The following is a 52,489-nucleotide window of genomic DNA, read 5'->3' as shown; positions in this document are numbered from 1 at the left end:
ACGGCCAGGAGCGCTTGAAGAAGCCGCCGATCGCGGCCGGCGCCAGGAAGGCGGGGAGAGCCATTAGAGTTGCTCCTGCTGCTGATTGGCGTCCTGCCTGGCAGGGCCGGGATTGGGGGAGCGCGGACGGAAGGCGCTGATGACGCCGATCAGACCGGTCACGCCGGTGCCGATAAAGGCAAGCGCGCCAATCAGCCGCGCCAGCGCGACGTCCGTATCGGCGGGGGAGAGCACGACGACGAGCGCGCCGACGATGCACAGGATGACGATCGCCGCGAGCGTCGCGATATAGGAGGCCGCTGGATGCTCGAAGTTCATGCCTCACCGCCTGCCTGACGCCACCAGGGCGTCCCGGGGAGGAAGGAGTCGGTGCGGTTGTTCCAACCGTTCAGGAAGACGCGGTCCGGGTCGCTGGGGCCTTGGTTCGTGGCGACGTGCAGATCGAACGCCTTGCGCTTGTCCGCCCAGAGGCGCGCCGCTCCCTCCTCGCCGTGCTGGCCGAGGAAGGTGGCATATTTGCCGGTCGTCTCCGGCCCGATGCCGCCGACCGTGCTGGCCCCGATCAGCTCCTGGAGCATGTCGATCGCGGTGACCGGCCCGGAGCCCCAGCCCTTGTCCACGATCGACATGGTGACGCGGTTCCAGGCGAGCTTCTCGAAGCCGGGCTGCCGGTAGAACAGCTCGACCCCGATATCGATCGCCGTGTCCAGGTCGAGGGCCGCCATCGTCTCGCCGGTGACGCGCAGCGCCTCGGCCAACGGCATATCCTTGCGCAGCCGGTAGGCGATCAGCGCGTAGGCGGTGACGCCATACTTGGAGCCGACCAAGGTGCCCAAGCCTCGCCGCTGCGGGAGCTGCTCGCGATAACGGGCCGGATCATACCAGTTGCCGTTGTCGTTCGGATGGACGGAAAGGCCGCCCTCGTGGGCCGCGATGAAGCCAGCGAACAGGCCCTTGGGCGTCAGGAGTGCCTGCGGAGCGTGAGCAACGGCAACCGGGTCCGGCAGGACCAGCGGCGCGGCGAGCGCGGCGGATGCCCCAAACGTCGCGCCCAGTTCCGCCGCAGCCTTCAGCGTCTCATCCCACCAGCTGGCGGGCTGCACCGCGGGCGCAGGCGGCGCGGCCGGCAACGGGGTCGTGGGGGCCGCGGGCGCCGGACCAGGCTGAGCGGAGGCCTCGACCAGGTCCTCTGCCGCCATGTCGAAGAGGACATAGGTGATCGTCTCGTCATCCCACCGATCACCATAGACCGCCATCGCCTCGCGCTTGGCGTCGGCGTAAAAGCCTTCCCACTGGTCGTTCGGCAGTGTCTGGCAGCCGAGGCTCGACGTGCCCCAATTCCCGCCCTCGTGGATGTTGATGCCGAAATGGCTGCCGGTGTCCAGGCGGGGCGGGTTGCCGTCGCGCAGCACCGTGACCTCGCCGCGGCGTTGGCAGATCGCCGGATATTGGCGCTTCGTGCCGCGATGCGTGTCGAACTTGTAGACCGGATAGACGCCAGGCACGAGCGAGGCGCGGCCCGTCTTGCGGCCGGACGGGTCGCTGTTGCCGTTGTAAGTCCGGAAGAACGTCGCGGTGAGGATGAAGAAGCCGTCGTCATAGGTGTCGCGGTCGTTGCCCGCCGTCGGCCCCATGCTCTTCGGGAAATTGCCGCGCAGGCCGCCGATGACGAAGGGAGTGGTCTCCAGGTTGACGCCCTTGCGAGCCAGCATCCGGATCGCCCGATCTCGGGTGAGCCTTGGTCTGGCGTTGGGCGTAATGCTCATCGGGCGGCTCCGGTTGACTGCGTTGCCGGCAAGGGCTTGAAGGGGTCCGGGGTCGCTGACCCTCCTGGGCTCCCCGCCCTTGCCGGCGGCCGTCGCCTTCGTTGCACGAAGGCTAAAGGGCGCCATGCTTCCGTTGGCGGACGCCGTCACACCCATTGCTCCACCGACAATGACCAGCGCGTCAGGTTCGGGTTCTGTCGCTCATAGGGCTCGAACCGGTCGAACAGGCTGTAATGCAGCCCCTCGTTCAGACCTGCGGCGTCGGCCGGATCCTCGACCACGACGATCGGCCGGCGTGTCCCGCGGTCGAGGCCCACGCCGTAGATCGCGTCGACCTCGGCGTCGGTGAGGTCGCCCCACGTCCAGGAGAAGGCGCCCTTGACCGCCCCGTCGCCCAGGCCGAAGCCTCCGCCGGGAAGACGCTCCACCTCTCCGGTGTCGATGATGCGGCGCCCAGCGCCCCACTCGCGATTGTAGGTCGTCTGCAGGGCCAGCCCGAAGACCACGATGCCGATGGTGACGGTCGCCGCGACATTGGGCGTGAAGACGAGGCGGTGGAAGCGGTCGCTGAACGGCGCGGCCGTCCGCCAGAAGCCGTGCCTGCGCGGAGGGGAGGCAAGGCGGGAAGGGGCGAGCGCGCTGGTCGTCGCGAGGCGATTGGTGGTCGTGTAGGCGGCCGCTCCGCTCGTCCAGCTGACGGTCGGCGCCGCAGCGTTTCCGATGAAGCCGATGAACACGGAGTCGATGGAAATGCCAGCGCCGAAGTCGAAGTCGAGATTGGAGGCGGCACCCGCGGCCGTGCTCGACCAGGCCTCCTTTGGATCCGGCGTCAGCAGGTTCGCGGCGTTCGCGCCCGTCGAGGCCGCGACCGCACCGGCGACGATGGGTTTGACCAGAAGCATGTTGGCCATCAGAGCCTCCGCAGCACGGTGAGATTGGTGAGTTCGACGCCGTCCCGCTCCTCGGCGCCGATCACGAAGACATCGACCCCGGCGTCGTAGCCGAGCCGGTCGATCGTGATCGTTGCCGGCCTGCCGACGAGATAGGCCTTGAGGCCGCGAACCACATGCCGGTCGATCACCAGCGGCCCCTTCAGGAAGGCTTCCTGCCGGACCGCCTCGGCCGCGGCGTCGGCCAGCAGCGCGAGCGGCGAGACGATCTCCGTCTCCGCCGCATCGGCGCCCCAGGCTGCGGCAATGCCAGCGTCGGTCGAGGCCTCGAACTTGGCCCCGGTCTTCAACCAATCAACCAGACCTGCATCGACGGGCATCAGCCTTCTCCCTCTGCCGGCCAGGGCGCGCCGTCGACATCCACACCCAGGACTTCCGCAAGGCTTTGCCCCGGGGCGTCGATCTGGGCCCGCAAGTCGCGCGCCACCGCGTAGATCGCCGAGATATGGGCGGCGACGGCGAGGCCCATCGCCTGGGCTGCCTCCGCATCGAGCACGACCACGCTGTTGTTCGCGATCGTGAACTCTTCCTCGAAGGGCGCTCCCGCCGCCAAGGCGATCGTCGCCGCCAGCGCGAGGCCGCTGATCTTCGTCTTGGACTTCTCGTCGATCTGCACGGCTCCGAAGGGCGTCGGCGCCGTCGAGGTCTCCAGCTGGGCGCGGCGGGCCTTCACCCGCTCCCACATCCATGCGCGCGCGGCGTCCAGATCGGGCACGAAGGTCCGGTTCGCAAAGTCCGGCACCATGAACGGCCCGCACCAGCCTTCCTCGATCGGCACGAGGTCCGGGTTCCCCCCGGCATAATCAGACGGGTTGACGAACTCGACACTCGCCTCTCGCCAGAGCGCGTGCGTTGGCGGATCCTCGCTGATCGTCTGGCCCGGCTCCGGCGCCCCCTCGATCGGCGTCGGCAGGAGGACGATCGAACTCGGCGGCGGGGGCGGCGGCGGGATGACCCGGTCTTCCTTAGGCGGGAAGATGGGACCGGTTGGCTCGCTCACGATTGTGCTCCTGACGCACTGCCGGTGACGTAGAGGTGGGTGCCGTTGCCGGAGGAAATGATGGCGATCAGGCGAAGGTAATAGTCGGTGCTCGCCGACATTCCCGTCGCGAGAGCGTTCGTGTTTGCGTAGCCGGTGACGCTGGTGTCCAAATTGCCGTCACCGCTGAACGCCCCCGAGCCGGTTGCCGACACGCCGGCATCGGTCCAGGTCGAGTTGTCGGGCGAGCGCTGCCACTTCATCGCCATCGTGCCGGACTTGTTGAAGCCGACGCCGACATTGTACTCGGCGGTCGCCACGAGCCTGATCTGGCCGGAAGCGTTTGAGCGCATGCGCAGACCGGAGGGCGTCAGCACGATAGGCGTACTGTCATAGGCCCCCTCATTCACGTCTCCGGCGAGATCGACCCAGAACGAGGTCGCCCCGGAGCCACCGCCGTCTGATGGAATGGGGCCGTCTTTCCTGGTGATCGTGATCGTCTTCGAGCGAGTGGTCCCGAGATAGGCCGCCTCGACCTTCAGGGTCGCATTTACCGTTGAAACGGCGGTGATATTGACTTGCCCTCCGGACAGGCCCGAGGTCGACACCGCGCAGCCGTTGGGCGTGTAGGTCCACGACGCCAACGACGACACATCGACGTTGCCAGCCTTGAGCTGGTTGACGATCAGGCGCGGCAGGGTGTCCGTCACCGAGCCGGTATAGGTCGCACTGAATGCCTGATCCGCCGCCGGAGTGAGGGTCAAGGTGACGTCGGCGCCGAGCTCCGTCTTGCCAATGCGGAAGTCTCCGACATCCGCCTGCAACGTCATCCCATTGACGTTCAGCGGGGCGAAGATGACCGTGACGTAGGCAGTGTTCCCTGGCACCGTGAACTTCGGAGCCTTGTTCAGCGTCCAGCCGGTGCCAACGGCCTCCATTGCATTGTAAACGCTGGCGCCCTCGCTGCCGAAACCTGCGTTCCAACAGATGACATAGAAGAAGAGCTGTCGGCCGCCGCCGGCCCCGTTGAACCTGAACCGGCACGATAGATAGAGAGGTTCGTCAGGGTTCCACGGGATGAGCTGCGGCGTCGGATAGGTCATCCCCGGAATTATGTCTTGCCCCAAGCCATTGCTCGGCAGGGCCGCCGTCCGCGCGAAATAGACCGGATCGCCTGCGCCGCCTGCTACCCGCGTGGTGCCGGCCTCAAAGAACCAGTCCTCCAGCCCGCTGTCGAGCAGCAAGGGGTCTTTGATGAGATTGTCACCGCCGGAGGCATTGGAGCCGGGGATGTTGGCGCCATTCTGGTTGGCCCAAAGCGTGTCGGCCTCGCTGATGGCCTTGGCGAGGGCGTCTAGGCTCCCAGAATAGTAGGCCAGTCGATAGCGGAAGACATCCCGCCCGGCCTTGTCGACGTCACCGACCACGAACACGGGGTCCCGCACGTCGATAGCGCCGGTAGCGTTCGGCACGGTGGAGCCACCAGTCTGCGCCGCCGGGTAGATGAACAACTTGGCCACCGTTACGCTGGCGGGCACGACCAGGGTGAGCAACAGGGCCCACTCGGCATCGTTCAGGCTGAGGACCACGGCGACGGCAGGTACAGTCGAGCCACCGACGCTCACCGAGCCGGCCTGGGTATCGACGTAGCAGTCCGTCCACATCAACGTGCCATCGGTCTGATCGAAGACGCGGAACAGGGGCTTGCGGGTGGCCCCTGCGACCGCGTCCTTCTTGATCGGCACGAGCCAAGTTACGGTCTGGCCGGCGGTGACATTGTAGCTATTCCAAGCGTGCTGGAAGGCCCCCGAACTGGTGTCGTTCAAGCGCGTGTAGATGCCGCTGGTGGAGATCGTGCAGTCCGCTGGCCACCCGCCTGGGAAGGCCGCGATGAGGTTGGTGGACAGCGTCGTATCCTGCGCAACGTCGTCGTAGGCGGGCGTCAGAGCGGCGAGATAGGCCCGGAGCACTGAACGTGCGCTCACTGCCGTCGCCGTGCTGACGCCTAAGGCAGCTGCTCTGGCCACCACATTCGTATAGCGGGCGTCGAGTTCCGCCACGGTCGGCAAGAGGAAGGTGGCCTTCTCCTGCTTGGTGAAGACATTGTCGTCGGCCGCGGCGGCCAAGGCGCTGACGGCCGCGTTGAGCGCCGCGGCAGCGTCCGCGTCCAGCTGGAGCAGCACCGAGGCGATCTCGCCATCGCTGTGGACCCGGTAGGCGCGCTGGTAGCCGACGCGGCGGGTCTTGATCGGCTTGATGGAGCGCAGCCGCTCAACGTCCTCCGACCGCAGGGCCTCGACCGGGCCGGTGAAGGTGAATTCCCGGATCGTCACCGTACCCGCGGGATCGAGCTTCCAGACGAGGGAGACGCCGAGGAGGAGCCGGTCGATCGCCTGGGCGATCGTCTCATCCTCGTCCACATGGATCCCCGCCACGCCGTTGCGCCAGCCATCGGCCGTCGCCGTGTTGGTGACCGCAGGCCCGCCGACAGCGGTCAGGATCCGCGCCGCGATCGACGCGGCCGTCTCGACGTAGCCGGCGCCGATCTCGCCCTTCACGTCGGCCGTGAGCGGCCCGGCAGGCTGGGTCCACCATTTGGCGCATGCGATGGACGGCGCCACCGCCCCGGACCCGGCTGCGGGCGCCGCGGCGACCAGGGCGGCGAGGGTGGCGGCGATCGAGCCCTGCCAAGCGACCACTGTCGGCGCAGGCGCGGCGTCGCGGCCCTTGTCGCGCAGCATCTCGAACGACTGCCAGGGAAAGCTGGGGTCGCCGAACTCATAGATGTTGTTGGCCTTGTCGAGCACCCGGCCTTCGATGTTGAAGGCGCGTCCCCAAGTGCGGCGCTTGATCCGGTTCTTTGCCTCGGCTCCGCCCTCGATGCCGCCGGTGCCGGCGAAGCGGGCGGTGACCAGGGGCTTGGTGAGATCGTCGGAGAGATCTGCGACGGTGATCACCAGCCTGTGCCCCTGGACGGTCGCGTCCGCCACCTTGCCCGTGAGCAGGGTGGTGAAGATCCCTGTCTCCTCCTCGCCCGTCTGGATCGTGATCGCCGCGTTCGGCCAATAGTAGGCGGCAAGCTCGGTCAGCCCGGCCTTGCTATACGGCGCCCAGCTGATCGCGCCGGTCTGGGGCACGATGTCTCCCGTCCAACCTTTCTCATCGAACCCAATCTCGGCGCGCAGCCGCGGGAGCGCCGCGACACCCGCGCGGTAGGAATTGCCACCATAGAGGTAGGGCTTCCGATCCCCTCCCCCGGCGAGCCGGATTGTCGTCGTCGCCCCGGTTGCCGGGTTGCGCGGCGCGACAGTGACGAGGACGACCTTCGTCATCAGTTGAGAGGCGTCGAGCGGCCGGTCGGCACCATGCCAGACACGCCGAGGTTGATATTGAGCAGGTCAATCCCCGCCGAGATCGCGTCGATGCCGCCGGACATGCCCCGCAACAGAGTGTTCTGCACGGCCAGCTGGTCATTGGCCTCGTTGAGCTGGGCGTTCGTCTCCGCCACCGCCTCCTGCGCCGCCTTCAGCCGCTCATTCTCCAGCTGGATGACGCGCTCGGCCGCTGTCCGCGCCTGCTCCAGGCCGCCGGCAAATTCCGGGCCGGCGGTGCCGAAGCCTTCGCGCAGCAGGTCGATCAGCTGGCGGCTGAGGTCAGCCTGTCGGTCGGCCGCGCCCTCGATGCCGGCCTCGGCCTCGGCCGTCGCCGCCGCCAGCTGCTCGCGGATCCGCGCGACCTGGTCGGTGATCGAACCCTCGAAGAGGTCCCCGAAATTGAGGTCGTCGAGCAGCTGCTGGAGCGCGCCGGTGCGTTCCTCGAGAAGCTGCTTCTCCAGCTTCAGCCGCTCGGCCGCGTTGATCTTCTCGATCTCGATGACGTCGAAGCCATACTGCCGGGCGATGCGGACCCGCTCGGCCGCCTGGCGCTCGAACTCGCGCAGCTGCTTCGTCATGGCGCCGATCGGCCCCTTGAGCAGCGTCTCGACCTCGTCGACCTTCAGGGCCTCCCGGAGCGCCTTGCTGATGTCGGTCGATGACTGCAGGGCCTTCTGGACGGCCGCGGAGAGGCCCGTCACCGCGCCATCCCTGATCGCGTCCATGATCGCGAACATGACCGCCGCGGCCTCGTCATCGCCGAAGTCCACGGCACCCTTCTTCGTCTTCGTGACGCCGCGGCCGGTCGGATCGACGCGGATTTTGCCGTCGCGTACGCCGATCGACACGGCGAAGGCGCCGAGCTGGCCGCCCAGCTGGTCCGCGATCTGCTGAAGGCCGCTCTGGATGCTCCCGGCCATGGAAGTCGCCTGGGAGATGAACTCCGAGCTGTTGCCTCGGGTGGTGGCCCGCCCATCGACGCTGGTGATCGTCGCGGATCCGCGCTTGGTCGAGGCGAGCGCGCCGCCGAGCAGCCCGCCGAGCAGCCCGCCGATCGCGGAGCCCACGCCAGGAGGCAGGCCGGGGATGAGGTTGCCGAGGGCGCCCCCGATCTGGGCGCCCGTGGTGGAGGTTTTGATGCCGAGCGCTTTGGTGACACCGGCCACCATGCTGCCGATCGCAGCTCCCTCCAGGCCGCGGCTGATGCCCTTGGACAGCAGACCGGCCAACTGATCGCCGAGAATGCCCTGCAGGAGCCCCTCGACCATCTTCTGGAAGAAGATGCGAGGGTTGCGGGTGATCTCGGTCGTGCCGATGACCAGGACATCGCTGCCATCCCCGCCGGACGCGCCGCCCAGCAACCCTTGGATGTCGCCGTTTCCGAAGCCGAGCCCGCCGCCGCCCCCGCCACCGCCCCCGGCATTCCAATTGGCGAGGTTCTGGGCGGCGCCATCGCTGGCCGCCTGAATTTGTCTCAGGCTCTCGATCAGGCCCGCCGTCCAATTGCCCAGCACGTCCGTCGCCTGGCCAACCGCCGCCGTCGCCCGTTCAGTGGTGGCGGCATAGACCTCGTTGGCATCCCTGACCCGGTTGCGCCCGGTGATCTCGTCCTCCAGGGCGCGGAAGGAGTTGCCGAACAGGCGCTCGATGATGCTCTCGGCGGTCAACCGGTTGAACGAGGCCAGCAACTGCCGCGGGAGATTGGCGAGGTTGCTGAGGTCGCCGCCCAGTGCGCCTTCGACGGTGGCGACAAGGGCCTTGCGGGTCTCTCCGAGGGCATTGAGGTAAAGCTGCTGGCGCTGGCGCAGGATCTCGGTCGCGCGCTGCTGCTCCTGCAGGGCGCGGACGTTGTTAAGGATCTCGATCTTCTGCTCGCGCTTGAGCGGACCCATCTGCTGTTCGAGGCGGAGGATGGCCTGCAGCGCCTCGGCTTCATCGTCGCGTCCCTCGGCCTGCAGGCGCATTAGCTGCAGCGACTGGTCCTGGGAGCGGATGAACTCGTTGAAGGGGCGGTTGAGGCCTGCCTCGATCGCCGGCCTGGCCGCGCGCGCCTGTTCGAGCAGGGCCTGCCAGTTCGGCGGGCGCCGCCGCTCGATGTCCGACATGAGGTCATCGAGGTCGGCAAGGCCGCGGCGCACCGCTTCCACCTGGGGCGGAGTGTCGCTGAACTGCCCGACCAGGTCGCGGATGCGGTCGCCGGCATCCTCGCCGAACTCGGTCTGATCGGTCGGCCTACGAGTGCGTCCACGCCCACTGGAGCCTGACCGCCGTAGCGAGCTGCTCAGCTGGCCCGAAGCAACCGAGCGGAGGGTCTCGTCCGCGATCCGGAGTGCGTCGGCACCCTGGACCTCATTATTGACCGCTTCCAGGAGCCGCTGCGTCGCAGCCGCCGCTTCGCGATGCTGGGCTGCCAGGTGACGGTCGGTTTCGCGGGCGGCGCGGCGCAGCTCCTCGTTCTGCCGATCGGATAGCGCCGCCATCGCCGCCGCCCTCTGATCAGCCGTGGGGCCGCTGCCGATCCTGAAGCGCCGCAGGATCTCCTGATTGGCCGAGGCCGACTGGCCGCCAATGCTGCCCGGCAGGCCCCCGAACAGGCTGCTGTCTTGGGCCATGCGGTTGAAGATGTCGGGCAGGGCGTTGCCGAAGGCGATGGCGCCGCGAGACTGCAGGAGCTGGCTCTGCGCCTGGGTGCGAAGGTTGAGCGCGATCGCGATCGTGTTGAGCCGGATTGCCTCGGTGTTCCTGGTCACCTTGCCGGTGGTCAGGTCGAACATCTGGCCAAGCGCGCCCTGCGCCTGGCTGAGCGCGTCGCTCGCGCTGATCGCCTGGCGCTGGGCGGTCGCATTGGTGTCGGTTGCCTCGGAGGCGCCGAACAGGCCGGCGACGAGGGCGCTGAGGATGGTCACACCTGCGGTCAGCGCGATCCCCCAACCGCTCACCATGAAGGCGGCGAAGCGGCTGGTTCCGCCCTGCATGAGGGAGACGGCCTGGGTGATCTGGCCGATCTGCTGGGCGAAGATCATGCCGGGGTTCACCCCCATGGCGAGGCCGAGCGAAACGTCGCCTAGGTTCGCTGCCAATTGGGTGGCGCCGGCACGAGCTTGCCCAACAGAAACGGTGAGTTCTCGGTTCGCGGCTGTTGCTGCCCGAGCCCGCTGGGCGAACACGCCGAGGGCAGCTGCCGCAGCTAGCTCCTGCTGGGTAAAGCCGCGCTGGGCCAGCTCGGCCTGGCGCAGTTGTTGCGCGATGCCGGATAGGGCGTTCAGCCCTTCGAGCTGCGCCCTCGTCAGGGAAACCTGGGCGGTCGCGGCGGCGCGGAGCTGTTGCGCCTGCTCCCCCGACGCCTGCCCCAAGCCGCGCCCCGCTTGGCCCGCCTCGCGCGCCGCGCCGCCGAGGGCCTTCAGCGCCTCCTTGCCTTGGTTCGCGCCTGCGACGAGGCCCGAGGCCTCGGCGACCATCCGCGCGGTAACGATGAAGTCAGACATGACGGCCCCTGATCATTTTGCCCTGCGCGCCCAGACGGCGACCGCCTCTCCTTCCATTATGCGCAGATCCGCGATGATCTCGGGCGAGGGCTTCACGCCGATCGCCTCGGCGACGACCGGTAGGGCCGAGTAGTCGAGGCCGGTTCTGAACGCCCCCGCCATGCCTGCCCCCGTCCATCGCCACTGACTCTCCATCGAAAGGAACAGCGCCACGGCGTCGGCTTGGTCGGGCCAGATCTCGCAGCGGTCGTCTGAAGGCGCCTCCAGTCGAGCCTGCTGCTCGGGAGCTATCTGGACGCCGCCCTCTACCTGCCGCCGGATTGCTTCGGCTTGCTCTGCCGGGCTAGCCTCTGCTGCCGATTGCCCGCCCCCGCCGGCCCAGCACCGGACGAGCCGCCGGAGTTTCCCTCCCGCACCACGCTCTGCCCGTTCCAGGCCTTGATGTAGGACAGCGCCCAACCGACGATGAAGTTGGGTTGCTGGATGATCACCGCGAGGTTCTCAGGGTTGAACGGGAAGGGCTTCTTCGCTTCGTCGATGATCCCATCCCAATCGCGGGCAACCTCGGCGATGAAGTCACGCAGGAGCAGCGGCGGCTTTTCCGCCTGGTCTTCGCCCAGCATGGCCGAGCCGGTCCGCCCGCTCGCGAACGCGGCGATGAACTCCTCGAAGCGATCCAGCTCGACGAGCTTCACCTTCATGCCGAAGCTGTTGGTGACCGTGGCTCCGGCATCGTCGAGTGTGTTCCACTCGACATGCATCCGGGCCAGCTTCTCCTTCGTGACAACGAACATGGTGACAGTCCCTTATTTGGAGGTGATGATCAGCTCGTCATTCCCGGCGTTCGGCAGCAGCCGGAACGGGATGTTGAGCATGAGGAAGTCGTCCTCGGTCGGCGTGGTGAGCAGGCCGATCTCGCATTTCGGCGCGTCGACCTGGACGATGTTCCCGGCCACGGTGCCGTGCACGACCTGAAGCACGCCGGTCGCTCGGCTGAGCAGCTTCGTGTAGTAATTCTTGGTCGTGAGATCGGGGAACTCGACCAGCAAATTGCCGGTCGGCTCGCGATTGCTGGCGGCCATGCGATCGGCAGGGCCGGTCAGCGACCGGGGCGAAAGCTTCATGCCGAGGTCGATGGTGAGCCGGCGGACCGCCGGGGAATAGCCGTCGAACGAGAACGTCGTGTTGGCGGTGCTGACCAGGACCGGATCGGCCTGGTTGGCGATCGTCACCGCGCCGAGGACGGCCTCGGAGACAATGCCCGCCGGCACGAAGCCGGTCGGCGACAGGCTGAACATCGGGACGTCATCGTCCTCGAACGTGAGCTGCAGGTTGGACCGGCAACCGAGCGCGGCGACCTTCAGGTTGTCGTACATCGGCCACAGCGTCATCGACGGCGCCGCCCAGGGATTGATCGGGGACTGCACGACGGAGGTGCCACCGACGACGCCCGCGTCGAAGCCGCACATCCGCAGCCAGGCCATCCACGCCGGGACGGTAATCGCGGATACGCCGCTGCCGGCGATTTCGATGCCGAAGCTGACCGGCTTGCGGATCTGCTTGAAGACGCTCGGCCGCGAGCCGGCGAACTGGCCGTCCAGCTCGCGGACCTTCTGCTCGCCTTCGAGGCCGCTGGCATCGAGGCCGACCGTCAGGATGCCATTGGCGCCCACGGTGGGCGTCGCATCGACGCCTTCGGTCGTCTCGATCTTGCCGAGGACGAACTTCTTGGCTGCGCTCTTGGTCATTGTCCGTTGTTCCCTTCGTCAGAGGCGGGCTCGGCCGCGACCGCTTCGGCGCGCTCACGCAGAACCCGCTCGATCTCGGCGAGCAGCTCCCCATGCTTGCCCTTGGCGGGCAGCGAGATCTGCAGCCGCTCGGCCGTCGCGCGCAGCTCCTTGATGGTCTGCTCGGCGAGCGGCTTCTCGGCCGCGGCCGCGTCGGCCTTCTCGGCCTCCAGGCGAGCCGCCGTGTCAGCGATCACTTCGGGGCTGACCTGCCCGCCCGGATCCTCGGGCGCTCCGGCCTGGGCCAGCGCCTCGGCCCGGAGCCGGTGGTTGAGCGGCAGCTTGTGCTCATCGAGGAACACGCCGTCCTGGCGGGGCTTCGCGGGGCTCCACTTCTGCGCGTGGGCTTGCGTTTCGGTCGTCATGCGTTCACCTTCCTGATCAGTCGCCTGGTCCTAAAGCTCACCATCCAGCTCAGAGTGCTTCCGCTGACGGACAGCATGCGGGCGCCGGCGTAGTCGCAGCCGACGCCGTCCGCCGCGTCCGGATGGACCCAGCCGAGCATCGCCTGGATCACCTTCCCCTCTTCCTCGTGCAGCTGGTCAGAGGTGCGGTCCTGGTTGGCTCCAGCGCCCTCCATCATGACCACGACGCCGAAGCGTAGGTCGGTGCGCTGGCTGTGCCCGCCAGTCAGCCTGTTCGGCTCGGCCGTCTCGGTCTCGGGCACTACATAATACGCGGGCAGGAACGGGGGCGCCTTCAGCGAAATCAGCTCCAGCACGCCTTGGGCGCGCTTGAAGCCCTTCTCCTTCAGCCGTTCGACGATCGGGTTTAGCCTCATGCCGCCGCCCCTCCGCCCTCGAAGGCGCCACGCAGGAAGTCTGTCAGGATCTCCGCGGCGCGGTCCTGGTCCTCGCTGCTGAAGCCGACATAGGGGCGCGCCGGGATGCGGACCGCCGCGAGGACGCGGCCGCCGAAGCTAAGAGCCTTCTTATGTTTGGCGCGGATCACGCCGCCAAACTGGTGGATCGCCGCATAGATCGCCGAGCCAAAGGAGCGCTCGGGACCGCCTTCGGCGAAATCCCGCCCATACGTCGCGCTGATCGAGGACCTCAGGTCACCGTGCAGACTCAGTGTCTGGCCACCGTGATCGAGCACCCGTTGGCTCGGCTTCCATGGGCGGCCGTCCGGCCCGGTCTCAGTCTCAAAGCGGAGCTTCGTCTCGCGCTCGATGAGGTCGGCGATCTCCTTCATCGCGGGCGACAAGTCGCCCGCGAACGCGGCCGCCCTGGTCAGCGCCTCGGAGAGGTTCTCCTGAAAGGTTATGGTGACGGGGATACCCTCGGCCACGTCAGTAATCCTTCAGGCCATCGGGATATTGGCGCTGCCCGGCCGAGACGGCGATCGGCGCCGAGCTGGGCGCCTCCGCCGTCGCATCGAGGCCGGGAAGCGGCAGCTTGCCAGAGCCGATCTGTTCGAGGATCCGCTGCGCCGCCTTGGCATTGCCGTCGACGCCCTCGGGCGCCCCGCGCGGGTAGAGCCGCGCGCGGGCCATGTCGGCGATCGCCACCTTCACCACAGCCGGCGCATCCGCGAGCGGCACCTGATAGCGGTTCGAGATCCATGCGTCGGCCAGCGCCTGGACGGCGGCCAACGCGGTGATGAGGTAATCGCGATCAATTCGGCCGTCGCCGGCCGCGTCCGTCATGAGGACGACTTCCTTGATGCCGAAGTGGTCGACGAATTCCTTGATCGAGATATAGCCGTCGCCTCCATCCGGCATGACCCAGGCGCCATCGATGACGGCAAGCTCGATCTCGCCCTCCAGCTCCTGCCCGTCAGCGTCCTCCGCCCTGGCGGTGACCAGGTAGTGCTCGCCGTCCGTCCCGCCGGACATGGAGACGAACAGCATGCCGGCCACCAGCTCGCCGGCCACGACCAGGCCGGCGCTGCCGACGACCAGGCCGCGCTTGGCGGCCGAGACGTCGATGATCGAGGCGATCGCCGCGGCGGTGTCGAAGGCCACCGCCTTCTTCAGCAGCTCTGCAGGCTGTTTGACGAAGGATTGCATCGCGGCTTCAGCTCCAGCTGCGCTCCGGCCGCCGCGATCGGCGCCAGCGATAGATGAGGAAGGCGATCACCAGGACCGCCAGCACGATTGGCCAGACGAGGCCGGCGCCGCAGACGATGGCGACGAAGACCGCGTCGCCATCGCCGGCCGAGGTGTCACAATTCCACAATGCCCAGGTCCAGATCGCCGCGGCGACGATCCCCCAGACGCCGAAGGCGAGCTGACCAGTCATCGCCGCCGCCGATGGCGGCGACGGACGCGGCGGCTGATGTGGAGCCGATTGGTGCGCAGCCGGCGGCGATCGGGCGGGTTCTTTGAGCGACGGTAGCGGGGCGGCGTCCAATCGCCGAACACCAAGCCCCGCATCCGGCGCTGCGACGAGGGCTGTGCCTCCTTCGAAAGCACGGCCTTGCTTTGCATGGCCGCGGCAGGGATGCCGGCGAGCGCGCTCGCGAACGCCAGCACCGCGCCCATCCCAAAGATGCCCCTCCCCCCCACGGTCAGGCCTTCGCTTGGGCGGCGCGGTGCGCCTCGATGGCCTCGCGCAGCCTGGCCTCGTCCTTGATCAGACCGTAGCGCGGGACCTTCTCGGCCTTGGCGGTCGCCTTCAGCTCGTCGAGACCCTGCCCGGCCAGCGGCTTCGGAGTATCGCCACCCGGCGGCGGCGGAGGCGGCGGAGGCGGAGGCGGAGGCGGCGGAGGCGGAGGCGGAGGCGTTGCCTTCTGCTTCGTCGAGAGGGCCACGATCCCAAGGGGGACCAGCTGCTCCGCGTCCTTGTCGCTGAGATCGATGGTGCCGCTGTCGCGACGGCCCTTGCCGTCATCGATGGGCGAGAGGATGTCGTAGGTCCGCATGGTCAGATCTCCAGATGGATGACCGGGAAGGGGAGGACCGGCGGAGCTAATGCGCGCGCTCCGCCGGCCACCAGGCAGCGTCGGGACTAGAGCGCGGCCTGGAACAGGAAGCCGGCATCGGCGCCGACGACTTCGGGCGAGAATTCGTCGAAGACGTCGTTCAGCCAGCTGTTGAGGCCGCGCTCGAAATAGGCGGGCTTGGCGAACGGGTGGTTCCGCAGCCGATAGGTGTAGCCGAACGCCGGGATGTTGATGTTCGGCGTCCCCGCCATCGGCACATAGGCCAAGTGCGCGTCCTCGCCCCAGACGTCCGAGGACGTCCCGTCGTCGTTGTCGAAGATGGCATCGCCGACCAGGACGCGCGGCACGTCGAAGAAGGAGGCGAGCATCGCATCGGTGACCACCGCATCGACGGCCAGACTGTGCTTGAACCGCTCGATCACGCGCGGGTGGACCTTCAGGCGAGCCGCGACCTTCGGGCCGAGGGTCAGCGTGTTCGGCCGGCGACCGGTGCGGCCGCGGATGACCTCCTTCGCGTCGGCGACCGCGACATCAGGCTTGGAGGCGTCGTCGGACCAATTGGCCCCGCCCGCCAGCGCCACCTTGTTCGTGGCCGCGTAGGAGGCGGCGTTGCGGACCGCCGACGCCTGCTGGATCTCCTTCTCCAGCGCGATGACGGCGAGGACGGTATCGACGTTGCTGGAGAGCAGGTCGATCTCGGGGACCTCGTCCGCCTCTTCCTGGTGTTCGACGGGCGTGACGGCCGCCAGCGCGTACTGGCTGAGCTGCACCGGCTTGCCCTCGTAGCCGAAGGAGACCTGGGCGATCGCCGTGCCCGGCGCGCGCTTGATCTTGTAGCGGCGGAAGCTCTCGCGGCCGAACTCGATGCGCTTGGCCGCGCGGGTAGGCATGTCGGCGATCGGCAGGACCAGGTCGCCGATGAAGCCGTCCTGCTTGTAGCCGCGGCTGTGGTTGGTGAGGATCGGGTCGATCACCCGAGCTGCGGAGGTCTTCATGTTCATGGACAGTGTCCCTTTCGGATGTGGATCTCGGGTGGTTGGGGATGCCCCGCTCGCGCCGGTTACGGCGTGAGCAGGATCTCGATGATTGCGCCGTCCGCGCCGGCCGCCTGCAGCGCGTAGCCGGCGATCTCGCCGACACCGCCCTGGGCGATGGCTTTGCCGTTGGCGTCGGTCTTGACCGGGGTCAGGCCCTTGGCGCCGAGCGCGATCGCGGCACCGGCCTCGACCTTGGTCGTGCCCAGGACGTCGACGGCGAAGACCTCGCCGATCGCCGCCGGGTGGACGGAGACGCCCATCGGCTTGGCGCCAGCGGCATCGCACTGGGTGCCGTCGAAATCGACGAAGCGATATTGCGCGACCGCCGCCGTGGCGACCGGGCTGGTGAGGGTGAGGATGGGCGTCTTCTGCATCGTTCTTCCTTCGTCTGGACGGACTGTTTCGCCGGGGCCGTAGCCCCGCCAGGCTCAGCCCCCCGCCCGCTTGACCGCGTCGAGATAGGAGAGGCTGGAGTCGGCGGCCTGCAGCTCCAGGGCCTTGGAGTGGATCTCCAGCCGCTTGGCATCGACGTCGAAGCCGGCCGGCGCGGCGAAGCTCACCGAGCCGGGCTCTTCCTCGCCGCCGCCAGGAGCCGCCTCGCCGAGCGACACGATCGGCTGGGCGCCACTGAGCAGCTTGCGGAGCGCGTCCGCCGGAGAGATGTCCTTGTCGGCCTCGCCGAAGCTGACGGTGTCGGCCGCGACGCCGTCGAGGGTATCGAGCAGGCCGACCAGCAAGCCCTTGCCGGCCGGCAGCAGCCTGGTCTCGGCGACGAGACGGTCGGCGAAGGCGAGGTTGGAGGCATGAAGGGCGGCGCTGGCAGTCTGCTCGCGGGTGGCGAGCTGCTGCTCGCGCTGGTCCAGCTCGGCCGAGCGAGCTTCGAGGGCGGTTGTGGCGGCAGTGATCGTGGCGTCCACTTCGGACATGCTAATCTCCCTTTCGTCAGATTGGATGGTGATGAGGTCGTCCCCGTCGCCATCGGCGAGGTTGACCACGCCGAGACCCTTCACCGCGGGGGCCGCGGCGCCGAGGAAGCCGATATGCTGGAGGTAAAGGTGGCCCGGCTTCGGATTGGCCGGCGCCTTGCGCTGGTAGAAGCGGCCCGAGATCCGGCGATAGCGGCCGGCGTTGACGATCTCCGCGAAGGCGGGATCGAGCGTCTCTGGGTCGGGATCGGCGACCAGCTCGCCGTCCTCGACGCGCAGCTCCTTCGCCCAGCCATAGGCGGGCTTGTCGAGCTGCGGGTGGCCGATCACCAGGGGCGCCGGATCGCTGGCGAAGTCGTAGCTCGCCGCCGCCTCCTCGAGATCGGCGAGCGAGAAGGTGACCTTCACGCCTTCGACGGAGGTGTAGGTGCCGGGCTTCAGCACCCGGATCGGCTTGGATTTCTCAGTCCCCATGCCGAGGTGGATAGGGGGAGAGAGAGGGGGCGCCGTGCTTCCGCTGGCGGACGCCGGGCGGGGGCGGAACTATCCCCTCTTTTGACCGCGGATCGCCGGGAGCGCAAGTCTGCGACCGTCGCCGGCCAAGCGCGCTGCGGATATCGGGGACGCCAGAAATTGGCCCCTTGCGGCGGAGCCGTCCGAACCTAGCATGCCGGTCGCATGACCCAGAACAACATGGCTCGCTTGCTTGAGGCTGGCTTCGACCAGGATGACGCGGTCCGCATCGCGACAGAAGCCGTGACGGTCTTCGACGGGAACCGGAAGGCCAGAGGTGCTATCTCCGGACCAATCGGAGCGACGGGGACACGGGCCTATGAGGCATTAGCTCGCACAGACGACTTCGACCCGGACGTTCAGGCATTCTTTGATCTGCGGCCGTTCACTGTCGACATGCTGGCCGCCAAGATACGATCGAGCCGAGGTGCGACGGGATCCGCCGTGAGCCGCCTAATCCGGCACGGCTTCGTCGAGAAGGTCAGGACCGGCCGCGGGTTCAGCGTCAGGCCGCTCGTGCCGGACGTCGCATTGAAGGAGTTGGGAGTGTCGTGGTCCACGACCGACGCCCCGCCAGGGACATGGGCTTATGAGTGCCGAGCCTGGGGTGAGTTGATAATCAAGATGCTCAACGGGAGAAGATGATGCGAGAGATCCTAATTGCGCCGCAGGGGCGCGACGCCATCGAGGTTGGCGGGTTTACGGCCGAGGACGGCAAGCGCTTCGTGATGATCAGCTTCGACCGCGACGGAGAGGAGCGCGTCATCGTCAGTTTCGAGCCGCAGCTGTTCATCGACTTTGCGGGACACCTCGGGAACGTTGCCAAGGCCGCGCAAGGCGGCAACCTATGGGGCTGAGGCTGCCTTAGGCGGGCTCCTCCTGGAGCCAAGTCAGGACGTCGAGGTAGAGCTTGCCCGAATGCGGATCCCGACTGGCCAGCCCAGCCCGGACCGCAGCATCGCCGGCCTCGCGGCGTGTCGGCCACCAGCGTCCGGCGCGCGTCGGCGTGGCCCAGCGCCACTTTGTCGGTCCTCCCCTTGTTCCCATCATCGCGCCCGTTCCGTATCTGTTCCCCATGTCCGAGTCGAGCCTCCTGACCGACCAGCTGCGTGACAAGGCGCTGCTCGCGCTGGAGGACGCCGTCCAGGAATGCCGCTACCGAACGCCTCGGCCCTCGTTCGCGGTCCGCTTCGCGCTCGCTTATCTCTGGGTCTATGGCGGCCGCGGCGATCGGCGACCCTATGACGAGCTGTGGAAAAGCCTCCGAGCGACGAAGTCGCCCTGGAGCTTCAGCGGCGCCGATCACGCCTTGGCCGGGATCTATCGCGCCCTGCAGCTCGACCGCCCCGATGAGGCTTCCTGGGAAATGTGGCGCCGTTGGACTGCCCATGAGGGCAGCGGCGGGCGGAACGGCCCTGGCTGATTCTGCCGGGCGAATGAGGCCCAAATCAGGGGTTGTTCGCGCGGGGAGCGAAATTCGGGGTTTCCCTGGCCGCATCAAATGCCCGCCAGGGCCGCTGGGCAGCCTGCCCACGCGGACGAGGGGCGGTCGCGCTAGGGTTGCCGCACCCCCCGGGGCCTTTTCGCACGCTGACGGCCATTTTTTCGGCCCTAGTGGCGCGCGTCGGACCGCCCTTGGTCGTAGGCCTCGCAATCGAGTTGGAGCCTGGTGCGCTGCTCGTCGGTAATCGGCGCCGCGCGGGCGACGCGATCGAGCCAGTCAGTTACGCCCCGCTCGCGCTGCGCGCGCGCCTCGCCGCAGATCGTGCTGATCGCGACGGCGTAGGTGCTGGGCGCGTCTGCCGGCGTGGGATCGGGCCGAGCCGTCCGGCTGTTGCAGGCAGCGTCGACAACGCGCATTGCACGCCCCGGCGGAGTGAACGGCCGCGCCGCCAATCGCGCATTCAGCAACTCGCGCCAGCGAAGATCGTAGACGGCCACATTGCGGACGCGGATCTGCCGGGCCGGGCAGTTCACCTCGATCCGGCTCACGTAGAAGACGTCCAGGTCGCCGGCACCGCCGTCGATGCGAAACAGGATCGAGCGGTAGCGGCCGTTGTCCAAGACGCTATTTGTGTCGAGCCAGGCGCGGCCGCCTTCCATCGGATAGGGTTGCCAGGCCGGAGCCGGCGCAGCTGCGATCATGGCGGCAGCGAGCACAAAGATCATCGGTTCACATCCCTCGGCCAACCCAGATGACACGGCCCACGACGTGCAGCTCGTCATCGGCAAGGTCGATCGGCGGTACGAGCTTGTTGTCGCTGTGGAGCTGCCAGCCGCCGCCGGCCAGTCGGCGCACCCGCTTGATCGCGCCTATCTGGCCATAGGCCACCGCCCAGATCTCGTCCTGGTCGCGAATTACATTCTCCGCCCGGTTGACCAGGATGTCGTCGCCGCTGCGGATCGTCGGCTCCATTGAGTCGCCGCGCCCCGGTGTCAGGAAGACGTCCGCGGGAACGCCTTGGGTTCGGCGGTTGAGCCAGTCGCGCCTGAAGGGCACGTGGCGCACCTCGGTCAGCGCATCCGAATAGGTGCCGCCGAGTCCAAAGGCGTAGTCGACCAGCTCGGGGATCATCGCCAGGCCCAGCTGGTCCGCCGCCTCCTGGACCTCAGGCGAGAGATCCTCGCCGTCGCCCCGGTCGCTCGTTGGAACATGTGACGGCTGCAGGGCGAGGTTATCCTCCCAACCAGGGAAACCGGGAAACGCATCCCTTAGCTTGTTGATCGTCGCCCGACTGATCCGCGTGTCCGCGGTGCCGTTGTATGGGCGCAACACCGTCGAGGCGGCCAAGCCGGCCCTCTTCGCGAGCGCGCTCGGCGCCAGGCTCGCCCATTGGCAGAGGTTCCGCATCAGGAGCTGATCGAGTTCGAGGCCCTTCATCAGCCTGACGCTAGCAGAGGCCGCGGCGGACCGATGTTTGCAATCCTGCAAATAATCGTTTGCATTTGTTTGCAGGATTGCTAACTCGGTCACATGACGCTGACCGCATCGAAGCAGAAAATCCGGCCCACGGACCTCGCCAGGGACCTCGGTTGCAGCGTCCCCTATGCAAGCCAGATCATTGCGGGAAAGCGGCCGCGGACCGTCGCCACTGCCCTCCGCATCCAAGAAAAGACTGGCCATAAATTCGGTCCGCTCGCCACCGCGACGGACGAAGAGGTCCGCCTGCTACGCAGGATCGGAGAGGGCGCATGAACAGGCGCCCCGCCCCTGAAGTAACGGGAATCTATTCGGCACCGCGCCGCGGGCCAAGAGACCTTGTGACGAACCTGACTCGGGCCGGGACAAATGCGCGATGACGGGCGCGGGGGGACATCTCAGCGCAGCCGAGATCGCGGAGCTGAAGCTCCCCGGCCTGCCTCACTCGAAGAAGGGCATACTCTTGCGCGCCGACGCTGAGCGGTGGCCGTCGATCGAACGGCGCGGACGCGGCGGCGGACGGCTCTATAGCATCGCCCACCTGCCGGAGCAGGCGCGGGCCGCGCTGGAGCAGCGGACGGCCAAGCTCGTCCCCGCCAATCTCCGCCCCGTCGGGCGCCCGCAGGGCTCCGACTATTTCACCCAGAACCCGGCCGTGGCCGATGCCGTCGAGGCCCTGATCGCAGAGCAGCCCCGGTCCGCCATGCGTGTCCTCGAACTGCTCTCGCGCAGCTTTCATGTCCTGCCCTCGCGCCGGACGCTCAGCCGCTTCATCGCGAAGCTGGAGGAGGAGAAGGCGGCCCTGCTCGCCTCGACCCGCAACCCGGACCTGTTCAACAGCCGCTACCGGATCTCGCTCGGCCGCGCCGATGGTTCCTGCACCCACGCCAACCAAGTCTGGGAGCTGGACACCACGCCGGTGGACGTCCAGCTGAAGGGCGGCCGCAAGGCAATCCTCGGCGTGATCGACCGCTACTCCCGCCGCGCCCGCTTCCTCGTGGCGGACAGCGAAAGCGGGCAATCGGTCCGGCGGCTGCTGATCGACACCATTCGCGCCTGGGGTGTGATGCCCGAGACGGTGATGACCGACAACGGCTCGGGCTACATCAACGGTTCGATCGTCTCCGCGCTCGAAACGCTCGGCATCGAGCATTTCCGCTGTCCGCCCGGCAGCCCCTGGAAGAAGCCCTTCATCGAGCGGCTCTTCGGCACCTTCACCCGCGAGCGCGCCGAGCTGCTCGACGGCTATTCCGGCCATAACGTCGCCGAGGCCCAAGCCCTGCGGTCCCGCGAAAAGAAGCGGACCGGCAAGGCCGTGATCCTTCCGAGCCTGGAGCCGGAGCAGCTGCAGGCCATCCTCGATGCCTGGCTGGATGGCGTCTACCACCGCCGGGAGCATAGCAGCACGCGGGTCTCGCCCCTCGAACGCTGGCGTCAGTCCTCCAAGCTCTCTGCGAAGGCGCCATCCGAGGACGTCCTACGCATCGCCCTCTCCAAACTGATCGGCTCGGCGAAGGTCGGCAAGCGCGGCATCCAGTGGAAGCACGGCCGCTATTGGTCGCCATCGCTCGCGCCCTGGATGGGCCGCATGGTCACAATCCGGCGTGACGAGGACGAGCTGGGCGCGATCTTCGTTTTCGACGAGAACGGCCGCTTCATCGACACCGCGATCAATCACGAGCGCGCCGGGATTTCCGAGGAGCAATTCGCCCGCGCGGCCAAGCGCCACCAAGATGAGCACATGGCGCAGGCGCGGGCCGAGCTTCGCCAGAAGCAACGGGCGTTCCGGTTCGAGGACGCTCGCGACCAGCTGCTCCGGGACGATGCCCTCGCGGCCGGCAGGCTCGCCATCCTACCAGGTCGGACAGAAGCGCGCACCACGCCCCAGCTTGACAGCATCGCCACGGCGCCGGCCCCGGCGGTCCCCGATCAGGCCCGCCTCGATGATGCAATGCGCAGGACGGCGCCCAGGCGCCCCGCCGAGCCATCCACCGCGGAAAAGGTCGCCTGGGCCGATCAGATCCTCGCCGCCGCCTCGGCCGGTGACGATGTCGATCCTGCCGAGCTGGCCCGCGCGCAGCTCTTCGCCTCGACCACCGCCTACCGCGCACAGAAGGCGCTGATGGCCCCCTTCCAACCCGCAACCCACACCCACGCCGCAAGGAGGCACTCTGCATGAACGCTCTTAATATTCAGCCCAGGCTGGCGCTGGGTGACCGCCCGTCCGCCGGCTTCGCCCAGCTGACCAACATGGCGCTGGGCCTGCAGACCTATCTCGACTGCGCCGAGGCTGGCGCCGGCATGCCGCGCATCGGCTTGCTGTATGGCCATTCCGGCTACGGCAAGAGCGTGGCGATGGCCTTCACGGCCCAGCGCACCGGCGCCGCCTATCTCGAAGCCAAGTCCATCTGGACCCAGCGCTCCCTTCTCGAAGCGATTGCCGAGGAGCTGGGCATTCCCAGGCTTGAGCGCAGCGCGCCCCGGATCCTGCAGCAGGTGATCGACCAGCTGAACGCTGACCCACGCGGCCTGATCGTTGACGAGATGGATTACCTGGTCGGCAAGCAGCACGTCGAGATCCTGCGCGACATCCACGACGCCACGACGGTCCCGATCCTGCTGGTGGGCGAGGAAGCACTCCCGCAGAAGCTGAAGAGCTGGGAGCGGTTCCACAATCGCATCCTCGTCACGACGCCGGCCCAGCCGGCCTCCCTGGACGACGCCCTGAAGCTCCGCGCCCACTATTGCCCGCGCGTCGAGATCGCCGACGACCTGGTCGAGGCGATCGTCCAGGCCTGCCGCGGTGTCACCCGCCGCATCGTGGTCAACCTCAAGAATGCCGAGCGGCTCGCGATGGAGAGTGCCGCCGCCGAGATCGACGCGGCCTGGTGGGGCGACCGCCCCTTCCAGACCGGCGACGTCATGGCGCGCAGGCTTGCTGCGTAATGGCTTACGAGGTCAAAGTCCCGACCAGCAGCTCGGTCGCGGTGCCGCTCTGGCGCGCGCTGCGCGGCTCCGAGGCCCCGCGGACCGTGAACGAGCTGCACCGGGCGAGCCGGGCGCATCCGAACGCTATCCAGCAGCGGCTGAAGCGCTGGTCGCGGGTCGGCCTGGTCGTCGTGACGCCGGCCGAGGCCGCGCGCTACGAAATCAGCGACAAGGGCCGGCTGCTGAACGAGGCCCCCACGCTCGGCTCGCTGAGCGCGGACGCCTGGGCCGCGATGCGCCGCCTTGGCCGCCCCGCGACCTTCGCCGAGATCCTGGAGGCGTCCGGCGCTTCGGATCGGCCCCTCTACTGCCGCCTGCGCCGCTGGAAGCGGAGCGGCTATGTGCGGGAGTTGGCGGCATCGCCGCAGCGCTTCGCCCTAGCGCCCGAGGCCTTCGCGCTGACCGAGCCGCCGACCGTCAATCAGGCGCTCGCGGTCACCACGAAGCGCGCGTCGCAGCGCGGCCGCATGTGGGCCGCCATGCGGATCCTCAAGCAATTCGACATCCCGCTGCTCATCCTCACCGCCGAAGTGACGCGGCGGTCCGCCGAGGACTTCATCAACCTGCTCTCACGGGCCGGCTACGTCAGCAAGGACGGCAACCGGGTCATCCCGTCCAGGTCGCACGGCGTCAACGGCAACCTCGGCGCGCGCCGGGACTGGTCGACCTATCGCCTGGTCCGGAACACCGGGCCGAAAAGCCCGATCATCACCAATTCGAAGGGCGCCGAGCGGCGACTGGTCGACCGCAACAACGGCCAGTCGGTCCCGCTCGGCCAAGGGCTGCAAAGCGCGCGGGAGGCCAAAGATGGCCAGTAACCCCGCCGCACCCACCAATGTCGCGCGCGCCGCCCTCGCCTGGGGCGCCGACATGCCAGCATGGGTCCGGCTGCTCGCCTCGGCCTGCGACGCCACCAATCAGCGCAAGGTCGGCGATCGGCTCGGCCGCTCCAGCGGCTATGTCAGCCGCGTCCTCAGCCGAAACTATGCCGGCAGCTACGACGAGGCCGAGACACTCGTCCGCGCCGCCTACGGCAAAGAGGACGTCGTCTGCCCGATCTGGGGCTCGATCCCGCTCGCCAGCTGCGTCCGCGCCCGGCGCCGCGAAGGCCCGCCGCGTAACCACGCCCATCACCTTCACGACGAGCACTGCCCGACCTGCCCGAACAACAGCGACCGGCGCGATGCCGGCGAGGAGACCTGACCATGTCCGTTCAACCTGTCGTCAACGAGCGGCTCTGGCTGCAGATGCCCGGAGAGGTTGCGAGCGCCTGCCGCGTCGTCCTTACCGGCCAGCCCATCATGGCCGAGATCCGCGGCCAGCGGACGCGCGCCTTCCCGGTGCGCAAGATCAGCGCCGCCCATGAAGGGACGCACCTGGCCCCCGCGGCCGAGCTGCTCGACGCAGCGCCGCTCAGCGCAGCCGAGCAGGCCGAATACGCGCAGCTCGATCGCAAGCTCGCCGGGACGATCGGCGACCGCCGTGTCCTGCGCGCCTTCTTCGGCCTGCTGCACCGCGCGGCGATCTACGGGGAGGCCTCGGCATGAAGCGCCGCCTTTTCGCCCCTCTCTTCGACATCCCTCGCCGCGAGATCCGGCTCGCCCCGGAATGGCTGGCCACGTCCCTGATCAACAGCCTCCTGATCGGCTTCGGCTTCGCGATGATCATGGCGGTGCTGCCATGACCAGCTTCGCTTGCGACCTATCGCCGGCCGACACCTTCGCGCCTCTGCAGCCTCGCGTCCGCTTCAATTTCAGCAATGGCTGGTCCGGCTCCTTGGTCGTGCGGACCGGAGAGGACCAGGTCAACGCACTGATCGGCTCCGTCGCGGCTGCGCCCACGGGCCAATGGGGCAAGGGGGAGACTGAACTAGGGCCGACGGAAGCGATGGCCGACGAGGCGATCGAGTGGCTCTACCAGGTCAGCCGGAGGCCGACGCTGTGAGCGCAGTCGTTGTCCCCTTCGCCCGGCGCCTGCGCCCCGATCCCTCCGCCCAAGTAAGGCAGCGCGGCTACGCGCCCACCTACCGCCACGGCCAGGTCAACCACTGCCCCGGCTGCGGCCGATCCCATTGGCACGTCGGCCGCTTCAGCGCGGAATGCGCCTTCTGCGGCACCGCGCTCCCGTTCGCCGGATCCTCCCAACCCAGTCTCGAGAAGGAATTTTGATGCCCCGCCGCAAAGCCCCCCGCCAGCTGGCGCCCCAGACCATCGAGGAGGCGACGCAGCTCGCCGCCGAATATGCCGAGATGCAGTCCTACATCGAGGCGGCGCGGGCCGACACCGACGCCGCGATCGCGCAGCTGCAGGCGACCCGTGACGCCCTGATCGCGCCGGTCGAGCAGGCCGCCGAGGACAAGTTCCGGCAGCTGCGCGCCTGGTGGGGCGTGGCCGGCGGCGAGCTGACCGGCGGCAAGCGCAAGAGCATCGAGCTGGGCGGTTGCATCCTCGGCGAGCGGACCACGCCGCCCAGCCTCGCCATTGGCAAGATGAAGGTGGCCGACGCTGTCGCCGCGGTGTTGCGGCTGGCTGCCAGCCGCCTCGACAGCCTCCGCCGCAACAGGCTCACCGACCTGATCCGGGTCAAGCGCGAACTCGACAAGCCCGCCATCCTGAAGGAGCTGGCTACCGAGGACCTCGGCCCGCTCCTGACCAAGGCAGGCTTCTCGCCAAAGCAGAAGGAGGAGTTCTTCATCGACCGCGCGGCGCCGAAGTCCGCGGCGACCGAGACAGTCGAAGTGGACCAGGCGGCATGACCCAGCGCTGGCTCATTCTCTATCGGACCAGCAAGGGTCCGGCGGCCAAGATCGTCGACGATCGCGAGTGCCGTTTCCCGTTCGGCGTCCATGAGGACATGGTTTCCGACGATTGCGACCGGATCATCGCCATGGTCGACCTCCCGGCCAACTACATGCCTCATGCCGTCGCGATCGATGATCGCGAGATCGAGGTCCAGCGGCCCGAGGTGACGGCATGAACGTCCAGGTCGCCATCCTCCCCAAAGTCGTAGAGCGGATTGACGCTCTACTCGCCGCCCAGCCTACGGACCCCCTCGATGTGCTGCACGTCCTGGCCGACACGTTCGGTGCCTTCAGCCGGTTCAAGTTCGGTACGCACGAGCTGACGATCGCCGGGCTGAAGATCACTAGCACCGCTGGCGGCTACACCATGGTCACAGCATGGAAGGCCCGCGCCCAGCGCATCATCGCGGAGCAGGCGCGATGAGCGACGATCCCACCTTCTTCGGCGGCATCACGGCCGAGGTCCAGAAGGTGCGGCCGACCGGCATCGGCCAGGCTGGCATCGGGTTCGCCGCGCTGCCCTGCCCCAAGACCGGGGCGCCGCGCCTGGCCGTTACCCTCATCCACCCGGACGGGACCGGGCTCTGCGCCTACCTCGACGAACTGATGGTCTGCCGGTCGGCCGACAACATGGCCGACTTCATCGAGGCGCTGCCGGACATGCAGTCGGTGGCGGTGCACTGATGGCCGCGCGGATCCACATCCTGGCCATCGAGAGTGCGGACGCGCTCGACATCCAGGCCATGAAGAAGCCGGGGAAACCCGCCAAGGCGGCCATGGAGGTCATGACCTTCGACGCCTTCGCGGCGATCGACGGCAAGGCCTTCGGCCAGCTCTGCCGGGATCTGGCCCACAAGATCGGTAGGCCCGATCTGGCCGCCCAGGTGCGCCGATGACACCGGAGGGTCTGCAGCTGCTCACGTTCATCCGCGGGCGGATCGAGCGCACCGGCGTGGCGCCCTCCTACCGCGAAATGATGAGCGAGCTGGGCATGCGCAGCAACAGCGGCGTCTTCCTCATGGTTGCCCGCCTGGTCGAGGCCGGTCATCTCGTCCGCGTTCCGGGGCGGCATCGTGGCCTCCGATTGCCCGGCGTGGATCTCCGGTCCGTTCCAACCCATCGCCTGCGCGCCGAGCTGGCGCGGCGGGAGGCGGCATGATCCGGACGGGCGGGCCTCGCAGCGACCAGGCGCGGAAGGTCTCGCGTCTTGCCCGGCACAATGCCGAGATGCGGCTCGCCATCGCGGAAAACCTGACCCTCGACCAGGCCAGAGAGCGCTTGGCTTCATACGAAGCGCACCGGCCTCGGCTCGACGGCCCACCGGCACAGGCGGCCACTGTGCCGGCGGGAGCACCCCGTTATTGGTGGAAGGAGCGCGACCTTGGCTAAGGCATTCGGCGAGATCGCCGCGGCGGCGCTGCGCACGGCCGAAGGGCGGACCGATAGCCGCACGAAGCTCAACGGCGCGGTCCGGGCCGCCTGCCGCCGCCTGAACATCTGCGACGAGGACCGCAAGGCGATCCAGCTGGAGGTCACCGGCAAGGCGTCGATGGGTGACATGACCCTGGCCGAGATCGGCAAGGTGCTCGATCGCCTCAACCGCGACTACAAGGCCCCGATGGGCCACCGCGGCCACGTCGGCAAGATCCGCGCGCTGTGGTGGACGGTCTACTGGCTGGGCGCCGTCGCTGAACCAAACGATCGCGCGCTGGACGCCTTCGTCGCACGGCAGACCGGCAAGCAGCGCATCCAGTTCCTCGGCCCGCGGGAGGCCTTCCGCGTCATCGAGGCGCTCAAGGCTTGGGCGGGTCGAGAGGGCGTCGTTTGGCCGGACGAGGCACGGCTGAGGGAGCTGCGCCAGACTTCGCCCGGCATCGACATGCCGCGCCTGGAGCGCCACGCCGTCCTGGAGGCGATCGCCGCCAAGCTCCGCGAGCTCCGCGTCCTCCACTCCTGCCACATCGGTTACAGCCAGAAGGCCCTCGGCCTCGCCGTAAACCACCATGCCTGGTCGGCGCGCGATCTCGACCAGGCCATCCGCTTCCTCGGCAAGAAAGTCCGCCGCGCGATCGGGAAGGCGGTGGCCGAATGACCGCCGCCAACCATGAGTTCCTCGGCTACGAGGAGCTGCCGATCCCAGAGGACGCGAAGACCGGCGAAGGCTGGACCGCGCGTATGCTGGAAATGGCCGATCACATCGGCGCCTACCGGACCCTGCAGCTGTGCGACGTGTTCGGCGGCATGCGGATCTACATCCCGAAGGATCCGGAGAAGGGTAAGACCTACGGCCGCCGCGGCTCGATCGTCGACGTCGTCGGGATCGGCACCGCGGCCAAGCTCAGCGCCATTTACGGGTCGGAGTATTTCCACTTCCCCACCGCGAAGCTGGCGATCAACCGCGCAAAGCGCGCTCCGATCCTCGCGGCTGTCCGGGCGGGGGAGTTGGAATGCGCCGCGGCCGCGCGTATGCTCCGCACGAAGCGCTCCTACGTCTCGCACCTGGTCAACCAGACCGACGAGGGCGCGGGCGGGCCGGAAGTGCCCCGCGGCGCCAGCCAGCGCGACGATCGCCAGATGGACATGTTCGGAGACGGGGAAGACTGACCCCCTGTCCGCCCGCGGAAGCACGGCGGACACCCCTTCAGCGGCCATGAAGACGCTGTTGCAACAGCGTTTTTGGGGGTCCGGGTGGACTGGCTTCGGTTTCTGCAGGTGATCTGGCCGATCGCGCTCGGCGTCGTCACGATCATCCTCGGGGCGGGCTTCCTCTGGCTGAAGACCCAGCTCGCCACCAAGGCCGAGCTGAAGGAGGCGAAAGGCGAGGCTGAGAAGGCCATCCAGGAGCTGGAGGGCGAGGTCCGGAGCCTCGAAAAGGACATCGCCGGACGCTTCGAGCGCGGATCCCGCAAGTTTGCGGACCATGACACGCGGCTCGCCGTCGTCGAGAAAGAGTGCGACGGGGCGCCGACCAAGGCTGACCTGACGCAGATGATCTCGGTGCTCGCCGGCCGCATGTCCGGCGTCGAAAGCAGCCTCAAAGGCGTCGAGAAGCAGCTCGGCACCCAGCATGACTATTTGCGTGAAATCCTGGGATCGAGGGGCGGCAAGTGATCCCCGAGATCATCCTTCCGGTTGTCCGCCGCGCCATCCTCGACCTGCTGTTCGACGTCGGTGGGGAGCACAACGACGAGACGCTGACCCTGCTGCTCAACCAGCTGGGGCATCGCGTCGCCAGGCGCGACATTGCCGAGCAGCTGCGTTGGCTCGCTGACCGAGGCGCCGCCTGCCAGCTGATCGAGATCGAGGAGCTGGGGCCGTACCTCGCCGCTCGCATCCTCTCGGATGGCCGCGATGTGGCCCAGGGCCTCATGGTCGTCGAGGGCGTCTCGCGCTTCAAGACGGGGGACTGACCCATGTCCGGCCAGTCTTCCATCAAAAGGCTTCCCCCCGCCATCCTGGCCGAGGTCAATTCCGCCATTCAGCGCGGCGCCACGGTCGATCAGATCAAGGCGGCGATCGAGGCGCTGGGCGGCGAGGCATCCCGCTCCGCGGTTGGCCGCTACGCCCAGGAATATCGCGCGCTGGCGGCGAGGCTGCGAGACCAGCAATCCGTCGCCAAGGCCTTTGCCGCCGAGTTCGGCGACGCCGGCAGCCTTGAGGGCCGGCTTCTGATCCAGCTGGGGACCACCATCGCCACCCGCATGGCGATGAACGTCGCCGACAACGACGATCCCGATCTCAGCATGAAGGAGCTGATGGAGTTCGGCCGCGCGGTGAAGGACTTCACTTCCGCCTCGAAAATCGACGTCGATCGCGAGGCGAAGATCCGGGCGGAGGCCTTCGTCAAGGCGCGCCAGAAGGCGGCGGATGAGGCCGAGGCCGAATGCCGGGCAGCCGGCGCCAGCGATGCGACGATCGACCGGGTCAAGCGCCGTCTCCTGGGCATGAAGGAATGAGCGCCGAGCCGATCCGCGTGGTGGCCGGCTACTGCGCGCCCGAGCATTTCGCCACGCCTAGCTCGATCGCCAATATGGCCATCGCCCTATGCGAGCATGCCCGCGGCCGTGGCCTGGTCGTCGTCCGGATGTTGTCGAGCCGCGTTCGTGGCTCCGCGACAAAGCACCTGCAGCTGCGCGACGGGCGCAGCCGTCATTGGCTGATCCGGATCTCCGACCATCGCGCGCCGAAGGGCACCGGCTACGACCTTCCGCATTTCGACCTGGTCAGCTTCGACGGGGACTCGGGCTACGACCAGGCGGTCGCCTTCGTCGACAGCATCGGCGCCGGTGAGGCCCGCTGGCATCCGCCAGTGCGCGATCGGCAGCGTCGCGGCCACCACGTGCGCGGCCAGAAGACTAAGCCCGGGGGCTGCCGGTGAGCGCGGGCACGGATCTTCTTGCCTCGACGGCCCTGACGCCGCGCGAAGAGCTGCCGGACGTCCTCCTGCCCTACCAGCAAGAGGGCATCGTCCTCAGCGACGCAAACCAGCTGCTCGTCATCGAGAAGTCCCGGCGCACGGGCATCACCTACGGCTTCGCGGCCGACGCGGTCCTGGTCGCGGGCGCCGGGCATGGCGGCATGGACGTCTTCTACATCGCCTACAATCTCGACATGACCCGCGAGTTCATCGCCTATTGCGGTGACTTCGCCAAAGCATTCGACGAGGCCGCGGGCGCCGTTTCGGAGTTTCTGTTCGATGATGGCTCGAAGGAGGGCATCCTCGCCTTCCGCATCGACTTCCCGTCCGGCCATTCCATCGTCGCCCTGTCCTCTAAGCCGCGATCGTTGCGCGGCAAGCAGGGCATGGTCATCATCGACGAGGCGGCGTTCCACGACCAGCTGGACGAGCTGCTGAAGGCCGCTTTCGCGCTGCTGATGTGGGGCGGCCGCGTCGTCGTCATTTCGACGCATGACGGGGCCGACAATCCGTTTAACTCGCTGATCGAGGACATCCGCGCCGGCAAGCGGAAGGGCGTCGTGATGCGCCTGACGCTGAAGGACGCACTGGCCCAGGGCCTGTTCAAGCGGATCTGCCTGCGCACCGGCAAGACTTGGTCGCCCGAGGCCGAGGCCGAGTGGGAGGCGGATCTGCGCGCCACCTATGGCGAAGCGGCCGAGGAGGAGCTGGACGTCATCCCGGCGCGCGGATCCGGCACCTATCTGGCGCGGGCGACGATCGAGCGCGCCATGCGCGAGGAGCTGCCGGTGGTCCGCCTGCGCTGCCCGGATGGCTTCGAGCGCGAGGCTGACGCCTACCGGCGCGACTGGATCCGCGAATTCCTCGAGACGCATGTCAAGCCGATCCTCGACACCTTCGACCGGAGCAGGCGCAGCTTCTTCGGCCAGGACTTTGCCCGATCCGGCGACGGCTCGCCGATCGCTTTCGGCCAGACCGATCTGGCGATGCGCAAGATTTGCCGCTTCATCCTGGAGATGCGGAACGTTCCGTTCACCGACCAGGAGTTCGTGCTCGACTGGATCATCGAACGCTTACCCCTTTTCGCCGGGGGCAAGATGGACGGGCGCGGCAACGGCTCCGCGATGGCCGAAAAGGCCCAGCAGAAGTGGGGCTTCGAGCGGATCGAGGCCGTCATGGCGACCGAGAAAACCTATCTCGCGTTCATGCCGAAGCTGCGCGCCGGCATCGAGGACGAGACCTTCCTGATCCCTAAGGACGAGGGCACGCTCGAAGATCTGCGGATGATCAAACTGGTCCGCGGCGTCCCCTGCATCCCGGACCGGGCGAAGGTCTCCAAGGTCGATGGCGCGAAGGGGAAGCGGCACGGCGACAACGCGATCGCCTGCATGCACCTGGTCGCAGCTATGGACGAGGATCTCGGCCCGATTGACTTCCACGCCACCGGCCAACGCGCCGCCCCTGCCGGCGATTTCATCACCACAACCCGCGGCTTCGGCACGATCGCCCGCCGCAGCTCCGTTGGAGATTTCCATGTCTAGGCCTCCCCGTCGCTACGGCCGCAGCAGCTCGCGCGCCTTGGTCCCGGTTCGGACGCCCTCGCGGCCGCCGGCCGAGCTGGCGCAGCCGATCGCCACGACGCATGACGGCCGCGACATCACCCGGCCCTTTACATATGAGCTGGAGGAGTTTCGCGACGTCCGCCTGCAGGGCGCAGTCGATTGGGGCGCCTACGACCGGATCCTTCTCGACGACCAGGTCAAATCCTGCCTGGAGCAGCGCCGCAGCGCCGTCGTGTCGCGCGAATGGTCGGTTATCCCTGGCGACGCCGAGGATCCGCGCTCTGTGGCCGCCGCTGAGGCCCTGGAGGCCAATCTGGAGCGCCTCGATTGGGACGGCATCACCGACAAGATGCTCTACGCGTCCTTCTACGGCATCGCGATCGCCGAGCTGCTGTGGGAGGTCCGCGACGGCCTCCTTCAATGGTCGGACGTCAAGGTCCGCCACGCCCGCCGTTTCCGCTACGACAAAGACGGCAGGCTGCGGCTGATCACGATGCGGAACCAGCGCGGCGAGGTGCTGCCGGACCGCAAGTTCTGGGTCGTGAAGACCGGCGCCAGCGACGACGATCAGCCCTACGGCCGCGCCTTGGCGGAGTGGCTCTACTGGCCGACGCTGTTCAAGCGAAACGGGATCCGGTTCTGGAACATCTTCCTCGACCGGTTCAGCGTCCCGCCCGCCAAGGGCACCTATCCCCGCGGGACCTCCAATGCGGAGATCGAGAAGCTGCTCCAGTCGATGATGGCGCTGGCCAACGACAGCGGCATCGCCGTCCCCGAGGGCGTCGTCCTGGAGTTCATGCAGGTCGCGACCAATGGCATCGATTTCGAGAAGATGCCCACCTATATGGACGCTGCGATCGCGAAGATCATCCTCAGCCAGACGATGACCACCGATGACGGCTCGTCCCTCGCCCAGGGGAAGGTCCATGCCGGCGTCAAGCAGGAGCTGATCACCGCCGACGCCGACCTCAACACGGGCAGTTTCACCCGCGGCCCGGCTCGGTGGTTTACCGACTTCAATTTCGGCCCCGATGTCGCCGCGCCCATTCTGATCCGGCAGGTCGAGGAAGAGACCGACCTGAAGGCGACGGCCGAGACAGACGCCGCGCTCGCTGAGATGGGCTACGTCCGCACCGCCGAGAGCTTCCGCGACATCTATGGTGACGGCTTCGAGCAGAAACCGTCGCCTACGCCCACGCCGCCCGCCTTGCCGGCACCGCGCAGGCCAAAGGCTGCGAATGACGCGGAAGGCGAGCCCGCGGCTGAGGCCGAGGCTGTCGGCCTGAGCGAGCCGCGCCCGCTCTACATCCACCGCCGCCTCCGCAACGCCAAGGCGCTGATCGCCTGGGCGAAGGCGCAGGGCTTCAAGTCGACCATCCCCGCGGCCGAGATGCACGTTACGATCGCGAAGTCGCGCCGCCCTGTCGACTGGTTCAAGATCGGCCAGGCCTGGACGCCGGTCGGCGAGGGGGCCGGCATCACGATCACGGCAGGCGGACCGCGCGCGGTCGAGCAGCTGGGCCGCGGCGGAGCAATCGTGCTGCGGTTCGCAGCTCGCGAGCTGGAGTGTCGCCACAAAGAGATCGCAGAGGCCGGCGCCAGCTGGGACTATGCGGAATATCAGCCGCACGTCACCCTTACCTATGAAGGCGAGGGCATCGATCTTGAGAAGATCGAGCCCTATCAGGGCGAGCTGATCTTCGGTCCCGAGATCTTCGAGCTGCTCGATGAGGATTGGTCCGCAGAGATCGACGAGGTCGCCTTCGCCGAGGCGGCCACGGCCGACATCGTGGACGACGCCACCGCCCAGATCATGGCCGACGAGGGCTGGCGCCAGCTGGCGGACGAGCTGGGCGCCAACGAGCTGCTCGCCGAGCTGGCCGGCGCCGGCTCCCAACAGGAAGTGGCAGACATTCTCCGCCGCGAGGTTGAGATGGGCGACCTCGGCCCGCTGATCGAGCGCCTGGCCAACGCCGGCTTCGCCGTCCGCATGGCCGCAACGGCCGGCGCTGACGGAGTGTCCTCATGAGATTGAGGCGACATTCATTTTCTCGTCCGTGGGCGCCATCCCAGCGCGAGCAATGCCCCAAGCAACAGCAAGGGGGTAAAGTCCACGTTGAACGTCCACTCCATCGCTCCGATCCTCTGTTTCGGGCGCGATTATCGCACCCTTGCCACCTCCCGTCTTTTGAACCTTATCGGTCCCGTTTGAATCGCGCGTGCTTCTGCCAGCGGAGCCCCGCAGCGTGAGCGGGCTCGTTGACATCCGCCCCCTGATCGGCCTCCCGCCCGACGACACCCGTCGTGCCTTCGACGCGCGGGGCGAGCTGCGCACCACGGTCAAGTGGCACGACATGTGGCAGGACGAGCATGCGCGCGCGTTCACCGTCGCCAAGCTCGCCCGCCTTGATCTCCTCGACACGATCCGGAACTCGCTGGCCGACGCTCTCAACAACGGCTCGACCTTCGAGCAGTGGAAGGCGAACATCATCCCCGAGCTGCAGCGCGCCGGGTGGTGGGGCCGCGTCGAGGATCGCGACCTGACCGGCACGAGCGCGCCCGTCTTCATCGGACCGCGGCGCCTGGAGACGATCTTCCGGACCAACATGCGGGTCAGCCGCGCCGCCGGCCAGTGGGCCCGCATCCAGGACCGCAAAGATGTGGCGCCCTTCCTCCGCTACTCGGCCGTCATGGACGATCGGACGCGGCCGCTTCACCGCCGCTGGCACGGGACGATCCTGCCGGTCGACCACGAGTGGTGGAACACACATTTCCCGCCCTGTGGCTGGAATTGCCGCTGCACGGTCGTCCAGCTCGGCGAGCGGGATCTCGAACGCCGCGGCTGGAAGGTCAGCCCTCGGCCGCCGCAGGATGGCCCACCGCGCCGCTTCTGGCGGTCCGGCTCGCCTACGCCTGAGGCCGTCCCGCCGGGCATCGATCCGGGCTGGGGTTACAATCCCGGTCAGGCGAGCATGCGCGCGATCGGCGACAAGGCGGTCTCGACACTCGGCCGCTATGGCGACCACGATCTGGCCGGCGCGCGCGCCATGCTCCGCGACCTGGTCGATGCTCCGGCCTTCCTGCAGGCGATGGACGAGGAGGGCGCCTCCTTCCCCGTCATGCTGCTCAATGACGAGCTGCGCGACGCCGTAGGCGCCCAAAGCCGGGTCGGCGTCCTGTCGGCCGATACCTGGGCCAAGCAGCGCCGCAGCCACCCCGAGATCGGCATTCCCGAATATCGGCGCCTGCCCGATCTAGGCGCGGATCCGGATCTGGTCTTCCAGCAGGACGATCAGCGCCTCATTTTCACTCGCCTGGAAGACGGCCGCTGGCTGAAGGCGGTGGTCAAAGTCACCGCCGATCGCGGCGAGCTGTTCGTCACCAGCCTGCAGTGGGCGCGGGCGCGCGAGATCGAGCGCCTGCAGAGCCGCTACCCTCTGATCTTCGGGCAGATCACCGCCGCGCTGGCGGCGCTCATTGCTCAGGATGCGGCCGACGAGCCCGACGACGGGGAGGACGAGGCGTGAGCCATCCCTGCCGCATCCCGGATTGCCCCCGTCCGGCAAAGGACGGTCAGCTGATGTGCTGGCCTCACTGGCGCGGCCTTCCGCGCGCGCTGAAGGATGCCATCTTCGAGACGTTCCGGGAGGGCACTCGCGGGGCCTATCGGCAAAATGTGGAAGAGGCGGTCCGCATGATCGAGCAGCGCGAGGCCGCGCAGCGATGACCGCGCTCGGCCCCGACGACGAGGAAGACAGCGGCGTCAACGATCTCGGCTGGGCGAGGGTGCGGCGCGCGGCGAGGACTGCCGGTCCCTCGCAATGCGCTCCGGGCAGGGCCCGTGCTACGGCAGGCAGGTTCACCGTGTTTCGCGCGTCGCTCCCTCGATATAGCGCCGCGGCGGTTGCCGTTCAATGAAGGCGCGCAGCCCTATCCTCGCGCGCTTGGCCGCCGATCCGCTGCCAGCCCGCGTCCTGACCGAGGTCGATCACACGCCCGCGGCGATTTACAACATGCCGGGCCTGCTTGCCCTCCTCGCTGACGCCGGCTCCGCGGCGGAGTTCTGCTCAAAGCGCCCGGATCAGCTGCATGGAGACTTTGACGGCCTGCCCAGGGGCATCGGTCGTCGTGCCATGCAGACCGGCGGTGTCCTCGGTGGCTTGGTGGCCGATCACATCCAGCTGGAAGGACTTCAGACCTGCGAAGACGTTGTCCTGGCCGGGCGTGTGCTGCCAAATGTCGATTTTACCGCTCAACTGGTCGCCATCCTGGGCGATGTTGCCCGCATAGGCGAAACCAGCGTCCCCGCCGGTCGCTTGGCCGTCGCGATAAGTGACGACCCCGCTCCCGATGCGACCGCCGACGCCGAATTGCACCGAGTACAAACCGTTCTTCATGTCGATCTCCCGTTAACCATGATGTCGAGGGGAGACACATGGTGGCGCTGAGCTACGGATTCCATAGGTTGTCCGCCGCGAGGCGGGAGCAGGGGCGTTGGCGCGCCCCGAGCCGGCGGTGTCGACCCGCCATGAACCAGCTTGATCAGGCTGGAATCACCCCGCCCCCCGCGCACGGGAGGCGAGGCAATAGGGAACATCCCTTCATGGAGTCGAGTCCAATGCCCGGCCGCGCTAGCGGCCTCGAACCCGTTCAGGCTGTCCGCCCCGCCGCCGGTTACATTGGCGGCAAGCGAAACCTCGCTCGCCGCTTGGTGACCCGGATCGGGTCGATCCCTCACACCTGCTATGCCGAGGCCTTCGTCGGAATGGGCGGCATCTTCCTCCGCCGCGATTGCCGACCCAAGGTCGAGATCATCAACGATTGGTCGGAGGACGTCGCGACGTTCTTCCGTGTCCTCCAGCACCATTACGTCGCCTTCATGGACATGATCCGGTGGCAGCTGACGACGCGTGCGGGGTTCGAGCGGCTCATGCGCACCGACCCGTCGACGCTGACTGATCTGCAGCGCTCCGCGCGCTTCCTTTACCTTCAGCGCCTGGCCTTCGGTGGCAAGGTGGCGAGCCGGCACTTCGGCGTCAGCGCCACGACGCCGGCGAGGTTCGATGTGACGAAGTTGGCGCCCGTCCTAGAGGCCCTGCACGAGCGTCTGTCCGGCGTGGTCATCGAGCGGATGCACTGGCTCGCTTTCATCGATCGATATGACCGGCCGGGCACGCTCTTTTACCTCGATCCTCCCTACTTCGATTGCGAAGACGACTATGGCGCGGACCTGTTCGACCAGTCCCAATTCGCTCTCATGGCCGATCGACTGGCAGGGTTGAAAGGCCGTTTCATCCTGAGCCTGAACGACCGGCCAGAGGTGCGCCAGATCTTCAGGCGTTTCGCCATCGAGGGCGTCGAGACCACCTATTCCGTTGCCGGCGGCGACAACGCCCAAAGTGCGGGCGAGCTCATCATTACAAACTGGGAAGTGGCGTCGTGAGGCAATCGCCGCGAAGGGAGCGATTTTTCGCAGTTTTCTGCGGCTCTTCGGTTCTGGGAAGTGCCGCCCCCGGGAACTGGGAAGTCGGGGCCCTTCTCGGAGGGCTCGCACAGAGAGTGAACCGACGATGCAACGCCGCTTCAGGCGCCGCGTGGCCATTTATTGTTTGGAAGTTAGATCACAGGCCGCTTCGCGGCCGGAGTGGCGGAAAACCGCCATTTTCATCCCACCATGTCCCGGCATATCCCGCCAAATCCCGGGTCGTTCCTCTCTTCCCAGTTCGTGGCCAGTTACAGACCCTCACGCCCGCTTCCGCCTCGTCCTCCAGCATGCGCTCCCAGATCCGGTTCAGGCAGTCGGCCTTGCTGGTCGGACCGGGCGCGGGGCCGATGACGAGCCGGAGGCGCGGTCCCGCGGCGGCGCGCACCGCCGCGATCGTCGCGGGATCGTTGGGATAGCAGCCGACATAGAGGCGGTAATCGGCGCCGGCGAATGCCGCCTGGGCATGGGTCAGCATGCGCCCGATCACCGCCGCCTCGTCCCAGGCGGGTACGAAGATGGCGAGCCGGCCCGGCTGCGCCGCGACGGGGAAGGGCGGCCGCCTCCCGCGGCGCGCCAGCCTCAGGCCGAGCCAGATCAGATCGACGATGAGGTCGCTCAGGCCGAGCAGCAGGAAACAGAAGGCGGCGAACAGCGCCGCTTCGCGCATGACGAAGCTGCAGGCCGCCAGCAGGATGTCGAAGCCCCCCATTCAGCCTCCGACTCGAAACGATGATCATCCATTTACGCGCAATGAGTCGCAAGAAGTTTCGAAAAGCGGTGGATTGGTCCATTTCGGATGAATTTGGTTGGGGCTCACGACCCACTTCCACCGCGACGCCGAAGCCGCCATGCTGACGCCATGACCCTGCTTCGCGCCCTGCTCGCCGCCTTCCTGTCCCTGACCCTCGCCACGGCCGCCGCCGCGCAGCCCCGCGCCCCCGCCCGCGACAATATGGATGCGATCGCGCGGGACTATGTGCGGCTCGTGCTCGAGCTGGGCGAGCGGGACGAAGGCTATGTCGACGCCTATTACGGCCCGCCCGCCTGGCGGACTGCGGCCCGGGCCAATCCGCGCACCCTGCCGCAACTGGCGGAAGCGGCGCGGCTGTTGAGCCGGCGGCTGCAGGCGCTGCGGCCGCCGCCGGCGACGCTCGCGGGACGGCGCCAGCTCTTCCTCTCCGCGCAAATCAATGCGGCGATCACCCGCCTGAGGATGCTGCAGGGCGAGCGGCTCAGCTTCCGCGAGGAGGCGCTCGGCCTCTACGGCGTCGATCCGCAGCCGCGTCCGCTGAGCGAGTTCGATCCGGTGCTGGCGCGGATCGAGCGGCTGGTGCCGGGCGACGGGCCGCTGCCGCAGCGGGTCGACGCCTTCATGGGCCGGTTCGTGATCCCCCGCGACCGGCTCGATGCGGTCATGCGCGCGGCGATCGCCGAGTGCCGCCGCCGCACCGCCGCCCATATCCCGCTGCCGCGCGGCGAGCATTTCACGCTGGAATTCGTCACCCAGCGGAGCTGGTCCGGCTATAATTGGTACCAGGGCAATTATCACAGCCTGATCCAGGTCAACACCGATCAGCCGGTGCGGATGGGCCGGGCGATCGACCTCGGCTGCCACGAAGGCTATCCCGGCCATCACGCCTACAACATGCTGCTGGAGCGGAACCTGGCGCGCGGGCGCGGCTGGGTCGAATATATGGTCTATCCGCTCTATTCGCCGCAGAGCTTCATTGCCGAGGGCAGCGCCAATTACGGGGTCGAGCTCGCCTTTCCCGGGGAAGAGCGGCTCGCCTTCGAGCGGCGCGTGCTCTATCCGCTCGCCGGCCTGCCGGGCGGCGAGGCGGATGCCTATCTGCGGCTGCAGGATGTGGTGGAGGAGCTTTCGGGCGCGCGCATCGCCATCGCCGCCGCCTATCTGGACGGGCGGATCGACCGGGCGGAGGCCATCCGTCTCACCCAGCGCTATTCCCTGGTCTCCGAATCCCGGGCGCGGCAGTCGATCGCCTTCACCGACCAATACCGCTCCTATGTGATCAATTACGGGCTGGGCGAGGAGCTGGTCGGGCGCTTCGTGGAATGGGGCGACGCTCCGCTGGAGCGCCGCTGGCGGACGATGGCGCGGATGCTGTCCGAGCCCTTCCTGCCGAGCGCCCTGCAGCCCGTGGCGCGCTGATGCGCTGCTTCTTCGATCCGCGCCAGCTCGCCCATGCGCCGACCATGGAGCTGCACAATGGCGGCTTCGTCCCCTATGCCGAGACGCCGGCACGGGCCGAGGCGGTGCTGGCCGCGCTGGGGCCGGTGGAGGGGGCGGTCGACCATGGCGAGGCGCCGCTCAGGGCGGTGCATGACGAGGCCTATCTCGCCTTCCTGTGGAGCGCCCACAAGGACTGGCGGGCGGCCGGCCGTGCGGGCGACGCTTCGGGCTATGCCTGGCCGATAGTGCGGCGGCGCCCGCTCGCGCTCGACCGGATCGACGCGAAGCTCGGCGCCTACAGCTTCGATGCGTCCTCGCCGATCGCCGAAGGGACCTGGGGGGGCGCCTATTGGTCCGCACAGACTGCGCTCACCGCGCTCGATGCGGTGCTGGTGGGGGAGCGGGCCGCCTTCGCCTTGTGCCGGCCGCCGGGTCATCATGCGGGGCGCGACTATCTCGGCGGCTATTGCCACCTGAACAATGCGGCGATCGCGGCCGAGGCAGCGACTACGGCCGGGCGGCGGGTCGCGATCCTCGACGTCGACTATCATCATGGCAACGGCACGCAGGACCTTTTTTACGAACGGGGCGACGTCTTCTTCGCCTCCATCCACGCCGACCCCCGGACCGACTATCCCTATTTCTGGGGCCATGCGGACGAGCGCGGGGAAGGCGCGGGCGAAGGCGCAACGCTGAACCTGCCGCTGCCGCGCGGCGCGGGCCTCGCCGAATATCTGCCGGCGCTGGAGCGGGCGCTCGCCGCCATCGCCGGCTTCGGGGCGGACCTGCTGGTGATCAGCTATGGCGCCGATACCTGGGCGGGCGATCCGATCTCCTTCTTCAAGCTGGAGACGCCGGACTATGCGGTTATGGCCGCCCGGATCGCTTCGCTGGGCCTGCCCGGCCTGGTGGTGATGGAAGGCGGCTATGCGGTCGACGCGCTCGGGCCCAATGTCGCGGCCTTCCTCGAGGGGCTGGCGTGACCCCGAACCTGCTCGACCATCTCTTCGTCATCCTGGTCCCGGGGATCGTCTTTCCGGTCATCGGCTACTTCGCCTATCAGGTCTTTCTTGAGCGGCTGGCGCGGGAGGGCAGCGCGGCGCTGGTGCGCGAATATCAGCACACCCTGGTCTGGCTGACCGGCCTCGGGCTCGGTGCCATGGCGCTCTGGTGGGGCGCCGGGCGGGACTGGGCGGCGATGGGCCTTGCCTCGGGCAGCGCCTCGGGCCTCGCGCTGGGCATCGCCATGGGCGCGCTCGGCGGGCTGGCGCTGCGCCCGATCCTCGTCGCGGCCAGCCCGAAGGCGGCAGCCTCGATGCGCAGGCAGTTCGGCAAGCTCGAGGCGATCCTGCCGCGGAACGGCCGCCAGCTCCGCTGGGCGCTCCTCGTTTCGGTCTTCGCCGGCGTGTTCGAGGAGCTCGCCTATCGCGGCTATCTGATGGCCTATTTCGGCAGCTGGCTCGACCAGTGGGGCGCGCTCGCCGCCTCGTCCCTGCTGTTCGGCCTCGCCCATTCCTACCAGGGCATTCGGGGCGTGCTCCTGACCGGCCTCATCGGCGCGCTGTTCGGCTGGGTCTATCTCGAGACCGGCTCGCTGCTGCTGCCGATGCTGCTCCACGCCGCGCTCGACATCTCCTCGATGGTCACCGCCTGGCTGGTACTGCGGCACGAGCCGGAGCAAGCCGCCGAACCTCAGACGTAATGCGGCTCGCCGCGTTCGTGCAGGGCCTCGTAATGAACCAGGGCGGGCTCCGCGCCGAACGGCACCGGCTCGCCGTCGCGGAAGGCCCATTCGCCGCGGTCGCAATCCCCGGCGCGGATATAGCCGTTGATGTAGAGGCGGCGGCGGTGGCCGGAGCTGTTGAGCCCGGAGGCGTGGACCAGATAGGGGTTCCACAAGGCGAGGTCGCCCGGCTCGAGCACCAGGTCGACCACCTTCTCCGGCGACAATCCGGCCTCCACCAGGGCGGCGTCGTCCATCGCCGTGCCGAGCACCTCGGTCGTGGTGTCCAGCGGCAGGCTGCCGCGCCGGTGGCTGCCGGGCACGAAGCGCATGCCGCCGCTGCCGGGATTGTGCGGATCGATGGCGAGGCCGGTCTGGACGTAGGAGGTGCCGAGATTGCGGTAGGCGACCTCGGGCAGGCGGAAGCGCGAATCCTGGTGCCAGGCGAAATCGCCCTTGCTGCCCGGCGTCTTCCAGTGAAGCTGGTTGATGATCTGCTTGAGGTCGCGCCCGATCAACGGCTCCAGCACGCGCGCCAGGCGGCGGTCGAGCCGGACGGCGTTGAGCACCGGCTGGTGCCAGGACATCCACTGGACCATCCGCACCTGCGGCGGCCCGTCGTCGCTCGGCTCGACATTGTAGAAGAGATTGCCGTGGCGGAAGCTGCGGCCATGGGCGACGCCCTCGGCGTGGACCTGGTCGACCGCCGCCCCGATCGCCGCAATCTCGTCCGGCGAAAACAGGCCGCGGACGATGGCATAGCCATCGCGCAAATAGTCTTCGACCCAGGCGGACGACCGATCCGGCATGACAGCGACGCTACAGTTTCTCCGTGAGCTCCGGCACGATCTTGAACAGGTCGCCGACCAGGCCGATGTCCGCGACCTGGTAGATGGGCGCGTCCTCATCCTTGTTGATGGCGATGATCGTCTTCGAATCCTTCATGCCCGCGAGGTGCTGGATCGCGCCGGAAATGCCGATTGCGATATAGACTTCGGGGGCGACGATCTTGCCGGTCTGGCCGACCTGATAGTCGTTCGGCGCATAGCCCGCGTCGACCGCCGCGCGGCTGGCGCCGACGCCGGCCTTGAGCTTGTCGGCGAGCGGATCGAGCAGGGCGTGGAACTGCTCGGACGAGCCGAAGGCGCGGCCGCCGGAGACGATGATCTTGGCGCTGGTCAGCTCGGGGCGTTCGGATTTGCTGAGCTCGGCGCCGACGAAGCTGGACAGGCCCGCATCCGAACCAGAGACGCTCTCGACGCTGCCGCTGCCGCCCTCGGCGGAGGCCCTGGCGAAGGCAGTGCCGCGGACGGTGATCACCTTCTTCGCGTCGGACGATTTCACTGTCGCGATCGCGTTGCCGGCATAGATCGGCCGGGTGAAGGTGTCTGGCCCCTCGACGCTGAGGATGTCGGAAATCTGCATGACGTCGAGCAAGGCGGCGACGCGCGGGGCGATGTTCTTGCCCGTGGTCGTGGCCGGGGCGACGAAATAATCGCAATGGTCGCGGACCAGAGCAGCGGCGACCGGCGCGACATTCTCGGCCAACTGGTGGCCGAAGGCGGCGCCGTCGGCGACATGGACCTTGGTCACGCCGGCGATTTTCGCGGCGGCCTGGGCGACGGCGCCGACCCCTTCGCCCGCGACCAGGGCATGGACCTCGCCCAGCTGCGCGGCGGCGGTGACGGTGGCGAGGGTGGCGTCCTTCACGACGGCGCCGTCATGCTCGACGAGAACCAGTGCGATCATGTTCATGTCCTCAATATTCTCTCAAGACCGTTCGGGCTGAGCTTGTCGAAGCCCTGCCCTTCTTTCAACGCCCCAAGCGAAGGACAGCCCTTCGACAGGCTCAGGGCGAACGGGGGTGGGGAGTCAGGCGACAACCCCAAGCGCTTTCAATTTGCCGATCAATTCATCCACGTCCGCGACCTTGACGCCGGCCTGGCGCTTCGACGGCTCCTCGACCTTCAGGGTCTGGAGGCGCGGCGCGGTGTCGACGCCGTAATCCGCCGGCGTCTTCTGCGCGAGCGGCTTGGACTTGGCCTTCATGATGTTGGGCAGGCTCGCATAGCGCGGCTCGTTGAGCCGAAGGTCGGTGGTGATCACGGCCGGCACATTGAGCTTCACCGTCTCGAGGCCGCCATCGACCTCGCGGGTGACGTCGACCTTGTCGCCGGCGATCTCGACCTTCGAGGCGAAGGTGCCCTGGCCCCAGCCGAGCAGGGCGGCGAGCATCTGGCCGGTCTGGTTGCTGTCGTCGTCGATCGCCTGCTTGCCGAGGATGACGAGACCGGGCTGCTCCTCCTCGGCGACCTTGGCGAGCAGCTTGGCCACGGCCAGCGGCTCGACCTCGTCGTCGGTCTGGATCAGGATGGCGCGGTCTGCGCCCATGGCCAAAGCGGTGCGCAAGGTCTCCTGCGCCTTGGCCGGGCCGATCGAGACGGCGACGATCTCGGTGGCGGCGCCCTTCTCCTTCAGCCGGATCGCCTCCTCGACCGCGATCTCGTCGAACGGGTTCATGCTCATCTTGGCGTTGGCGAGATCGACGCCGGTGCCGTCGGGCTTCACCCGCGGCTTCACGTTGAAATCGATCACCCGTTTGACGGCGACCAGGAGCTTCATTTCGGGTCCTCTCTTCTCTCGTCATGCCAGCGGAGGCTGGCATCCAAGCGGACTCTGCATGGACCCCAGCCTGCGCCGGGGTGACGGTTCAGGTCAATCTTACGCAGCTACCTTCGCAACCTCCGCGACGATCTTCCTTGCCGCGTCACCGAGATCGTTTGCCGGGACGATGGCGAGGCCGGAATCGGCGAGGATCGCCTTGCCCTCCTCGACATTGGTGCCCTCGAGCCGGACCACGAGCGGCACCTTGATGTCCATCTCGCGCGCCGCTGCGACGATGCCCTCGGCGATGATGTCGCAGCGCATGATCCCGCCGAAGATGTTGACGAGGATGCCCTCGACGGCGGGATCGCTGAGGATGATCTTGAAGGCCGCGGTGACCTTCTCCTTCGAGGCGCCGCCGCCGACGTCGCAGAAATTGGCCGGGAAGGCGCCGTTCAGCTTGATGATGTCCATCGTCGCCATGGCGAGGCCGGCGCCGTTCACCATGCAGCCGATATTGCCGTCCAGCTTGATGTAGGCGAGGTCGTGCTTCGAGGCCTCGACCTCCATCGGGTCCTCCTCGGTGACGTCGCGAAGGGCCTCGAGGTCCGGATGGCGGAACTCGGCGTTGGAATCGAAGCCGACCTTGGCGTCGAGGACGAGCAATTCGCCCTTGTCGGTGACGGCGAGCGGGTTGATCTCGATCTGCGAGGCGTCGGTGCCGATGAAGGCCTCGAACAGCAGTTTGGCGACCTTCTGCGCCTGCTTCGCCAGGTTGCCGGTCAGGTTCAGCGCTTTCGCCACGGTGCGGCCGTGATGCGGCATGAAGCCGGTGGCGGGATCGACGTCGAAGCTGTGGATCTTCTCGGGGCTGTCGTGGGCGACGTCCTCGATGTTCATGCCGCCCTCGGTCGAGGCGACGAAGGCGATCCGGCCCGTCTTCCGGTCGACGAGCAGGGCCAAATAGAATTCCTGCGCGATGTCGACGCCGTCGGTGACGTAGAGGCGGTTGACCTGCTTGCCGGCCGGGCCGGTCTGGACGGTCACGAGGGTGTTGCCGAGCATCTCGGCCGCGGCGGCGCGGACCTCCCCGGCGGAGCGGGCGAGGCGGACGCCGCCTTTGGCATCGGGGCCCAATTCCCTGAACTTGCCCTTGCCGCGGCCGCCGGCATGGATCTGGGCTTTCACGACGTAGAGTGGCCCGGGCAATTTCTCCGACGCGGCGACCGCCTCCTCGACGCTCATCGCCGCGAAGCCGGCGGGGACGGGCACGCCGAACTTCGCGAGCAGCTCCTTGGCCTGATATTCATGGATGTTCATGGAGCGGGCCTAAAGCACAGGGGGGAGCGGGCTGCAAGGGAGGCGGGAGGACAGGCGCGGCCGGCGCGCGAAAGGTGACAAGGTGGACGGAATCGGGATTTTTGTTGCGTTGTCACCTTCCGCCCGGGCCCGCGCGAGTGCGAAGGAGGCACGGCGGCAGCGCTGAGCGAAGCGGGCATGCCGCCACTGGACCAGAGAAATTCCAACATTTGAAGGGGAGCCGGCACTTCCTGGTCATCCCGGCTTCCGCCGGGATGACTCATGTGGGCGTTCTCAGCGAGCGATCGCCTACCCCAGCCCGACCGCGCAGAGCCCCGCCGAGCTGCTGGCGACGCCGACGATCTGCATGTCGCCGAGCGCGCGGAGGCGGTGGAGGAACTCGCTCATCGAGACGGCCGAGGAGGCGCGCGGCAGGTCGCCGATCCGGCTGAGCTGGGCGAGCGACAGCCGGTCCACCATCCGCTCCGCCATGCAGGCGGCCATCGCCTCGGACAGGCCGGCATTGCGCAGGCCGGTGCGCAGGCGCGCCTCGGGGATGGCGCAGGCGGTGAGGAGCAGGATGGCCGCGACGGCGCCGGCAAAGCGAAAACTCATGGATTATGGCTATCTCCGCAGCGGGCTGTCCGCAATGTGAATGCTGCCGACCCTCTGCCTTGAAACGCGGGCGGCGCTATGTTCGAAGAAAGCTTGGCGGGAGCATGCAATGTCAGACAGCCCTAAATCCTATTTCGCCCTTCTTGGAGAAATGCGGAAAGACGCCCATGCGGCGAGCGCTCTGAAATCACTCGACGTCATCGATACCAAGGCCGGAGGACTGGCCGGCCTGATCGGAGGCTTCGCAGCGGCATCGACCATTGTGCTCCAGAGCCTTTGGGCCAAAGCCGATTTTCCAGTAGCGACCATTATTGTCGGCGGATCACTTGGCCTGTTCGCATTCGCTGGGCTTATGTGTGCTACCTGCCTCACGATCATCAGCCATTTCGACAAGAAGCTGTTTGAGGGTTCAGAAGCACTTGAAGACCAAGAACGGATTGACGCTGCCGCCTCGAAGGCCCTGATCATCTATAATGGCCGGGTCTTCAGGTATCGCCTCGCCGTGTTCGCCCTGCTCGGGGGAATCGCCATCCTTGTCCTGGGAGTCATCGTCGCGGGCGGGATCGCGCTTCTACCCTGACCTACTCGCACTCGGAGATCTCACGCCGCCCGCCCGATCGCCTTCTGCCGGCGCCGCTGCACCGAGCTGCCCAGCCCGATCGCCTCGCGATATTTGGCGACGGTGCGCCGCGCGATGTCGAAGCCCTCGCCCTTCAGCATCTCGACCAGCTGGTCGTCGGAGAGGATCGCATTGGGATCCTCGGCGGCGATCAGGGCCTTGATGCGGCTCTTCACCGCTTCGGAGCTCGCCGCGTCGCCGCCGTCGGCACTCTGGATGCCGCTCGTGAAGAAATATTTGAGCTCGTAGAGGCCGCGGTCGCAGGCGAGATATTTGTTGCTGGTGACGCGGCTGACCGTCGACTCGTGCATGCCGATCGTCTCGGCGACCGCGCGCAGGGTGAGCGGCTTCAGGTGGGAGACGCCGTGGCGGAAGAAGCCCTCCTGCTGGAGGACGATCTCGGTGGCGACCTTGACGATCGTGCGGGCACGCTGGTCGAGCGCCTTCAGCAGCCAGTTGGCGCTCTGCAGGCAGTCGTTGAGCCACGCGCGTGACTGCTTGTCCTGCGGGCCCGAGGACAGCTCCTGATAATAGGTGCGGTTGACCAGCAGGCGCGGCAGGGTGGCGCTGTTCAGCTCCACCGCCCAGCCGCCGCCGCGACGGGTGACGAAGATGTCGGCGACGATGGCGTCGACCCGCTCGTGCGTCTCGAAGCGGCAGCCGGGCTTGGGGTCGTAGGCGCGCAGCTCGCGGATCATGTCCGCCATGTCCTCGTCGTCGACCTGGCAGATGCGCTTGAGCGCGGCGAGATTGCCCTTGGCGAGATAGTCGAGATTGGCGATCAGTCGCGCCATGGCGGGATCGTAGCGGTTCGCGTCCTTCGCCTGCAGCGCGAGGCACTCGGAGAGGTTGCGCGCGCCGACGCCGGACGGATCGAAGGTCTGGATGACGGCGAGGATGCGCTCGGCCTCGGCGGGCGGGACGCCGAGGCGCTGGGCGGTCTCGGCCAGGGAGACGAGGAAATAGCCGGTCTCGTCGATCCGGTCGATCAGCTGCTCGGCGATCAGCAGGTCGCTGCCCGAGAGGAGCTCGCCGGCCTGGCGGCGGAGATGGTCGTGCAGCGAGAGATCGTCGCCGGCGAAGGCGTCGAAATCCGGACCCTCGCCGGAGCCGGAGAGGGAGATATGGTCGAGGCCGAGGCTGCCGTCTGCGCCCCTTGAATCCGTGGCGCCCATCCGGTCGACCGCGCTGTCCTGGTGGAAATCCTCCCCGTCATGGTCGAGGTCGAGCGCGCCGTCGCCGCCGCCGGCGTCCGCCTCGGGCAGGGCGTCGGGATCGCCCTCGCCGCCTGCTCCGGCGTCATAATCGGGTTCGGGCGCGGCCACGACCTCCTCGTCGCCGGAGGGGCCGCGCTCGGCCTCGAGCAGGGGATTCTTTTCCAGTTCCTCGGCGATGAAGGTCTCGATCTCGAGATTGGAGAGCGCCAGCAGCTTGATCGCTTGCTGGAGCTGCGGCGTCATCACCAGCGACTGGGACTGGCGGAGGTCGAGGCGGGGGCCGAGGGCCATTCTTATCTCACCCCGTCATTGCGAGGAGCGAAGCGACGCGGCAACCCAGCCTGGCCTCGAAGGTCGCTCTGGGTTGCTTGGCTTCGCTCGCAATGACGATTGCGCGGCGCCATGATCAGAGCTCGAAGCTTTCGCCCAGATAGAGGCGGCGGACATTCTCGTCGGCGACGAGGTCCTGGGGCGAGCCGGCGAAGAGGACCTGGCCGCCATAGATGATGCAGGCGCGGTCGACGATGTCGAGCGTCTCGCGGACATTATGGTCGGTGATCAAAACGCCGATGTCGCGATTCTTGAGGTCCTTGATCAGGTCGCGAATGTCCTGGATCGAGATCGGGTCGATGCCGGCGAAGGGCTCGTCGAGCAGCATGATCGAGGGGCTGGCGGCGAGCGCCCGGGCGATCTCGCAGCGCCGCCGCTCGCCGCCGGACAGCGCCATGGCCGGGCTGTCGCGCAGGCGCTCGATATGGAATTCGGCGAGCAGCTGGTCGAGCCGCTCCTGCCGCGCCGCCTTGTCGGGCTCGGTGACCTCGAGCACGGCCATGATGTTCTGGGCGACGGTGAGGCCGCGGAAGATCGAGGTCTCCTGCGGCAGATAGCCGAGACCGAGGATCGCGCGGCGGTACATGGGGAGGCCGGTAATGTCCTGCCCGTCGAGCAGGATGCGCCCGCTGTCCGGCCGCACCAGGCCCATGATCGAATAGAAGCAGGTGGTCTTGCCGGCGCCGTTCGGGCCGAGCAGGCCGAGCACCTCGCCGCGGTCGACGCCGAGCGAGACGTCGGAGAGCACGGTCTTCCTGTCGTAGGACTTGGCGATGGAGACGACGGACAGGCCCCGAGAGGGATCCGCCAGCGCCGCGCCTGTATTGGGTTTCTCGCCCGTATCGGGTCTTTCAAGGGCGCCGGCGTCGTTCATTGGTGCTCCGCAGTCCTGCGGCCTTCCTAGGCGAAGCAAGGACTTCGCTCAACTGGCAAGCTTTATGCATGGCGGTTTTCGACGGTTTTCGGCCCCGGTGTGGCCGAAGCGTCAGTTATTGCTGCTCGAGCCGCCCTGGCGCTGCGGCACGGTGAAGCGGCCGCTGACCCGCCCGCTCGAGCCGCCGCCGTCCATCACGGCGCGGTGGCTGTTGAGATCGAGCACCAGCCGTCCGCCCTGCACCCGGTTCTGGCCCTGGGTGAGCTGGACGCCGCCGGTCATGGTGACGATCCGCCGGTTGACGTCGTAGAGCGCGAAGCTGCCGCGCGCGGTCTCGCTCGGCGTGCGAAGCATGACGCCGCCGCTCGCCTCGAGCCGCTGCACGTCGACGCCGCGCGTGTCGGTATAGGCGACGGTGAGCCGGGCCGCGCTCATCGTCATATTGCCCTGACGGGCGACGACATTGCCGGAGAAGATCGCCCGGTCGGCGCGGTCCTGCACCTCGATCCGGTCGGCCTCGACGTCCACGGGCGCGTTGCTGTTGAAGCCGGACAGGCCCGACCCCTGCTGGCCCGAAGCGGGGGCGACCGCGACGAGCACGGGGGCGACGAGGAGGAAGCGAAGGAGCGCCATGCGGCTCATCTGAGCCCACCCTGCACGATATGCAAGCGCGGACGTCCGGTGAGGACGACGCGCCGGTTGGGCAGATCGACATGCATCTGGCCGGCGGTGAAGCGGCCGAGCGGCATCTGGCCGTCGACCCGGCCGCGGCTCTGCATGGTGCGGGCGCGCATGTCGACATTCACGTCGCGGGTCGTCATCCGATAGCCGTCGGCGGCGGTGAAGACGAGCGGGCCGACCACGTTCACATGGTCGCGGTCCATCTGATACTGAGCGCGGTCCGCCTGGATGCGGGCCGGGCCGTTGTCGAGCTGCAGCTGCGCCTGGATGTCGCTGATGTCGACGACCTGGTTGGCGCTGGTCTGCTGGACGCCGGAGCGGGCGGAGAGGATGAAGGGCCGGCCGTCATTGTCCTGGCCGCGATAGGTGACGGCGGTGAGCTTCAGCCGTTCCTCGGCATGGCCGACCTCGTCCTTCTTGAGCAGGAAGCTGACCTCCTGCTTCTCGCCGAGCGGGGAGAAGAAGAGGAAGGCGAGGACCACGCCGATCAAGGCCGGCAGCCCGATCTTGAGGACGCGGATCAGCTTGTCATGCGCGCCGCCGGGCTGCGCCCAGCCGCGCTTGACGATCCGCTCGCTAGTGGCTTGCTCGGACATGACGCAGATCAAACATGGGCGAAGATATCCTGTTCCGCCCAGCCGGCCAGATCGAGCAGGGCGCGGTGCGGAAGGAAGTCGAAACAGGCCTGCGCGAGCGCGACCCGGTTCTCGCGCGCGAGGCGGGCGTCGAGCTTCTCCCTGAGCTGGTGGAGATAGCGGACGTCGGCCGCGGCATAATCCTTCTGCGCGTCGCTGAGCTCCGGCGCGCCCCAGTCGGAGCTCTGCTGCTGCTTGGAGATCTCCTGGCCGAGCAGCTCGCGGACCAGATCCTTGAGGCCGTGCCGGTCGGTATAGGTGCGGACCAGCCGCGAGGCCGTCTTCGTGCAATAAACGGGCGCCGCCATGATCCCGAGAAAGGCCTGGATCGAGGCGAGGTCGAAGCGGGCGAAATGGTAGAGCTTGAGCCGGGCCGGGTCGGCGAGCACGGCCCTGAGGTTCGGCGCGGCATAGTCGCTGCCCGGCGCGAAGCGGACGAGATGCTCGTCGCCGCCGCCGTCCGAAATCTGCACCAGGCACAGGCGGTCGCGGGGCAGGATCAGCCCCATCGTCTCGGTGTCGACCGCGACCGGGCCGGGGCCGAGGACGCCTTCAGGCAGGTCTTCTTCGTGGAAATAGACGCTCATAGGAGGCGCATAGGCCGATGCGGGTTAACGCTCAATGGCTTCAGCCTTCGTCCGCCGGCGCCGCGGCCGCCTCCTCCTTCCGGGTCCTGGCGCGGCGGGCGAACATGTTGAGCCCCTCGACCAAAGCCGAGAAGGCCATGGCCGCGTAGATATAGCCCTTGGGGACATGGACGCCGAAGCCATCGGCGATCAGCACCGCGCCGATCATCAGCAGGAAGCCGAGCGCCAGCATCACCACGGTCGGGTTGCGGTTGATGAAATTGGCGAGCGGATCGGCGGCGAGCAGCATCACGCCGACCGCGAACAGCACGGCGATCACCATGATGATCAGATGCTCGGTCATGCCGACCGCGGTCAGGATCGAATCGACCGAGAAGACCAGGTCGAGCAGCAGGATCTGGACGATCGCCGCGCTGAAGCCGAGCTGCTTCTTCGAAGTGTCGAAGACGTCGTCATTCGGCGACGGATCGACATTGTGGTGGATCTCCTTGGTCGCCTTCCAGAGCAGGAAGAGGCCGCCGGCGATGAGGATCAGGTCGCGCCAGGAGAAGCTGGTCTCGAAGGCGGGATTGCCGTGCGAATCGAGGCCGCCCGAAATGCCGAGATCGAAGACCGGCGCGGTCAGGCCGACCAGCCAGGCGATGGAGAAGAGCAGCATGAGCCGCATGATCAAAGCGAGGCCGATGCCGATCCGCCGCGCGCGCTGGCGCTGGTCCGCGGGCAGCTTGTTCGACAGGATCGAGATGAAGATCAGGTTGTCGATGCCGAGCACCACCTCCATGACGACGAGGGTGGCGAGCGCCGCCCAAGCTTCGGGCTGGGCAAGAATGGCGAGGTCGAACATGGTCCTCTCTGCGATTGCGACGGTTCCGCCGCCCTTGCACGAACTGTGGCGCGGGAGCAATGCGGGTGTTGCACGGCTGCACGCGCAGAGGGGAAATCAAAATAATCCACAGCCAAAACCACTCGCCGCACTGGCTTTTTTCGTCTATGTGAGTCGGCAGCGCGCCTTTCCGGCGCGACATGCCGTTGCGCGCTATGCCCGGCGCGGTGGTTTGAAACAGGGGATTGGGCGGCAGGAAAGTAATCAAGAGAATGGGTTTCGACAGAGGGCGCCGCGGCGAGCGCGGTGGGCGCGGCAGAGACAAGCGCGACGGCTTTGGTGAAGAGAGCGGTGGCTTCGGCGGCGGTTTCCAGGAACGTGGCGGCTTCGGCGGCGGCGGCGGCGGCTATGGCGGC

General features: G+C 67.7%; 68 protein-coding genes (1 of these 68 cut by a window edge). 32 read left to right on the top strand and 36 right to left on the bottom strand.

Features of this window, described 5'->3' with window-relative positions; genetic code table 11:
• From VEC11_RS07845 to VEC11_RS07745, 21 genes are all read right to left on the bottom strand, one after another.
• Positions 1–64 carry the 5' portion of a hypothetical protein gene (locus VEC11_RS07845; protein ID WP_464130140.1) on the bottom strand. It extends 314 nt beyond the left edge of the window, so only the first 64 of its 378 coding nucleotides appear in the window; its start codon is at positions 62–64; the stop codon falls past the left edge of the window.
• On the bottom strand, positions 64–318 hold the full coding sequence (locus VEC11_RS07840; RefSeq protein ID WP_464130138.1) for a hypothetical protein: 255 nt from the start codon (positions 316–318) through the stop codon (positions 64–66). The genes VEC11_RS07845 and VEC11_RS07840 overlap by 1 nt, the downstream gene beginning before the upstream one ends.
• Positions 315–1,712, bottom strand: a complete 1,398-nt coding sequence (locus tag VEC11_RS07835) for a glycosyl hydrolase 108 family protein (protein WP_464130137.1) — start codon at positions 1,710–1,712, stop codon at positions 315–317. The genes VEC11_RS07840 and VEC11_RS07835 overlap by 4 nt, the downstream gene beginning before the upstream one ends.
• Positions 1,713–1,912: 200 nt before the next feature.
• Positions 1,913–2,677: a hypothetical protein gene (locus tag VEC11_RS07830; RefSeq protein WP_464130135.1), complete on the bottom strand. Its 765-nt coding sequence runs from the start codon at positions 2,675–2,677 to the stop codon at positions 1,913–1,915.
• Positions 2,677–3,036 carry a hypothetical protein gene (locus VEC11_RS07825; RefSeq protein ID WP_464130134.1) on the bottom strand — a complete coding sequence of 120 codons (360 nt, stop codon included), beginning with the start codon at positions 3,034–3,036 and terminating at the stop codon, positions 2,677–2,679. The genes VEC11_RS07830 and VEC11_RS07825 overlap by 1 nt, the downstream gene beginning before the upstream one ends.
• Positions 3,036–3,716 (bottom strand): DUF4376 domain-containing protein, encoded by a 681-nt coding sequence (locus VEC11_RS07820; RefSeq protein ID WP_464130132.1) that lies wholly within the window; start codon positions 3,714–3,716, stop codon positions 3,036–3,038. Before VEC11_RS07820 ends, VEC11_RS07825 begins: the two co-directional genes overlap by 1 nt.
• Entirely contained in the window at positions 3,713–7,027 is a 3,315-nt protein-coding gene (locus VEC11_RS07815) for a hypothetical protein (RefSeq protein ID WP_464130131.1), read from the bottom strand. The genes VEC11_RS07820 and VEC11_RS07815 overlap by 4 nt, the downstream gene beginning before the upstream one ends.
• Complete coding sequence (locus VEC11_RS07810) at positions 7,027–10,554, bottom strand: hypothetical protein (RefSeq protein ID WP_464130130.1); 3,528 nt, start codon at positions 10,552–10,554, stop codon at positions 7,027–7,029. Before VEC11_RS07810 ends, VEC11_RS07815 begins: the two co-directional genes overlap by 1 nt.
• Positions 10,555–10,566: 12 nt before the next feature.
• Complete coding sequence (locus VEC11_RS07805; RefSeq protein ID WP_464130252.1) at positions 10,567–10,821, bottom strand: DUF1799 domain-containing protein; 255 nt, start codon at positions 10,819–10,821, stop codon at positions 10,567–10,569.
• Positions 10,822–10,859: 38 nt separating this feature from the next.
• A complete protein-coding gene (locus VEC11_RS07800; RefSeq protein ID WP_464130129.1) occupies positions 10,860–11,348 on the bottom strand; it encodes a hypothetical protein in 489 nt (162 codons plus the stop codon).
• A 12-nt stretch (positions 11,349–11,360) separates the two neighbouring features.
• A complete protein-coding gene (locus VEC11_RS07795; protein ID WP_464130127.1) occupies positions 11,361–12,302 on the bottom strand; it encodes a phage tail tube protein in 942 nt (313 codons plus the stop codon).
• Positions 12,299–12,706: a hypothetical protein gene (locus VEC11_RS07790; RefSeq protein ID WP_464130125.1), complete on the bottom strand. Its 408-nt coding sequence runs from the start codon at positions 12,704–12,706 to the stop codon at positions 12,299–12,301. Before VEC11_RS07790 ends, VEC11_RS07795 begins: the two co-directional genes overlap by 4 nt.
• Entirely contained in the window at positions 12,703–13,122 is a 420-nt protein-coding gene (locus tag VEC11_RS07785; RefSeq protein WP_464130124.1) for a phage tail terminator protein, read from the bottom strand. Before VEC11_RS07785 ends, VEC11_RS07790 begins: the two co-directional genes overlap by 4 nt.
• On the bottom strand, positions 13,119–13,631 hold the full coding sequence (locus VEC11_RS07780) for a phage virion morphogenesis protein (RefSeq protein ID WP_464130122.1): 513 nt from the start codon (positions 13,629–13,631) through the stop codon (positions 13,119–13,121). The genes VEC11_RS07785 and VEC11_RS07780 overlap by 4 nt, the downstream gene beginning before the upstream one ends.
• Before the next feature lies 1 nt (position 13,632).
• Positions 13,633–14,352 (bottom strand): phage protein Gp36 family protein, encoded by a 720-nt coding sequence (locus VEC11_RS07775; RefSeq protein ID WP_464130121.1) that lies wholly within the window; start codon positions 14,350–14,352, stop codon positions 13,633–13,635.
• Between the two features lie 7 nt (positions 14,353–14,359).
• The gene (locus VEC11_RS07770; RefSeq protein ID WP_464130119.1) at positions 14,360–14,584 is read right to left on the bottom strand and encodes a hypothetical protein; all 225 of its coding nucleotides are present in this window, start codon (positions 14,582–14,584) and stop codon (positions 14,360–14,362) included.
• Positions 14,581–14,826, bottom strand: a complete 246-nt coding sequence (locus VEC11_RS07765; RefSeq protein ID WP_464130118.1) for a hypothetical protein — start codon at positions 14,824–14,826, stop codon at positions 14,581–14,583. Before VEC11_RS07765 ends, VEC11_RS07770 begins: the two co-directional genes overlap by 4 nt.
• A gap of 26 nt (positions 14,827–14,852) precedes the next feature.
• Positions 14,853–15,206 carry a hypothetical protein gene (locus tag VEC11_RS07760; RefSeq protein ID WP_464130116.1) on the bottom strand — a complete coding sequence of 118 codons (354 nt, stop codon included), beginning with the start codon at positions 15,204–15,206 and terminating at the stop codon, positions 14,853–14,855.
• An 86-nt stretch (positions 15,207–15,292) separates the two neighbouring features.
• The gene (locus tag VEC11_RS07755; RefSeq protein ID WP_464130114.1) at positions 15,293–16,228 is read right to left on the bottom strand and encodes a major capsid protein; all 936 of its coding nucleotides are present in this window, start codon (positions 16,226–16,228) and stop codon (positions 15,293–15,295) included.
• A 59-nt stretch (positions 16,229–16,287) separates the two neighbouring features.
• Complete coding sequence (locus VEC11_RS07750; protein ID WP_464130112.1) at positions 16,288–16,638, bottom strand: capsid cement protein; 351 nt, start codon at positions 16,636–16,638, stop codon at positions 16,288–16,290.
• 54 nt (positions 16,639–16,692) lie between these two features.
• Entirely contained in the window at positions 16,693–17,664 is a 972-nt protein-coding gene (locus tag VEC11_RS07745) for a hypothetical protein (protein ID WP_464130111.1), read from the bottom strand.
• A gap of 204 nt (positions 17,665–17,868) precedes the next feature.
• Between VEC11_RS07745 and VEC11_RS07740 the strand changes: the two genes are divergently transcribed.
• From VEC11_RS07740 to VEC11_RS07730, 3 genes are all read left to right on the top strand, one after another.
• Entirely contained in the window at positions 17,869–18,348 is a 480-nt protein-coding gene (locus VEC11_RS07740) for a hypothetical protein (RefSeq protein WP_464130109.1), read from the top strand.
• Positions 18,345–18,560 carry a hypothetical protein gene (locus VEC11_RS07735; RefSeq protein WP_464130108.1) on the top strand — a complete coding sequence of 72 codons (216 nt, stop codon included), beginning with the start codon at positions 18,345–18,347 and terminating at the stop codon, positions 18,558–18,560. The genes VEC11_RS07740 and VEC11_RS07735 overlap by 4 nt, the downstream gene beginning before the upstream one ends.
• Before the next feature lie 218 nt (positions 18,561–18,778).
• Positions 18,779–19,126, top strand: a complete 348-nt coding sequence (locus VEC11_RS07730; protein ID WP_464130106.1) for a hypothetical protein — start codon at positions 18,779–18,781, stop codon at positions 19,124–19,126.
• Positions 19,127–19,314: 188 nt separating this feature from the next.
• Here the strand turns inward: VEC11_RS07730 and VEC11_RS07725 are convergent, their stop codons facing one another.
• Together VEC11_RS07725 and VEC11_RS07720 are read right to left on the bottom strand one after the other, a co-directional pair.
• Complete coding sequence (locus tag VEC11_RS07725) at positions 19,315–19,872, bottom strand: hypothetical protein (RefSeq protein ID WP_464130104.1); 558 nt, start codon at positions 19,870–19,872, stop codon at positions 19,315–19,317.
• A gap of 4 nt (positions 19,873–19,876) precedes the next feature.
• Entirely contained in the window at positions 19,877–20,584 is a 708-nt protein-coding gene (locus VEC11_RS07720) for a S24 family peptidase (RefSeq protein WP_464130102.1), read from the bottom strand.
• A 93-nt stretch (positions 20,585–20,677) separates the two neighbouring features.
• Between VEC11_RS07720 and VEC11_RS07715 the strand changes: the two genes are divergently transcribed.
• From VEC11_RS07715 to VEC11_RS07600, 24 genes are all read left to right on the top strand, one after another.
• Complete coding sequence (locus VEC11_RS07715) at positions 20,678–20,899, top strand: hypothetical protein (RefSeq protein WP_464130101.1); 222 nt, start codon at positions 20,678–20,680, stop codon at positions 20,897–20,899.
• A 100-nt stretch (positions 20,900–20,999) separates the two neighbouring features.
• Complete coding sequence (locus tag VEC11_RS07710) at positions 21,000–22,802, top strand: DDE-type integrase/transposase/recombinase (protein WP_464130100.1); 1,803 nt, start codon at positions 21,000–21,002, stop codon at positions 22,800–22,802.
• The gene (locus VEC11_RS07705) at positions 22,799–23,569 is read left to right on the top strand and encodes an AAA family ATPase (protein WP_464130099.1); all 771 of its coding nucleotides are present in this window, start codon (positions 22,799–22,801) and stop codon (positions 23,567–23,569) included. Before VEC11_RS07710 ends, VEC11_RS07705 begins: the two co-directional genes overlap by 4 nt.
• Entirely contained in the window at positions 23,569–24,429 is an 861-nt protein-coding gene (locus VEC11_RS07700; RefSeq protein WP_464130098.1) for a hypothetical protein, read from the top strand. The genes VEC11_RS07705 and VEC11_RS07700 overlap by 1 nt, the downstream gene beginning before the upstream one ends.
• Positions 24,419–24,814, top strand: a complete 396-nt coding sequence (locus VEC11_RS07695; RefSeq protein WP_464130097.1) for a hypothetical protein — start codon at positions 24,419–24,421, stop codon at positions 24,812–24,814. Before VEC11_RS07700 ends, VEC11_RS07695 begins: the two co-directional genes overlap by 11 nt.
• 2 nt (positions 24,815–24,816) lie before the next feature.
• A complete protein-coding gene (locus tag VEC11_RS07690) occupies positions 24,817–25,158 on the top strand; it encodes a hypothetical protein (protein ID WP_464130096.1) in 342 nt (113 codons plus the stop codon).
• Entirely contained in the window at positions 25,155–25,295 is a 141-nt protein-coding gene (locus VEC11_RS07685; protein ID WP_464130095.1) for a hypothetical protein, read from the top strand. Before VEC11_RS07690 ends, VEC11_RS07685 begins: the two co-directional genes overlap by 4 nt.
• Positions 25,292–25,555 carry a hypothetical protein gene (locus VEC11_RS07680; RefSeq protein ID WP_464130094.1) on the top strand — a complete coding sequence of 88 codons (264 nt, stop codon included), beginning with the start codon at positions 25,292–25,294 and terminating at the stop codon, positions 25,553–25,555. The genes VEC11_RS07685 and VEC11_RS07680 overlap by 4 nt, the downstream gene beginning before the upstream one ends.
• 223 nt (positions 25,556–25,778) lie before the next feature.
• On the top strand, positions 25,779–26,366 hold the full coding sequence (locus VEC11_RS07675) for a host-nuclease inhibitor Gam family protein (RefSeq protein WP_464130093.1): 588 nt from the start codon (positions 25,779–25,781) through the stop codon (positions 26,364–26,366).
• Positions 26,363–26,587, top strand: a complete 225-nt coding sequence (locus VEC11_RS07670; RefSeq protein WP_464130092.1) for a hypothetical protein — start codon at positions 26,363–26,365, stop codon at positions 26,585–26,587. Before VEC11_RS07675 ends, VEC11_RS07670 begins: the two co-directional genes overlap by 4 nt.
• On the top strand, positions 26,584–26,835 hold the full coding sequence (locus VEC11_RS07665) for a hypothetical protein (RefSeq protein ID WP_464130091.1): 252 nt from the start codon (positions 26,584–26,586) through the stop codon (positions 26,833–26,835). Before VEC11_RS07670 ends, VEC11_RS07665 begins: the two co-directional genes overlap by 4 nt.
• Positions 26,832–27,095: a hypothetical protein gene (locus tag VEC11_RS07660; RefSeq protein WP_464130090.1), complete on the top strand. Its 264-nt coding sequence runs from the start codon at positions 26,832–26,834 to the stop codon at positions 27,093–27,095. Before VEC11_RS07665 ends, VEC11_RS07660 begins: the two co-directional genes overlap by 4 nt.
• The gene (locus VEC11_RS07655) at positions 27,095–27,307 is read left to right on the top strand and encodes a hypothetical protein (protein WP_464130089.1); all 213 of its coding nucleotides are present in this window, start codon (positions 27,095–27,097) and stop codon (positions 27,305–27,307) included. The genes VEC11_RS07660 and VEC11_RS07655 overlap by 1 nt, the downstream gene beginning before the upstream one ends.
• A complete protein-coding gene (locus VEC11_RS07650) occupies positions 27,304–27,570 on the top strand; it encodes a LexA family protein (RefSeq protein WP_464130088.1) in 267 nt (88 codons plus the stop codon). The genes VEC11_RS07655 and VEC11_RS07650 overlap by 4 nt, the downstream gene beginning before the upstream one ends.
• A gap of 222 nt (positions 27,571–27,792) precedes the next feature.
• Entirely contained in the window at positions 27,793–28,503 is a 711-nt protein-coding gene (locus VEC11_RS07645) for a phage protein GemA/Gp16 family protein (protein WP_464130086.1), read from the top strand.
• Entirely contained in the window at positions 28,500–29,015 is a 516-nt protein-coding gene (locus VEC11_RS07640; protein ID WP_464130085.1) for a hypothetical protein, read from the top strand. Before VEC11_RS07645 ends, VEC11_RS07640 begins: the two co-directional genes overlap by 4 nt.
• A gap of 84 nt (positions 29,016–29,099) precedes the next feature.
• Positions 29,100–29,522 (top strand): hypothetical protein, encoded by a 423-nt coding sequence (locus VEC11_RS07635; protein ID WP_464130083.1) that lies wholly within the window; start codon positions 29,100–29,102, stop codon positions 29,520–29,522.
• Complete coding sequence (locus tag VEC11_RS07630) at positions 29,519–29,821, top strand: hypothetical protein (protein WP_464130081.1); 303 nt, start codon at positions 29,519–29,521, stop codon at positions 29,819–29,821. The genes VEC11_RS07635 and VEC11_RS07630 overlap by 4 nt, the downstream gene beginning before the upstream one ends.
• 3 nt (positions 29,822–29,824) lie before the next feature.
• A complete protein-coding gene (locus VEC11_RS07625) occupies positions 29,825–30,367 on the top strand; it encodes a phage protein Gp27 family protein (RefSeq protein WP_464130079.1) in 543 nt (180 codons plus the stop codon).
• Positions 30,364–30,789, top strand: a complete 426-nt coding sequence (locus VEC11_RS07620; RefSeq protein ID WP_464130077.1) for a hypothetical protein — start codon at positions 30,364–30,366, stop codon at positions 30,787–30,789. Before VEC11_RS07625 ends, VEC11_RS07620 begins: the two co-directional genes overlap by 4 nt.
• Positions 30,786–32,369 carry a terminase large subunit domain-containing protein gene (locus VEC11_RS07615; protein ID WP_464130075.1) on the top strand — a complete coding sequence of 528 codons (1,584 nt, stop codon included), beginning with the start codon at positions 30,786–30,788 and terminating at the stop codon, positions 32,367–32,369. Before VEC11_RS07620 ends, VEC11_RS07615 begins: the two co-directional genes overlap by 4 nt.
• Positions 32,362–34,419 carry a phage portal protein family protein gene (locus tag VEC11_RS07610; protein WP_464130073.1) on the top strand — a complete coding sequence of 686 codons (2,058 nt, stop codon included), beginning with the start codon at positions 32,362–32,364 and terminating at the stop codon, positions 34,417–34,419. The genes VEC11_RS07615 and VEC11_RS07610 overlap by 8 nt, the downstream gene beginning before the upstream one ends.
• Before the next feature lie 217 nt (positions 34,420–34,636).
• Positions 34,637–35,917 (top strand): phage head morphogenesis protein, encoded by a 1,281-nt coding sequence (locus VEC11_RS07605; protein WP_464130071.1) that lies wholly within the window; start codon positions 34,637–34,639, stop codon positions 35,915–35,917.
• Between the two features lie 53 nt (positions 35,918–35,970).
• Positions 35,971–36,117 carry a hypothetical protein gene (locus VEC11_RS07600; RefSeq protein WP_464130069.1) on the top strand — a complete coding sequence of 49 codons (147 nt, stop codon included), beginning with the start codon at positions 35,971–35,973 and terminating at the stop codon, positions 36,115–36,117.
• 340 nt (positions 36,118–36,457) lie between these two features.
• On the opposite strand, the gene VEC11_RS07595 is transcribed toward VEC11_RS07600, so the two are convergent.
• The gene (locus VEC11_RS07595; protein WP_464130067.1) at positions 36,458–36,787 is read right to left on the bottom strand and encodes a hypothetical protein; all 330 of its coding nucleotides are present in this window, start codon (positions 36,785–36,787) and stop codon (positions 36,458–36,460) included.
• A 221-nt stretch (positions 36,788–37,008) separates the two neighbouring features.
• Here VEC11_RS07595 and VEC11_RS07590 point away from each other — a divergent pair, with 221 nt between their 5' ends.
• A complete protein-coding gene (locus tag VEC11_RS07590) occupies positions 37,009–37,833 on the top strand; it encodes a DNA adenine methylase (protein ID WP_464130065.1) in 825 nt (274 codons plus the stop codon).
• Positions 37,834–38,011: 178 nt separating this feature from the next.
• On the opposite strand, the gene VEC11_RS07585 is transcribed toward VEC11_RS07590, so the two are convergent.
• Positions 38,012–38,584 (bottom strand): glycosyltransferase, encoded by a 573-nt coding sequence (locus VEC11_RS07585; RefSeq protein WP_464130063.1) that lies wholly within the window; start codon positions 38,582–38,584, stop codon positions 38,012–38,014.
• Between the two features lie 150 nt (positions 38,585–38,734).
• Between VEC11_RS07585 and VEC11_RS07580 the strand changes: the two genes are divergently transcribed.
• The 3 genes from VEC11_RS07580 to VEC11_RS07570 are packed head-to-tail and all read left to right on the top strand — an operon-like array spanning position 38,735 to position 41,768.
• A complete protein-coding gene (locus VEC11_RS07580; protein WP_464130061.1) occupies positions 38,735–40,045 on the top strand; it encodes a hypothetical protein in 1,311 nt (436 codons plus the stop codon).
• Positions 40,045–41,049, top strand: a complete 1,005-nt coding sequence (locus tag VEC11_RS07575; RefSeq protein WP_464130059.1) for a histone deacetylase family protein — start codon at positions 40,045–40,047, stop codon at positions 41,047–41,049. The genes VEC11_RS07580 and VEC11_RS07575 overlap by 1 nt, the downstream gene beginning before the upstream one ends.
• Positions 41,046–41,768: a CPBP family intramembrane glutamic endopeptidase gene (locus VEC11_RS07570; protein WP_464130057.1), complete on the top strand. Its 723-nt coding sequence runs from the start codon at positions 41,046–41,048 to the stop codon at positions 41,766–41,768. Before VEC11_RS07575 ends, VEC11_RS07570 begins: the two co-directional genes overlap by 4 nt.
• On the opposite strand, the gene VEC11_RS07565 is transcribed toward VEC11_RS07570, so the two are convergent.
• The 5 genes from VEC11_RS07565 to VEC11_RS07545 all read right to left on the bottom strand — a co-directional run bounded on the left by VEC11_RS07565 (position 41,759) and on the right by VEC11_RS07545 (position 46,307).
• Positions 41,759–42,598: a phytanoyl-CoA dioxygenase family protein gene (locus VEC11_RS07565; RefSeq protein WP_464130055.1), complete on the bottom strand. Its 840-nt coding sequence runs from the start codon at positions 42,596–42,598 to the stop codon at positions 41,759–41,761. The genes VEC11_RS07570 and VEC11_RS07565 overlap by 10 nt on opposite strands.
• Before the next feature lie 10 nt (positions 42,599–42,608).
• Positions 42,609–43,538 (bottom strand): electron transfer flavoprotein subunit alpha/FixB family protein, encoded by a 930-nt coding sequence (locus tag VEC11_RS07560; protein ID WP_464130053.1) that lies wholly within the window; start codon positions 43,536–43,538, stop codon positions 42,609–42,611.
• 123 nt (positions 43,539–43,661) lie between these two features.
• A complete protein-coding gene (locus VEC11_RS07555) occupies positions 43,662–44,411 on the bottom strand; it encodes an electron transfer flavoprotein subunit beta/FixA family protein (RefSeq protein WP_464130051.1) in 750 nt (249 codons plus the stop codon).
• 99 nt (positions 44,412–44,510) lie between these two features.
• Positions 44,511–45,713, bottom strand: coding sequence for an ADP-forming succinate--CoA ligase subunit beta (gene sucC / locus VEC11_RS07550; protein ID WP_464130049.1), 1,203 nt, complete (start codon positions 45,711–45,713; stop codon positions 44,511–44,513).
• Between the two features lie 288 nt (positions 45,714–46,001).
• Complete coding sequence (locus tag VEC11_RS07545) at positions 46,002–46,307, bottom strand: hypothetical protein (RefSeq protein ID WP_464130047.1); 306 nt, start codon at positions 46,305–46,307, stop codon at positions 46,002–46,004.
• A 109-nt stretch (positions 46,308–46,416) separates the two neighbouring features.
• On the opposite strand from VEC11_RS07545, the gene VEC11_RS07540 reads away from it, so the two are divergent.
• Positions 46,417–46,887 carry a hypothetical protein gene (locus tag VEC11_RS07540; protein ID WP_464130045.1) on the top strand — a complete coding sequence of 157 codons (471 nt, stop codon included), beginning with the start codon at positions 46,417–46,419 and terminating at the stop codon, positions 46,885–46,887.
• A 20-nt stretch (positions 46,888–46,907) separates the two neighbouring features.
• Here the strand turns inward: VEC11_RS07540 and rpoN are convergent, their stop codons facing one another.
• The 6 genes from rpoN to VEC11_RS07510 all read right to left on the bottom strand — a co-directional run bounded on the left by rpoN (position 46,908) and on the right by VEC11_RS07510 (position 52,094).
• A complete protein-coding gene (gene rpoN, locus VEC11_RS07535) occupies positions 46,908–48,434 on the bottom strand; it encodes an RNA polymerase factor sigma-54 (RefSeq protein ID WP_464130044.1) in 1,527 nt (508 codons plus the stop codon).
• A 115-nt stretch (positions 48,435–48,549) separates the two neighbouring features.
• Positions 48,550–49,347: an LPS export ABC transporter ATP-binding protein gene (gene lptB, locus VEC11_RS07530; protein ID WP_464130042.1), complete on the bottom strand. Its 798-nt coding sequence runs from the start codon at positions 49,345–49,347 to the stop codon at positions 48,550–48,552.
• A gap of 111 nt (positions 49,348–49,458) precedes the next feature.
• Positions 49,459–49,980: an LptA/OstA family protein gene (locus tag VEC11_RS07525; RefSeq protein WP_464130040.1), complete on the bottom strand. Its 522-nt coding sequence runs from the start codon at positions 49,978–49,980 to the stop codon at positions 49,459–49,461.
• A 5-nt stretch (positions 49,981–49,985) separates the two neighbouring features.
• Entirely contained in the window at positions 49,986–50,624 is a 639-nt protein-coding gene (lptC, locus tag VEC11_RS07520) for an LPS export ABC transporter periplasmic protein LptC (protein WP_464130038.1), read from the bottom strand.
• Between the two features lie 8 nt (positions 50,625–50,632).
• On the bottom strand, positions 50,633–51,250 hold the full coding sequence (locus tag VEC11_RS07515) for a ribonuclease D (RefSeq protein ID WP_464130037.1): 618 nt from the start codon (positions 51,248–51,250) through the stop codon (positions 50,633–50,635).
• Between the two features lie 40 nt (positions 51,251–51,290).
• On the bottom strand, positions 51,291–52,094 hold the full coding sequence (locus VEC11_RS07510; protein WP_464130035.1) for a TerC family protein: 804 nt from the start codon (positions 52,092–52,094) through the stop codon (positions 51,291–51,293).
• Positions 52,095–52,489 lie beyond the last annotated feature (395 nt).

It is taken from the genome of Allosphingosinicella sp. (genome assembly GCF_035626655.1).
Lineage (GTDB): Bacteria > Pseudomonadota > Alphaproteobacteria > Sphingomonadales > Sphingomonadaceae > Allosphingosinicella.
This window is presented reverse-complemented; position numbering and strand designations above follow the sequence as displayed.

What these genes read in the sequence shown, in the direction of transcription:
- VEC11_RS07840 (WP_464130138.1), bottom strand. Translation starts at nt 318, where the DNA reads ATGAACTTCGAGCATCCAGCGGCCTCCTATATCGCGACGCTCGCGGCG.
- VEC11_RS07835 (WP_464130137.1), bottom strand. Translation starts at nt 1,712, where the DNA reads ATGCTGGCTCGCAAGGGCGTCAACCTGGAGACCACTCCCTTCGTCATC.
- VEC11_RS07830 (WP_464130135.1), bottom strand. Translation starts at nt 2,677, where the DNA reads ATGGCCAACATGCTTCTGGTCAAACCCATCGTCGCCGGTGCGGTCGCG.
- VEC11_RS07825 (WP_464130134.1), bottom strand. Translation starts at nt 3,036, where the DNA reads ATGCCCGTCGATGCAGGTCTGGTTGATTGGTTGAAGACCGGGGCCAAG.
- VEC11_RS07815 (WP_464130131.1), bottom strand. Translation starts at nt 7,027, where the DNA reads ATGACGAAGGTCGTCCTCGTCACTGTCGCGCCGCGCAACCCGGCAACC.
- VEC11_RS07810 (WP_464130130.1), bottom strand. Translation starts at nt 10,554, where the DNA reads ATGTCTGACTTCATCGTTACCGCGCGGATGGTCGCCGAGGCCTCGGGC.
- VEC11_RS07800 (WP_464130129.1), bottom strand. Translation starts at nt 11,348, where the DNA reads ATGTTCGTTGTCACGAAGGAGAAGCTGGCCCGGATGCATGTCGAGTGG.
- VEC11_RS07795 (WP_464130127.1), bottom strand. Translation starts at nt 12,302, where the DNA reads ATGACCAAGAGCGCAGCCAAGAAGTTCGTCCTCGGCAAGATCGAGACG.
- VEC11_RS07790 (WP_464130125.1), bottom strand. Translation starts at nt 12,706, where the DNA reads ATGACGACCGAAACGCAAGCCCACGCGCAGAAGTGGAGCCCCGCGAAG.
- VEC11_RS07785 (WP_464130124.1), bottom strand. Translation starts at nt 13,122, where the DNA reads ATGAGGCTAAACCCGATCGTCGAACGGCTGAAGGAGAAGGGCTTCAAG.
- VEC11_RS07775 (WP_464130121.1), bottom strand. Translation starts at nt 14,352, where the DNA reads ATGCAATCCTTCGTCAAACAGCCTGCAGAGCTGCTGAAGAAGGCGGTG.
- VEC11_RS07770 (WP_464130119.1), bottom strand. Translation starts at nt 14,584, where the DNA reads ATGACTGGTCAGCTCGCCTTCGGCGTCTGGGGGATCGTCGCCGCGGCG.
- VEC11_RS07765 (WP_464130118.1), bottom strand. Translation starts at nt 14,826, where the DNA reads ATGGGCGCGGTGCTGGCGTTCGCGAGCGCGCTCGCCGGCATCCCTGCC.
- VEC11_RS07760 (WP_464130116.1), bottom strand. Translation starts at nt 15,206, where the DNA reads ATGCGGACCTACGACATCCTCTCGCCCATCGATGACGGCAAGGGCCGT.
- VEC11_RS07755 (WP_464130114.1), bottom strand. Translation starts at nt 16,228, where the DNA reads ATGAACATGAAGACCTCCGCAGCTCGGGTGATCGACCCGATCCTCACC.
- VEC11_RS07750 (WP_464130112.1), bottom strand. Translation starts at nt 16,638, where the DNA reads ATGCAGAAGACGCCCATCCTCACCCTCACCAGCCCGGTCGCCACGGCG.
- VEC11_RS07745 (WP_464130111.1), bottom strand. Translation starts at nt 17,664, where the DNA reads ATGGGGACTGAGAAATCCAAGCCGATCCGGGTGCTGAAGCCCGGCACC.
- VEC11_RS07740 (WP_464130109.1), top strand. Translation starts at nt 17,869, where the DNA reads ATGACCCAGAACAACATGGCTCGCTTGCTTGAGGCTGGCTTCGACCAG.
- VEC11_RS07735 (WP_464130108.1), top strand. Translation starts at nt 18,345, where the DNA reads ATGATGCGAGAGATCCTAATTGCGCCGCAGGGGCGCGACGCCATCGAG.
- VEC11_RS07730 (WP_464130106.1), top strand. Translation starts at nt 18,779, where the DNA reads ATGTCCGAGTCGAGCCTCCTGACCGACCAGCTGCGTGACAAGGCGCTG.
- VEC11_RS07725 (WP_464130104.1), bottom strand. Translation starts at nt 19,872, where the DNA reads ATGATCTTTGTGCTCGCTGCCGCCATGATCGCAGCTGCGCCGGCTCCG.
- VEC11_RS07720 (WP_464130102.1), bottom strand. Translation starts at nt 20,584, where the DNA reads ATGAAGGGCCTCGAACTCGATCAGCTCCTGATGCGGAACCTCTGCCAA.
- VEC11_RS07715 (WP_464130101.1), top strand. Translation starts at nt 20,678, where the DNA reads ATGACGCTGACCGCATCGAAGCAGAAAATCCGGCCCACGGACCTCGCC.
- VEC11_RS07710 (WP_464130100.1), top strand. Translation starts at nt 21,000, where the DNA reads ATGACGGGCGCGGGGGGACATCTCAGCGCAGCCGAGATCGCGGAGCTG.
- VEC11_RS07705 (WP_464130099.1), top strand. Translation starts at nt 22,799, where the DNA reads ATGAACGCTCTTAATATTCAGCCCAGGCTGGCGCTGGGTGACCGCCCG.
- VEC11_RS07700 (WP_464130098.1), top strand. Translation starts at nt 23,569, where the DNA reads ATGGCTTACGAGGTCAAAGTCCCGACCAGCAGCTCGGTCGCGGTGCCG.
- VEC11_RS07695 (WP_464130097.1), top strand. Translation starts at nt 24,419, where the DNA reads ATGGCCAGTAACCCCGCCGCACCCACCAATGTCGCGCGCGCCGCCCTC.
- VEC11_RS07690 (WP_464130096.1), top strand. Translation starts at nt 24,817, where the DNA reads ATGTCCGTTCAACCTGTCGTCAACGAGCGGCTCTGGCTGCAGATGCCC.
- VEC11_RS07685 (WP_464130095.1), top strand. Translation starts at nt 25,155, where the DNA reads ATGAAGCGCCGCCTTTTCGCCCCTCTCTTCGACATCCCTCGCCGCGAG.
- VEC11_RS07680 (WP_464130094.1), top strand. Translation starts at nt 25,292, where the DNA reads ATGACCAGCTTCGCTTGCGACCTATCGCCGGCCGACACCTTCGCGCCT.
- VEC11_RS07675 (WP_464130093.1), top strand. Translation starts at nt 25,779, where the DNA reads ATGCCCCGCCGCAAAGCCCCCCGCCAGCTGGCGCCCCAGACCATCGAG.
- VEC11_RS07670 (WP_464130092.1), top strand. Translation starts at nt 26,363, where the DNA reads ATGACCCAGCGCTGGCTCATTCTCTATCGGACCAGCAAGGGTCCGGCG.
- VEC11_RS07665 (WP_464130091.1), top strand. Translation starts at nt 26,584, where the DNA reads ATGAACGTCCAGGTCGCCATCCTCCCCAAAGTCGTAGAGCGGATTGAC.
- VEC11_RS07660 (WP_464130090.1), top strand. Translation starts at nt 26,832, where the DNA reads ATGAGCGACGATCCCACCTTCTTCGGCGGCATCACGGCCGAGGTCCAG.
- VEC11_RS07655 (WP_464130089.1), top strand. Translation starts at nt 27,095, where the DNA reads ATGGCCGCGCGGATCCACATCCTGGCCATCGAGAGTGCGGACGCGCTC.
- VEC11_RS07650 (WP_464130088.1), top strand. Translation starts at nt 27,304, where the DNA reads ATGACACCGGAGGGTCTGCAGCTGCTCACGTTCATCCGCGGGCGGATC.
- VEC11_RS07640 (WP_464130085.1), top strand. Translation starts at nt 28,500, where the DNA reads ATGACCGCCGCCAACCATGAGTTCCTCGGCTACGAGGAGCTGCCGATC.
- VEC11_RS07625 (WP_464130079.1), top strand. Translation starts at nt 29,825, where the DNA reads ATGTCCGGCCAGTCTTCCATCAAAAGGCTTCCCCCCGCCATCCTGGCC.
- VEC11_RS07620 (WP_464130077.1), top strand. Translation starts at nt 30,364, where the DNA reads ATGAGCGCCGAGCCGATCCGCGTGGTGGCCGGCTACTGCGCGCCCGAG.
- VEC11_RS07610 (WP_464130073.1), top strand. Translation starts at nt 32,362, where the DNA reads ATGTCTAGGCCTCCCCGTCGCTACGGCCGCAGCAGCTCGCGCGCCTTG.
- VEC11_RS07600 (WP_464130069.1), top strand. Translation starts at nt 35,971, where the DNA reads ATGTGCTGGCCTCACTGGCGCGGCCTTCCGCGCGCGCTGAAGGATGCC.
- VEC11_RS07595 (WP_464130067.1), bottom strand. Translation starts at nt 36,787, where the DNA reads ATGAAGAACGGTTTGTACTCGGTGCAATTCGGCGTCGGCGGTCGCATC.
- VEC11_RS07590 (WP_464130065.1), top strand. Translation starts at nt 37,009, where the DNA reads ATGCCCGGCCGCGCTAGCGGCCTCGAACCCGTTCAGGCTGTCCGCCCC.
- VEC11_RS07585 (WP_464130063.1), bottom strand. Translation starts at nt 38,584, where the DNA reads ATGGGGGGCTTCGACATCCTGCTGGCGGCCTGCAGCTTCGTCATGCGC.
- VEC11_RS07580 (WP_464130061.1), top strand. Translation starts at nt 38,735, where the DNA reads ATGACCCTGCTTCGCGCCCTGCTCGCCGCCTTCCTGTCCCTGACCCTC.
- VEC11_RS07575 (WP_464130059.1), top strand. Translation starts at nt 40,045, where the DNA reads ATGCGCTGCTTCTTCGATCCGCGCCAGCTCGCCCATGCGCCGACCATG.
- VEC11_RS07565 (WP_464130055.1), bottom strand. Translation starts at nt 42,598, where the DNA reads ATGCCGGATCGGTCGTCCGCCTGGGTCGAAGACTATTTGCGCGATGGC.
- VEC11_RS07560 (WP_464130053.1), bottom strand. Translation starts at nt 43,538, where the DNA reads ATGATCGCACTGGTTCTCGTCGAGCATGACGGCGCCGTCGTGAAGGAC.
- VEC11_RS07555 (WP_464130051.1), bottom strand. Translation starts at nt 44,411, where the DNA reads ATGAAGCTCCTGGTCGCCGTCAAACGGGTGATCGATTTCAACGTGAAG.
- sucC (WP_464130049.1), bottom strand. Translation starts at nt 45,713, where the DNA reads ATGAACATCCATGAATATCAGGCCAAGGAGCTGCTCGCGAAGTTCGGC.
- VEC11_RS07545 (WP_464130047.1), bottom strand. Translation starts at nt 46,307, where the DNA reads ATGAGTTTTCGCTTTGCCGGCGCCGTCGCGGCCATCCTGCTCCTCACC.
- VEC11_RS07540 (WP_464130045.1), top strand. Translation starts at nt 46,417, where the DNA reads ATGTCAGACAGCCCTAAATCCTATTTCGCCCTTCTTGGAGAAATGCGG.
- rpoN (WP_464130044.1), bottom strand. Translation starts at nt 48,434, where the DNA reads ATGGCCCTCGGCCCCCGCCTCGACCTCCGCCAGTCCCAGTCGCTGGTG.
- lptB (WP_464130042.1), bottom strand. Translation starts at nt 49,347, where the DNA reads ATGAACGACGCCGGCGCCCTTGAAAGACCCGATACGGGCGAGAAACCC.
- VEC11_RS07525 (WP_464130040.1), bottom strand. Translation starts at nt 49,980, where the DNA reads ATGGCGCTCCTTCGCTTCCTCCTCGTCGCCCCCGTGCTCGTCGCGGTC.
- lptC (WP_464130038.1), bottom strand. Translation starts at nt 50,624, where the DNA reads ATGTCCGAGCAAGCCACTAGCGAGCGGATCGTCAAGCGCGGCTGGGCG.
- VEC11_RS07515 (WP_464130037.1), bottom strand. Translation starts at nt 51,250, where the DNA reads ATGAGCGTCTATTTCCACGAAGAAGACCTGCCTGAAGGCGTCCTCGGC.
- VEC11_RS07510 (WP_464130035.1), bottom strand. Translation starts at nt 52,094, where the DNA reads ATGTTCGACCTCGCCATTCTTGCCCAGCCCGAAGCTTGGGCGGCGCTC.